At 50.6% G+C, this 53,573-nt stretch carries 47 protein-coding genes (1 of these 47 cut by a window edge); 21 read left to right on the top strand and 26 right to left on the bottom strand.

From position 1 onward, the window contains the following. Window positions 1-322: 322 nt before the first annotated feature. Complete coding sequence (locus ABEB26_RS17425) at window positions 323-787, bottom strand: low molecular weight protein-tyrosine-phosphatase (RefSeq protein ID WP_345723312.1); 465 nt, start codon at window positions 785-787, stop codon at window positions 323-325. A gap of 160 nt (window positions 788-947) precedes the next feature. Here ABEB26_RS17425 and ABEB26_RS17420 point away from each other — a divergent pair, with 160 nt between their 5' ends. The 6 genes from ABEB26_RS17420 to ABEB26_RS17395 all read left to right on the top strand — a co-directional run bounded on the left by ABEB26_RS17420 (window position 948) and on the right by ABEB26_RS17395 (window position 6,835). Then, a complete protein-coding gene (locus tag ABEB26_RS17420; RefSeq protein ID WP_345723311.1) occupies window positions 948-1,355 on the top strand; it encodes a hypothetical protein in 408 nt (135 codons plus the stop codon). A gap of 159 nt (window positions 1,356-1,514) precedes the next feature. Continuing rightward, entirely contained in the window at window positions 1,515-2,135 is a 621-nt protein-coding gene (locus ABEB26_RS17415; RefSeq protein WP_345723310.1) for an NYN domain-containing protein, read from the top strand. A gap of 72 nt (window positions 2,136-2,207) precedes the next feature. Continuing rightward, window positions 2,208-2,393 carry a hypothetical protein gene (locus tag ABEB26_RS17410; RefSeq protein ID WP_345723309.1) on the top strand — a complete coding sequence of 62 codons (186 nt, stop codon included), beginning with the start codon at window positions 2,208-2,210 and terminating at the stop codon, window positions 2,391-2,393. A 146-nt stretch (window positions 2,394-2,539) separates the two neighbouring features. Further along, window positions 2,540-3,853, top strand: a complete 1,314-nt coding sequence (gene obgE, locus ABEB26_RS17405; RefSeq protein WP_345723308.1) for a GTPase ObgE — start codon at window positions 2,540-2,542, stop codon at window positions 3,851-3,853. Beyond that, window positions 3,829-5,331 carry a sugar transferase gene (locus ABEB26_RS17400; protein ID WP_345723307.1) on the top strand — a complete coding sequence of 501 codons (1,503 nt, stop codon included), beginning with the start codon at window positions 3,829-3,831 and terminating at the stop codon, window positions 5,329-5,331. Before obgE ends, ABEB26_RS17400 begins: the two co-directional genes overlap by 25 nt. A 250-nt stretch (window positions 5,332-5,581) precedes the next feature. Next, window positions 5,582-6,835, top strand: coding sequence for a phospholipase D-like domain-containing protein (locus tag ABEB26_RS17395; protein WP_345723306.1), 1,254 nt, complete (start codon window positions 5,582-5,584; stop codon window positions 6,833-6,835). Between the two features lie 261 nt (window positions 6,836-7,096). On the opposite strand, the gene ABEB26_RS17390 is transcribed toward ABEB26_RS17395, so the two are convergent. From ABEB26_RS17390 to glnA, 4 genes are all read right to left on the bottom strand, one after another. Further along, window positions 7,097-8,428, bottom strand: a complete 1,332-nt coding sequence (locus ABEB26_RS17390; RefSeq protein ID WP_345723305.1) for a dihydrolipoamide acetyltransferase family protein — start codon at window positions 8,426-8,428, stop codon at window positions 7,097-7,099. A 90-nt stretch (window positions 8,429-8,518) separates the two neighbouring features. Next, window positions 8,519-9,517 (bottom strand): alpha-ketoacid dehydrogenase subunit beta, encoded by a 999-nt coding sequence (locus ABEB26_RS17385; RefSeq protein WP_012192157.1) that lies wholly within the window; start codon window positions 9,515-9,517, stop codon window positions 8,519-8,521. A gap of 10 nt (window positions 9,518-9,527) precedes the next feature. Next, the gene (gene pdhA / locus ABEB26_RS17380) at window positions 9,528-10,505 is read right to left on the bottom strand and encodes a pyruvate dehydrogenase (acetyl-transferring) E1 component subunit alpha (protein ID WP_345723304.1); all 978 of its coding nucleotides are present in this window, start codon (window positions 10,503-10,505) and stop codon (window positions 9,528-9,530) included. Window positions 10,506-11,115: 610 nt separating this feature from the next. Continuing rightward, a complete protein-coding gene (gene glnA / locus ABEB26_RS17375) occupies window positions 11,116-12,450 on the bottom strand; it encodes a type I glutamate--ammonia ligase (protein ID WP_345723303.1) in 1,335 nt (444 codons plus the stop codon). Between the two features lie 533 nt (window positions 12,451-12,983). On the opposite strand from glnA, the gene polX reads away from it, so the two are divergent. From polX to ABEB26_RS17355, 4 genes are read left to right on the top strand one after another with little or no spacing between them, the layout of a single operon-like run. After that, window positions 12,984-14,720: a DNA polymerase/3'-5' exonuclease PolX gene (gene polX, locus ABEB26_RS17370; protein WP_345723302.1), complete on the top strand. Its 1,737-nt coding sequence runs from the start codon at window positions 12,984-12,986 to the stop codon at window positions 14,718-14,720. Between the two features lie 16 nt (window positions 14,721-14,736). Beyond that, complete coding sequence (locus ABEB26_RS17365) at window positions 14,737-15,150, top strand: HIT family protein (RefSeq protein WP_345723301.1); 414 nt, start codon at window positions 14,737-14,739, stop codon at window positions 15,148-15,150. A 10-nt stretch (window positions 15,151-15,160) separates the two neighbouring features. Continuing rightward, entirely contained in the window at window positions 15,161-16,081 is a 921-nt protein-coding gene (locus tag ABEB26_RS17360) for a hypothetical protein (RefSeq protein ID WP_345723300.1), read from the top strand. A gap of 13 nt (window positions 16,082-16,094) precedes the next feature. Then, window positions 16,095-17,213: a trans-sulfuration enzyme family protein gene (locus ABEB26_RS17355; RefSeq protein ID WP_345723299.1), complete on the top strand. Its 1,119-nt coding sequence runs from the start codon at window positions 16,095-16,097 to the stop codon at window positions 17,211-17,213. Here the strand turns inward: ABEB26_RS17355 and ABEB26_RS17350 are convergent, their stop codons facing one another. The 8 genes from ABEB26_RS17350 to ABEB26_RS17315 all read right to left on the bottom strand — a co-directional run bounded on the left by ABEB26_RS17350 (window position 17,214) and on the right by ABEB26_RS17315 (window position 27,000). After that, the gene (locus ABEB26_RS17350) at window positions 17,214-18,542 is read right to left on the bottom strand and encodes a glycerate kinase type-2 family protein (protein ID WP_345723298.1); all 1,329 of its coding nucleotides are present in this window, start codon (window positions 18,540-18,542) and stop codon (window positions 17,214-17,216) included. It abuts the gene before it with no gap. Window positions 18,543-18,544: 2 nt separating this feature from the next. Beyond that, window positions 18,545-20,206 (bottom strand): peptide ABC transporter substrate-binding protein, encoded by a 1,662-nt coding sequence (locus ABEB26_RS17345; protein WP_345723297.1) that lies wholly within the window; start codon window positions 20,204-20,206, stop codon window positions 18,545-18,547. A 43-nt stretch (window positions 20,207-20,249) separates the two neighbouring features. Beyond that, the gene (locus ABEB26_RS17340) at window positions 20,250-20,765 is read right to left on the bottom strand and encodes a DedA family protein (RefSeq protein WP_345723296.1); all 516 of its coding nucleotides are present in this window, start codon (window positions 20,763-20,765) and stop codon (window positions 20,250-20,252) included. Window positions 20,766-21,007: 242 nt separating this feature from the next. Continuing rightward, window positions 21,008-22,255 carry an MFS transporter gene (locus tag ABEB26_RS17335; RefSeq protein ID WP_345723295.1) on the bottom strand — a complete coding sequence of 416 codons (1,248 nt, stop codon included), beginning with the start codon at window positions 22,253-22,255 and terminating at the stop codon, window positions 21,008-21,010. Between the two features lie 157 nt (window positions 22,256-22,412). After that, window positions 22,413-23,900 (bottom strand): ammonium transporter, encoded by a 1,488-nt coding sequence (locus ABEB26_RS17330; RefSeq protein WP_345723294.1) that lies wholly within the window; start codon window positions 23,898-23,900, stop codon window positions 22,413-22,415. 142 nt (window positions 23,901-24,042) lie between these two features. Further along, a complete protein-coding gene (locus ABEB26_RS17325; RefSeq protein WP_345723293.1) occupies window positions 24,043-25,281 on the bottom strand; it encodes a cation:proton antiporter in 1,239 nt (412 codons plus the stop codon). A 329-nt stretch (window positions 25,282-25,610) separates the two neighbouring features. Continuing rightward, window positions 25,611-26,387 carry an anti-sigma factor gene (locus ABEB26_RS17320; RefSeq protein ID WP_345723292.1) on the bottom strand — a complete coding sequence of 259 codons (777 nt, stop codon included), beginning with the start codon at window positions 26,385-26,387 and terminating at the stop codon, window positions 25,611-25,613. Beyond that, complete coding sequence (locus ABEB26_RS17315) at window positions 26,380-27,000, bottom strand: RNA polymerase sigma factor (protein ID WP_345723291.1); 621 nt, start codon at window positions 26,998-27,000, stop codon at window positions 26,380-26,382. The genes ABEB26_RS17320 and ABEB26_RS17315 overlap by 8 nt, the downstream gene beginning before the upstream one ends. Window positions 27,001-27,647: 647 nt before the next feature. Between ABEB26_RS17315 and ABEB26_RS17310 the strand changes: the two genes are divergently transcribed. Continuing rightward, window positions 27,648-29,666: an RICIN domain-containing protein gene (locus ABEB26_RS17310; protein WP_345723290.1), complete on the top strand. Its 2,019-nt coding sequence runs from the start codon at window positions 27,648-27,650 to the stop codon at window positions 29,664-29,666. A gap of 123 nt (window positions 29,667-29,789) precedes the next feature. On the opposite strand, the gene aroF is transcribed toward ABEB26_RS17310, so the two are convergent. After that, window positions 29,790-30,815, bottom strand: a complete 1,026-nt coding sequence (gene aroF, locus ABEB26_RS17305; RefSeq protein WP_345723289.1) for a 3-deoxy-7-phosphoheptulonate synthase — start codon at window positions 30,813-30,815, stop codon at window positions 29,790-29,792. Window positions 30,816-30,889: 74 nt separating this feature from the next. Then, window positions 30,890-31,294 carry a chorismate mutase gene (gene aroH, locus ABEB26_RS17300; protein ID WP_345723288.1) on the bottom strand — a complete coding sequence of 135 codons (405 nt, stop codon included), beginning with the start codon at window positions 31,292-31,294 and terminating at the stop codon, window positions 30,890-30,892. Between the two features lie 689 nt (window positions 31,295-31,983). Here aroH and ABEB26_RS17295 point away from each other — a divergent pair. The 7 genes from ABEB26_RS17295 (at window position 31,984) to ABEB26_RS17265 (ending at window position 39,622) form a co-directional block, all read left to right on the top strand. Then, entirely contained in the window at window positions 31,984-32,946 is a 963-nt protein-coding gene (locus ABEB26_RS17295) for an ABC transporter permease subunit (RefSeq protein WP_345723287.1), read from the top strand. Next, a complete protein-coding gene (locus ABEB26_RS17290) occupies window positions 32,946-33,974 on the top strand; it encodes an ABC transporter permease (RefSeq protein WP_345723286.1) in 1,029 nt (342 codons plus the stop codon). Before ABEB26_RS17295 ends, ABEB26_RS17290 begins: the two co-directional genes overlap by 1 nt. Window positions 33,975-34,102: 128 nt before the next feature. Next, entirely contained in the window at window positions 34,103-36,379 is a 2,277-nt protein-coding gene (locus ABEB26_RS17285) for an ATP-dependent helicase (RefSeq protein ID WP_345723285.1), read from the top strand. 19 nt (window positions 36,380-36,398) lie between these two features. Then, complete coding sequence (locus ABEB26_RS17280; RefSeq protein WP_345723284.1) at window positions 36,399-37,070, top strand: O-methyltransferase; 672 nt, start codon at window positions 36,399-36,401, stop codon at window positions 37,068-37,070. A gap of 439 nt (window positions 37,071-37,509) precedes the next feature. Then, the gene (locus ABEB26_RS17275; protein WP_345723283.1) at window positions 37,510-37,902 is read left to right on the top strand and encodes a YybH family protein; all 393 of its coding nucleotides are present in this window, start codon (window positions 37,510-37,512) and stop codon (window positions 37,900-37,902) included. Between the two features lie 2 nt (window positions 37,903-37,904). Beyond that, window positions 37,905-38,543, top strand: a complete 639-nt coding sequence (locus ABEB26_RS17270; RefSeq protein ID WP_345723282.1) for an FMN-binding negative transcriptional regulator — start codon at window positions 37,905-37,907, stop codon at window positions 38,541-38,543. A 158-nt stretch (window positions 38,544-38,701) separates the two neighbouring features. Next, the gene (locus ABEB26_RS17265; protein ID WP_345723281.1) at window positions 38,702-39,622 is read left to right on the top strand and encodes a hypothetical protein; all 921 of its coding nucleotides are present in this window, start codon (window positions 38,702-38,704) and stop codon (window positions 39,620-39,622) included. A 50-nt stretch (window positions 39,623-39,672) separates the two neighbouring features. Here the strand turns inward: ABEB26_RS17265 and ABEB26_RS17260 are convergent, their stop codons facing one another. Continuing rightward, window positions 39,673-40,371 (bottom strand): response regulator transcription factor, encoded by a 699-nt coding sequence (locus tag ABEB26_RS17260; RefSeq protein WP_012191680.1) that lies wholly within the window; start codon window positions 40,369-40,371, stop codon window positions 39,673-39,675. After that, window positions 40,371-40,706, bottom strand: a complete 336-nt coding sequence (cutA, locus tag ABEB26_RS17255; protein ID WP_345723280.1) for a divalent-cation tolerance protein CutA — start codon at window positions 40,704-40,706, stop codon at window positions 40,371-40,373. Before cutA ends, ABEB26_RS17260 begins: the two co-directional genes overlap by 1 nt. Window positions 40,707-40,934: 228 nt before the next feature. Between cutA and ABEB26_RS17250 the strand changes: the two genes are divergently transcribed. Together ABEB26_RS17250 and ABEB26_RS17245 are read left to right on the top strand one after the other, a co-directional pair. Next, window positions 40,935-41,924, top strand: a complete 990-nt coding sequence (locus tag ABEB26_RS17250) for an ABC transporter substrate-binding protein (RefSeq protein ID WP_345723279.1) — start codon at window positions 40,935-40,937, stop codon at window positions 41,922-41,924. 29 nt (window positions 41,925-41,953) lie between these two features. Continuing rightward, window positions 41,954-43,231 (top strand): HAMP domain-containing protein, encoded by a 1,278-nt coding sequence (locus ABEB26_RS17245; protein ID WP_345723277.1) that lies wholly within the window; start codon window positions 41,954-41,956, stop codon window positions 43,229-43,231. 35 nt (window positions 43,232-43,266) lie between these two features. Here ABEB26_RS17245 and ABEB26_RS17240 read toward each other — a convergent pair whose 3' ends face one another. The 6 genes from ABEB26_RS17240 to ABEB26_RS17215 all read right to left on the bottom strand — a co-directional run bounded on the left by ABEB26_RS17240 (window position 43,267) and on the right by ABEB26_RS17215 (window position 49,441). Then, on the bottom strand, window positions 43,267-43,920 hold the full coding sequence (locus ABEB26_RS17240; protein WP_345723276.1) for an HAD family hydrolase: 654 nt from the start codon (window positions 43,918-43,920) through the stop codon (window positions 43,267-43,269). Further along, window positions 43,907-44,806 (bottom strand): DMT family transporter, encoded by a 900-nt coding sequence (locus tag ABEB26_RS17235; protein WP_345723275.1) that lies wholly within the window; start codon window positions 44,804-44,806, stop codon window positions 43,907-43,909. Before ABEB26_RS17235 ends, ABEB26_RS17240 begins: the two co-directional genes overlap by 14 nt. An 858-nt stretch (window positions 44,807-45,664) precedes the next feature. Next, a complete protein-coding gene (locus ABEB26_RS17230; protein ID WP_345723274.1) occupies window positions 45,665-46,117 on the bottom strand; it encodes a tetratricopeptide repeat protein in 453 nt (150 codons plus the stop codon). A 58-nt stretch (window positions 46,118-46,175) separates the two neighbouring features. Beyond that, window positions 46,176-47,120: a malate dehydrogenase gene (gene mdh, locus ABEB26_RS17225; protein ID WP_345723273.1), complete on the bottom strand. Its 945-nt coding sequence runs from the start codon at window positions 47,118-47,120 to the stop codon at window positions 46,176-46,178. 235 nt (window positions 47,121-47,355) lie between these two features. After that, window positions 47,356-49,122, bottom strand: a complete 1,767-nt coding sequence (gene accC, locus ABEB26_RS17220) for an acetyl-CoA carboxylase biotin carboxylase subunit (protein ID WP_345723272.1) — start codon at window positions 49,120-49,122, stop codon at window positions 47,356-47,358. Window positions 49,123-49,183: 61 nt separating this feature from the next. Continuing rightward, the gene (locus tag ABEB26_RS17215; protein ID WP_345723271.1) at window positions 49,184-49,441 is read right to left on the bottom strand and encodes a hypothetical protein; all 258 of its coding nucleotides are present in this window, start codon (window positions 49,439-49,441) and stop codon (window positions 49,184-49,186) included. A 111-nt stretch (window positions 49,442-49,552) separates the two neighbouring features. On the opposite strand from ABEB26_RS17215, the gene ABEB26_RS17210 reads away from it, so the two are divergent. Next, the gene (locus ABEB26_RS17210; RefSeq protein ID WP_345723270.1) at window positions 49,553-50,326 is read left to right on the top strand and encodes a tryptophan-rich sensory protein; all 774 of its coding nucleotides are present in this window, start codon (window positions 49,553-49,555) and stop codon (window positions 50,324-50,326) included. A gap of 70 nt (window positions 50,327-50,396) precedes the next feature. Here the strand turns inward: ABEB26_RS17210 and ABEB26_RS17205 are convergent, their stop codons facing one another. The 3 genes from ABEB26_RS17205 to ABEB26_RS17195 all read right to left on the bottom strand — a co-directional run. Continuing rightward, window positions 50,397-51,662 carry a vWA domain-containing protein gene (locus ABEB26_RS17205; protein WP_012191734.1) on the bottom strand — a complete coding sequence of 422 codons (1,266 nt, stop codon included), beginning with the start codon at window positions 51,660-51,662 and terminating at the stop codon, window positions 50,397-50,399. A gap of 274 nt (window positions 51,663-51,936) precedes the next feature. Further along, the gene (locus tag ABEB26_RS17200; protein WP_345723269.1) at window positions 51,937-53,184 is read right to left on the bottom strand and encodes a vWA domain-containing protein; all 1,248 of its coding nucleotides are present in this window, start codon (window positions 53,182-53,184) and stop codon (window positions 51,937-51,939) included. Between the two features lie 12 nt (window positions 53,185-53,196). Next, window positions 53,197-53,573: the 3' portion of a protein phosphatase 2C domain-containing protein gene (locus ABEB26_RS17195; protein WP_345723268.1), read on the bottom strand. 1,270 nt of this gene lie beyond the right edge of the window; 377 of the gene's 1,647 nt are visible here — the last part of the coding sequence; the start codon falls outside the window, past its right edge — the gene reads right to left on this strand; it ends in the stop codon at window positions 53,197-53,199.

The raw sequence follows: 53,573 nt of genomic DNA, 5'->3' as shown, positions 1-53,573 counted from the left end.
GGTCGCCACGCGGTTTGAGAAGCTGGCCCTGAACTATCTCGGATTCGTCCATTTGGCCATGATTCAACGCGTGGTTCGGACACTTGCACCATCAATACCGCTATCTTGAATTATCAGACAGAGCCTATTATATTATAAAGAATATAAAACTTCAATATGATGTTAGGTGATTCAAAACTCTTTTACTTAAAGACCCTTTTATTCAAAAAAAGTTAATAAAAACCAAATAATCTAAAGGAGTAAAAGGATGTATAAGATGGTATGAAAAACTTAAGAAACTCTTCTAGACTATTTGGTTTAAAGTATAAAAATTAAACTAGAATCACCTCTTGGTCGCCACAATTTCATCAAGCAAAGCGTTACAGGCAGTATGCAACATCGCATAGACTTCTTCAAAATTGCCAGTATACCAAGGGTCGGGTACGTCGCGGCCTTTGACTCCGTTGGGAATATAATCGAGAATCAAGCGCACCTCAGCCCCGTTTGCGCCTAAAACCGCCTGCATATCACGCCGATTTTGCCTATCCATGGCGATCAAATAATCGAAATTCTGTTGATCAATTTTGCCAAATTGGCGGCCTCGATGGCTCAAACTAATACCATTGTGGCGCAAAATGCGCATGGTTCCGTGGTGCGGCTCCTCGCCAATGTGATAATGGCTTGTGCCCGCCGAATCGACTTCGATCACATGACTCAGCTTTCGTTGCTCGACCAAGTGGCGCATAATCCCCTCGGCCATCGGCGAACGACAGATATTGCCTAAACAAACAAATAACACCCGAACCATGAGCACTCCTTCTAGATACCTCTAATCAAGCCAAAAACTCCGTTTAGTATACCAGTTTGACGCGAATTTGAAGATCGAGTATAGTCTCGCGATATAAAAACAATTTAGTCGGAAATAACTGTCTAAATTCATCGTAGCACACGTTCTTTGAGGGTCTGGTTTGAAATTGCGTCAATTACTTGGGTTATGCGGCTGTGGCATTGCCCTAGGATTAAGTGGCTGGACTTTTGCTGAATCCCAGCAATTCAGCGAAAGTCTTGCCGAAGCAACCATTGTGGCGTTTACGGGCGGCGCTGGCGAACACGCTGGTTATGCTGTGGCCAACGCTGGCGATATTAATAATGATGGCTTGGCCGATAGTTTAGTTGGTGATTGGGTTGCTGATCCGTTGGGTCGCAACAACGCTGGCACGAGCTATCTAATTTGGGGTCAAGCGCTCACCGCAACCTTGCAAGCCCCCGATCTGGCCGAACGGGGCGTGGCAATTTATGGGGCCAGTGAGGGTGCTTCATCTGGCTGGAGCGTCACTGGCCTTGGCGATGTCAACGACGACCAAACTTATAGTTAAGCAATGAAGATCAAAATTTAGAACGTTAAAAATAACATCTTGCTATAAATTACCCTGTATGATATATTCAAATTGAATATCACCCTTATCTCCTCGGAGATAAGGCGCGAGGCCGTATTTGTTAATTCAGATACGGCCTCTGCTAATTTAGGAGTTTTTTTGAGAACCAGTATTTATGTAGATGGATTTAATTTTTATTATGGCGCATTAAAACGTACCGCATATAAATGGCTTAATTTACAACAATTGGCTCAAAAGATGTTACCTAATAATACTATTACTGAGATTAAGTATTTTACTGCACATGTATCAAGTAGATCTCATGATCCAGATCAGGGAACTCGTCAACAAGCATATATTAGAGCATTGAAGACTATACCAAACCTTTCAGTGATTCTTGGACGTTTTCTGACGAACGAATGCATGATGCCTTTGGCACAGGTACAAGGTAAACAACAGTTTGTAAAAGTTATAAAAACTGAAGAAAAAGGTTCCGATGTAAATATCGCAGTTCATTTAATTAATGATGCATATCAAGGAAGGTTTGATGTAGCAGTCTTAATTACAAATGATTCAGACCTCTGTGAAGCTATTAAAATCGTTCGTTCTCAATTAGCATTAACTGTTGGCTTACTTAACCCACATGCAAAACCTAGCCATGCCCTTCAAAAAGAAGCTAGTTTTGTAAAATCTATTCGCAAAGGTGTACTAGCTACTAGTCAATTTCCTGATGTTATGTTGGATAGTGTCGGAACATTTACAAAACCAAAAGATTGGTAGTTCAGTTCCTGGCATAGGGCTTGCATAGAGCTTGGGCAGCAATTCTTTTAATTAATTGATGGAGTTAATGTGATGACCGATCCACAAGCCCAAACCACCGCTGAAGATAAAACGATTCGGCCTGATGAGGTCGATGGCAGCCATGGTGCAACCGAAGATCAAGTTGTGCCAGTCGGTGGCCCACAGTCAGATTCTGATGCTCGTGATGGGGCTGATGAGTTGGGGATCGAACCAGCTGAAGAAATCACCCCAGGCTAGGCCAAATTATGGTATAGTTATAGCTATTCGGCGCTCGCGAGAGCGTCGTTTTTGTGTCTAAACGCATTGGACAGCATGCGATTCTTCATGTATCCTGCGTTACAATCACAATTGAATAATTAACCACACGAAGCGGGTGACTTTTTATGTCTGATTTTATAGATCGTGCGCTGATTACAGTCAAAGCTGGTGATGGTGGCGATGGTATGGCCACCTTCCGCCGAGAAAAATATGTTCCGCGTGGCGGCCCCGATGGTGGCGATGGTGGCCGTGGCGGGAGTGTCTATCTTGAGGTAAGCCCCCATTTAAATACGCTATTGCCTTTTCGTTTTGAAACCCATTTTGAAGCCGATAAGGGCTTGAACGCTGGTCGTCAGCGCAAACGTGGCCGTACTGGCGAAGATACGTTTATTCGTGTGCCACCTGGCACAATTGTTAGCGCCGAAATTGAAGGCGAAATTCAAACTGTCGATTTGTTGTTTCCAGGCCAAAAATTGTTGGTAGCGCGTGGCGGTAAGGGCGGTTTGGGCAATACCCACTTTGCCACTGCCTCGAATCAAGTGCCACGGATTGCCGAGCTTGGCCAGCCTGGCGAAGAGCGCGAATTACAACTTGAATTAAAAGTCATTGCTGATGTTGGTTTGGTCGGCTTCCCTAACGCGGGCAAATCGACCTTGCTCTCAATGGTCAGCGCTGCGCGTCCGAAAATTGCTAATTATCCGTTTACCACGCTTTCGCCCAATTTAGGCGTAGCCGAACTTAACGATTTTACCTTTGTGGTGGCCGATATCCCAGGTTTGATCGAAGGAGCTAGCCGTGGGGTTGGGCTAGGCCACGATTTCTTGCGCCATATCGAGCGCACGCGGATTTTGGTGCATGTGCTCGATGCTGCTGGCACTGAAGGCCGCGATCCCTTTGAAGATTTCTTGACAATCAACGCTGAACTCAAGGCCTACTCCAGCGAATTGGCTCAACGCCCGCAACTGGTCGCCTTGAACAAAACCGATATTCCCGATGCCGAGGCTTTTGACGAATTGATGCGTCCGCAAATTATCGCTTGGGGCATTGATCCAGAAAATATCTTTCCAATTTCGGCAGCAACCAACCAAGGCCTGCAACCGTTGCAACGCCGGATTGTTGATATTCTGCGTGAAATGCCCGAACGGATTACCCGCCTGCCGTACAGTGAGGAAATTCTGACCTTCCGCTTCAGCAATATCGACCCGAATGATTTCTGGCTCGAAACTGAGGAAGATGGTGTGTTACGTGTCCATGGCGAGAAAATTGAACGGCTTGTTTCAATGACGAACTTTGCCCAAAGCGAATCGCTCGATCGGCTCCAACGGGTGTTGGAAGCGATGGGCGTTTCAGCAGCGTTGTTTGCTGCTGGTGTGCGCCATGGCGATCCTGTGCGGATTGAAAAAGCTGAGTTGTTATGGCAAGACGAGTCGATTGGATGATGAGCGATTGGTCTACCAGCCAACCGATTTTTTCGCAGCGCGATGTGCGTCAAACCACATCGCGGCTGGCTCTGACCTTGCTCGATGGATGTTTGATTTTGGTAGCCTTTGCCGTAGCGCACTGGCTACGCTATGATGTCCGCTTAGGCCGCGATATTTACGACCCAGCTTCATATCGCCAACTCTCGGCCTTCTACCCGATGATGTTGGTGTTTATGCTGACGCTGATTAGCACGTTGCATTGGCGCGGGTTTTATCGCCTGCCACGTTCAGCCTCAGCCTTCGATTCATTCAGTATTATTGTTACTAGCACCACAATTGCCCTCGCTCTTACGGTTATGTGGCTGTTTATCAATCGCGCCGATTTATGGTCGCGCTTGATTATGGTGTTTGTTTGGTTCTGCGTAATTGTGGCGCTGACAATTGGCCGGATTAGTTTGCGGATGTTGCGGCGTTGGGCTTGGCGACGTGGCGTTGGTTTAGAACAAGTCGTGGTGGTTGGCAATCGTGGCCTTGCCAAACAGGTGATGGAAGAGTTGCAGTATACGCTCGATCATGGCCATCATTTGTTGGGCTATGTTGAAGGTCCGCCCGATGATCGCGATGATGTGGCCGCACCTGGCGAGCAATTTCGCTGGCTTGGCACGCTCAGCCAATTTGAGCAGATTATGCGTCAGCGCCATGTCGATCAGGTGATTATTGCCCTACCATTTTGGGCGCATACCAGCTTACCCGAAGTCGTGGCAATTTGCCGTAAGTTCAACATTGAATTTCGGGTCGCCCCCGATTTATATGAACTCAGCTTCGATCGGGTCAGCATTCAGCGCTTGAGCACGATTCCGCTGTTGCGCTTGAAAAAGAATGTGATTCGCGGCTGGAACTATGTGTTCAAACGCAGCACCGATTTGCTGATGATTGGTCTGACTGCGCCAATTTGGGCCACAATTTGGGGCTTGGCCGCCTTGATGATTAAACTTTCTGATCCGCAAGCTCCAGTAGTGTTTCGCCAACCACGCATCGGCAAGCATGGCCAAACCTTTATGGTCTACAAATTGCGCACGATGGTGCCCAATGCCGAGGCGCTCAAAAAGAGTCTGATGGATCAAAATGAGGCCGAGGGGGCACTCTTCAAAATCAAAGACGACCCACGGGTTACTCGCTTGGGCCGGATTTTGCGCAAACTCAGCATCGACGAACTACCCCAACTCTACAATGTGCTGCGCGGCGAGATGAGCTTGGTTGGCCCACGTCCGCAAGTGCCCGACGAAGTGGCCCAATATCAAGAATGGCATTATCGGCGCTTGGAAGTAACCCCAGGTTTGACTGGTTTATGGCAAGCTTCAGGCCGCTCCAACACGACTTTTGATGATATGGTGCGCTTGGATATTTATTACACCGAGCACTGGTCGCTCTGGCTTGATCTGCGAATTATGATTCTGACCATTCCGGCGGTACTATTCGGTCGCGGCGCATACTAAATGTTCCCTCACCCCAACCCCTCTCCCATAGCGCGGGCGAGGGGCTTTTGATTTGGTGGTTTTGACATGGATCGCCGTGGAAACATTTGGTGGCTCCCCTCGCCCGCATTTAGTGGGCGAGGGGGCTGGGGGTGAGGGAACTTAATCGCCTGTTTTGTTTAAGCGTGGCCGTGCTATAGTGGTGGCATTGGAATTGCGACAAGCGGGCTTGGCCTCGTCGATTTGAGGCCGAAGCTGCGAAAGGATCGCTATGCGTTGGCTCAAAACGGGGTTATGGTTTCTGACTGAGTGGGTGCTTTCACTGCCACGTTTGGTGCTGGCCAGCATTCTGACTCAATTGGGCTTGATGGGTGCGCTGATGGCTTACGCCAAGTTGCGCAATCGTAGCGTTGAAAATAGCTTTCCCCAGCTTGATTTGCCGCCAATCGATTTGGGCGAGCATAGTGTGCAATTATTTGATGACGGTGGCTCAGTCTTTCGCCAAATGCTGTTTGATATTTCCCTGGCCAAAGAATCAATTTTGCTTGAAAGCTATATTTTCGAGCGCGATGAGGTTGGGCTTGCCTTCAAACGAGCGTTAATTCGCAAAGCCCGCGAAGGCGTGAAAATTTATGTAACCTTCGATGGCATTGGCACGTTGCATGTTCCAGAACGCTTTAAGTTATTTGGCAAACGCCGCAATATTCGGGTATTTGAGTTTGGCCGTTTAAAATCGATTAAATCGTTCTTCGATAACAATATGTGGATTCGCACCCACCGCAAAATTTTGGTGATCGATGGCAAAATTGGCTATTTAGGTGGCATGAATATTGGCCGCAACTATGCCCGAACTTGGCGTGATACCCATTTGAAAATCGAAGGCCCAATCGCGGCCAACATCGCTGAAGAATTTATCGCCCTGTGGAATAAATACAATAAAAAACATAAAATTAATTTAAGTTATGCCACCACCAACGATCAACAAGTGGGAATTTGCGCTAACGACCCGATTGAATATCAACTGCCGATTCGCCAAACCTATCTCGATGCAATTAATGATGCCAAGCACTCCATTTACATTTCGAACGCTTACTTCTTGCCCGACCCACTGATTCGGGCAACGCTGATCGATGCAGCCAAACGTGGGGTCGATATTCAGATTATGGTGCCCGAAATCTCTGATAATATCGTGGTCGATTGGATTTGTCGCGGCTTGTTGGGGGAATTGATGCAGCATGGGGCACGAGTGTTGCTCTATCGCGGCACAATGATTCATGCCAAAACCATGACTGTTGATGGTATCTGGTCAACCGTGGGTAGCGCTAATTTAGATACCCGCAGCCTGGCCGCCAACTACGAAATCAATGCCACAATCAAGCATCCCGCCTTTGCCCGCCAAATGGAAGCCATGTTTTTGAACGATCGAGCGCAATCGCGTGAAATTAATTATCAAACTTGGAGCAGTCGTTCGATCTTTATTCAGCTTGGCGAACAAGTGCTGCAACCAGCCCGTGGCCTGTTTTAAAAGGATGAAGGATAAATTATGAGGGATGAAGCTTTTAATCCGAGGCGCAAAGATAAGGATGATGGGTCAGGGTTCAGGGGTCGGGGTTCAGTATTTTGACCATTGCCAACAGTCTATTCCAAACCCCTTATTCCAATAGCCAATAGCCTAAGAATCTCTGCATTAACATAGATTTCATCCTTCATCCCTCATAATTCATCCTTTAAAAAGCCCCTCGCCCGCCGAAGCAAGCAAGGGGCTGAGGATGGCTATGCTCAAACTTTAGAGTAAGAGCTTGAATGGGTTTTGTAGCAAGTTCTTGAGTTCAACCAAGAACTGGGCGACGCTTGCTCCATCAGTGGCGCGGTGGTCGGCTGAAACTGTGACATTCATCAATTGGCGAATCACAATTTCACCATCGCGCACAACCGGAGTGGCAATCGTGCTACCGACTGCCAAAATTGCGCTTTGGGGTGGCGTGATAATCGCGATAAAGTTGGTGACATCGAACATCCCCAAGTTGCTGACGGTGAACGTACCACCTTGGAGATCATCGAGGCCAGCTTTGCCATCACGGGTACGGCCAATCACATCGCGCATTTGGTTGGAGATTGCGCCGAGGCTCAAGCTATCGCAGTTGCGCACGACCGGAGCCAACAAGCCAGCATCGGTTGCTACGGCCACGCTGATGTGAACATCTTTGTGAACCAGCAACTTATCGCCAGCGAAGGTTGAATTGAGTGCCGGGAACTTCTTCAAGGCGATGGCACAAGCCTTGAGCAACAATTCAGTCACTGAAAGCTTGCCACCATGAGCTTCACGTAACTTGGGCAACAAGGCTTGAATCGCATCCATTTCAATCGTTGAAGTAACGAAGAATGGTGGCACTTGTTGTTGGCTTTCGACCATGCGCTTGGCAGCGGTTTGGCGCAAGCGTGAGAGTGGCTCCTCGGTGTAGACCGAGTTTGGTGCTGGTGGTGCGAAAATCAAGCCAACTGGTGCTGGCACTGGCGATGCCACTTGAGCAGCAGGGGCAGCAGCTGGCGCAGCGGCTGCGGCAGCAGCTGAAGGAGCAGCTTTTGGTACGGCTGCGGCAGCCAACACGTCGGCCTTGACAATCCGGCCATCAGGGCCAGAACCCTTGAGACCTACCAAATTCACGCCACGTTGTTCGGCCAAACCGCGAGCGGCTGGGGTTGCAAACAAGCGACCTGTCGATTCAGCAGGGGCGCTAGTGGCTGGCGTAGCCTCAACTTTTTCGGGCTGAGCGGCCACGGCAGGAGCACTTGGAGCGGCCTCGCCACCTTCGCCCACGGCTGGTGCATCGCTAGCGGGAGTAACGCTGGCATTGGCGGCTTCGGCTTCGTCATCGCCTGAGCCATCGTCAATTTCAGCGATTGGCGCACCAACTGGCACGGTATCGCCTTCGTTGACCAAGAACTTTAAGATTGTACCAGCCTCAAAAGCCTCGATTTCAATCGTGACCTTATCGGTTTCGACTTCAGCAATTGGTTCACCACGCGAAACCTCATCGCCTGGCTTTTTCAACCATTTGGCCAAAGTACCTTCGACCATATCGTAGCCCATTTTGGGCATTTCTAGTTTCTTCGCCATCGTGACCTCGTGTGTTGGTGGCTTGGCAACAGGTTTAGCATTCACGAAACCGTTTTCTTTAGCCTGCGACCAAGCCACCCAACCTCAACACTACTGTTGCCGAATCTTTTGGGTCTTGCCTGCCAATACATTCTTGACTGCTTGAATGACTGAATCGGCATTGGGAACCACATGGGCTTCCAAGTTTTTGGCATAGGGCATTGGCACTTCGTCAAAGCCTACGCGCCAAATTGGAGCATCCAAGTGATCAAAGCCTTCGGTATACAAGCGAGCGGCAATTTCCGAGCCAACGCCAACTGAAGTCCACTCTTCGGTGGCGATTACAGCACGATTGGTTTTGCGGAAGCTTTCCAAGACTGGCTCCATGTCGAGCGGACGAATGGTGCGCAAGTCAACCAAGGCTGCATCGATGCCTTCGCTAGCCAAGGTTTCAACGGCTTGTTGGCAGTAAGGAATCATGCGGCCATAGCCCACGATCGTCACATCTTTGCCATCGCGCAACAAGTTCGATTTGCCAATCGGTACAGTGTAGCTTTCTTCTGGCACTTCGCCCTTGATGTTATAGATCCCAGTGTGTTCGATGAAAATTACTGGATCGGGATCTTCAATCGCAGCCTTCATCAAGCCCTTGGCATCGTATGGTGTGCCGGGCACAACCACTTTCAAGCCAGGCATGTAGGCATAGTAGTTATCGAAGGCTTGTGAGTGGGTGGCACTCAATTGACCATAGCCATTGGGCATACGGAACACAATCGGGCAGGTAAATTGGCCACCGAACATATAGTGCAATTTAGCAGCGTGGTTGATAATCATATCCAGCGCCAAAATTGCAAAGTTGGTAGTCATCATTTCCACGATCGGGCGCAAGCCGTTCATCGCAGCGCCGATGCCTAAGCCAGCATAACCAGCTTCAGCAATTGGCATATCTTTGATGCGTTCGGGGCCGAACTCTTTTTCAAACCCTTTGGTGACACCGTAAGCGCTATCGTAGTGAACAACATCTTCACCAATGATAAACACCCGTGGATCGTTGGTCATTGCTTCGCGCAATGCTTGGCGCAAGGCTTCCGAGTAGGTTATAACGGGCATTGATATCTCCTTAGAGCGGCTTCGAATAGATTTCGGTCCATGCTTCGCTCAGGTCTGGGGCAGGGCTTTCTTCGGCAAATTGCACCACTGCATCCATTTCCTTTTCAACGTCTTTCTCGATTTGTTTGGCTTGTTTTTCAGTCAACAAGTTTTGATCGATCAGTTTTTGCTTGAGCAAAGCAATTGGGTCGCCGGAACGCCGAGCATTAATATCGTCGCGAGTTCGATACATTTGGGGGTCGGCAGCCGAGTGACCACGTAGACGGTAGGTCATCGCTTCTAAGAAATATGGGCCTTCGGTGCGGGCATGGTTGACGGCGTAAAGGGCGCGAGCACGCATTTCTTCAACGTCGTTGCCATTCACCCGTTCGCCTGGCATAAATGGCGAAGCTTTTTTGTGAATTTCGGTAACCGAGGTATGCACGCTGAGCGGCGTACCCATGGCAAATTCGTTGTTTTCGCACAAGAAAACGATTGGCAATTTATATAATGCAGCCATGCTGACAGCTTCGTAGAATTCGCCGCCATTGGTTGCGCCATCGCCAAAGAAACACATCACAACGCCATCTTGATCAGCTTGGCCAAGCACTTCGCGCTTGTATTTGATCGAGTAGGCAATCCCCATGGCCAACAGCAAGTGCGCACCAACGATGGCGTAACCGCCCCAGAAATTTTTATTTTTATCAGCAAAGTGCATTGAGCCGCCTTTGCCTTTACCGGTGCCAGTACTGCGGCCAAACAATTCAGCCATCAGAGGTTTGGGTTCCAAGCCACGAGCAAGGGCGTGGCCATGGTCGCGATAGTGGGTGACTAAATGATCTTGTGCTTTCAAGGCACCAATCGCACCAACCGCGACTGCTTCTTGCCCAACATATAAGTGCAAGAAGCCGCCGATCCGAGCACGGGTGTACTGTTGCTGGCAATGTTCTTCAAATGAGCGAATCAGCACCATCGTGCGGTAATCGGCAAGTAAATCTTGCTTTTCCATCAAGGCTCCTTTATCGAGGGTTGCAGAAGAAGAAAAGCCATACCTGGCCGTCCTATCAACGGGGATAGAACGCCTCTATACATTAAGTAGTTTAAGGTGATTTATGTCGTCGTTGACAGGCCTTTTGTACCATTGGCTATTATAGCATATCGCATTGCATGCCGTCAGAGAGCTTTATTTTCGACACACTGCGTCATGAGAAATTATGAGGGATGAATTATGAAGGATGAAGTTTAGGTGTTGCGAATTAAGCAAAGATCAATGCTTGAAGGGCAGAATTTAATGTAGAGGCGCAGAGGGATGAGAGGCTATCGGCTGAAGGCTATGGAAACTCCACCATATGTTGCGATAGCCCATAGTTGTAATGGGTCATTGGGTTAACAACCATTTCTCTCATTCCCTCACCCCCAACCCCTCTCCCATTGCGGCGGGCGAGGGGAGTCCCTGAGCGATTCCCCCTCGCCTCGCGGGCGGGAGAGGGGGTGAGGGGGTGAGGGGATACTGGTGGTTGCCAACCTCATAAACCATTACACATAGCCTATAACCAATCGTCCTCTGCGCCTCTGCGTTAAAGTTCGATCCCCGATCCCCAATAACCAATCCCCAATTGCTAATAAATTGGTAGATAGCGGTCAAGTTCCCATTGTGAGACGTGGCGGCGGTAGGCATCCCATTCTTGGGTTTTGGCCTCGATATAGCGCTCGTAAATGTGTTCGCCCAAGGCTTCTTGAATCACACTATCACGCTTTAATTCTTCTAAAGCCTCGCCCAATGAAACCGGCAAGGTTTTTAGACCGCGGGCAATCGGGTCAACATGGTACAAATCTTCTTCGGCTGAGGGTGGTGGCATAAGTTTGCGCTTAATTCCATCAAGGCCAGCAGCCAACATCACCGAAAAAGCCAAATAGGGGTTGGCTGATGGGTCAGGGCAGCGTAGCTCGATGCGGGTGGCTTGGTTCGAGCGGCCAGCGCTGATCCGTGGAATACGCACTAAAGCTGAGCGGTTGGTCCGCCCCCAACTAACATAAATTGGCGCTTCGTAGCCAGGCACGAGCCGTTTATAGGAGTTGACCAATGGAGCCAGTACGGCGGTCATGCCCAAGGCATGGTCGAGCAAGCCTGCGGTAAAATGCTGCGCCAACAACGATAAATTATTAGTTTCGTGATCATGAAACTCGTTGCGGCCCGTTACGATCGATGACAAACTTTGATGCACGTGCATGCCCGACCCGTTGATGCCTGCGATTGGCTTGGGCATAAAGGTGGCATGCAAGCCATTCAATTGGGCAATTGCCTTCAACACCGTGCGAAAAGTAACGGTATGATCAGCCGTGGTCAGCGCATCGCCATATTCAAAATCAATTTCATGCTGGCCAATCGCCACTTCGTGATGGCTGGCTTCAACTTTGATTCCAAAGGTTTGTAATGAAGCCACCATCTGGCGACGAATGTGGGTGGCATAATCAGTTGAAACATCAAAATAACCCGCCGCATCGTGGGGAATGGGGATTAACTCGCCGTTCGGGCCTGGCTTAAACAAGAAAAACTCCAACTCCGGCCCAGTATTGTAGATAAAGCCCAATTCGGCGGCTTGGGCCAACGTGCGTTTGAGCACATGGCGTGGGTCGCCAGCAAATGGTTGATCATCAGGCGTGTAGACATCGCAGATAAAACGAGCAGTAATATAATCGCCAGTGCTCTCCCATGGAATCACTGCATAGGTGTTGAGGTCGGGCACCAAATACATATCGCTTTCGGCGATGCGGGCAAAACCTTCAATTGAAGAGCCATCGAACCAAACGCCATGGTCGAGTGCTTCGTGAATTTGCGAAACAGGAATCGTCACATTTTTAATAATCCCAACAATATCGGTAAATTGGAGATTAATAAACTGGACTTTTTGTTCGACAATTTTTGCTAAAATTTCTTCTTTTGTGACTGGCATAACCTGAATGCTCCTTCGCTGACACCTAGCCACTGTGCATGATAGCCCAGCTGAGTTTGCTCATTATAGGGCAAAATAGCCAAAAATAATCATTATTGCTTTGGGCAACTTGTCTGAATGAGCCATGCTCGGCCATTTTTCACCACCCCTCCGCCCTTCAAGGGTCGGTTGTTCAGAATCATGCGTGATCACCACCCTTCCGTCCCGCCTCAAGGCGGGAGACGCAGGGGGCTTTAATCCCCCTGCACCCCCTCAATCACAATCAGGGCAGTCATGCATCCATTGATGAACCACCAGATCCGTGGCTCGCAGCGAAAACTTACCCTTGAAAGCACCCCTCCGCCCCGTCACTAAAAGGCAATTTGTGACAGCTCACAGGATTATGTTGAACTTGAAGCCTTTGTTCTAGCGAGAACGGATAAGCTAGATTGCTGCATGATCCCAAGCCTCAGGCCAAGGCGAGCATGCTATAATCAGACCACAATCTACTTTACTACTCCTGCTCTTTTTTTCAGCGTGAGCACAGCCAAATTATGCTTAGCAACCAAGCAATTGCCCAAGTTTTTGCCGATATTGCCGATGCGTTGGAAGTGATCGGCGAAAATCGTTTTCGATTGGCGGCCTATCGCCGTGCTAGCGATACCCTCGCCGCTCAAACCACCAGCCTTGCCAGCCTGCGCGAACAAGGATTATTAACCAGTTTGCCCAATATTGGCGAGGCCAGCGCGGCAATTATTGGCGAATTGCTCGACCATGGTCATTCGGCTTTGGCCGATCAGCTTTTGGAAAAAGTCCCACCTGGCTTGTTACAAATTTTGCGTGTGCCCGAAATTGGCCCCAAAACCGCCGCCCGCCTTTTTCGCGATGAGGGTATTCAAGATCTTGAGGCCTTGTTTGCAGCGGCTCAGGATGGACGTTTGGCCAAAATCAAGGGCTTTGGGGCTAAAAGTGCTGCCAAAGTGTTGAGCGCTCTCGAAGCTATGCAAAATCAGGTGCTGCGGCTGCGCTTGGTCGATGCCTTGCCCGTGGCTCGAGCATTAAGCACCACATTAGCCGAACTTACCAGCATTAGCGCGGTGCAAGTGGTCGGCTCAACCCGCCGTTATCAATCAAGTGTTGGCGATTTAAATTTTGTGGTAGCCACCTTAGATCAAGCTGCTGCCTATGCTGCGATCGCAGAATTGCCCCAAGTTGCCCAAGCCACCCCCAGCGACAACGGCTTGCGTTTGTTGTTGCATAATGGCATGAATGCTTGGATTGTGGCGGTTGCGCCTGAACATTGGGGCAGCGCTTTGGTCTATTGGACCGGCTCGACTAGCCATGTAGCAGGCTTAAATCAATTAGCTCAGACCCAGAATTGGCAGCTTGAGCCGCTTAATTTTCCTGATTTTGCCGATGAAGCAGCGGTGTATGCAGCCTTAGGCTTGGAATGGATCGCGCCTGAATTACGCGAAGGTTGGGGCGAAATTGAGCTAGCCCAAGCTCAGCAATTGCCCAAATTACTTGAACAATCGGCGATTATCAGCGATTTACATTGGCACACGACTTGGAGTGATGGCAGTGCCAGCCTGCGTGAGATGGCGCTCGCCGGCATTGCCAAGGGCTATCGCTATATGGCGGTGGCTGATCACAGCGCCTATTTGGGCGTAACTGGTGGACTCGATGGCGAACGCTTGCTGGCTCAACGCGCCGAAATCGATGCGCTCAATCTGCAATTAGCCGCCGAAGGCCATGCATTGCGCTTATTGCAAAGCTGCGAAGTCGATATTTTGCCTGATGGCAGTTTGGCCTTGCCCGATGAGGTGTTAGCCACATTAGATTTAGTGGTGGCTTCGCCGCATGTGGCCTTACGCCAGCCCCGTGACGAATCGACCGCCCGCATGCTGCGAGCGATCAAGCATCCCTTGGTGACGATCATTGGGCATCCAACTGGGAGGATTCTGAATGGTCGTGCTGGAGCCGATTATGATATGGATCAGATTATCGCGGCAGCAGCGGCAACGGGCACAGTCTTGGAAGTTAATGCTGGGCCGGAACGGCTTGATTTAGATGCGCCAAATGTACGGGCAGCGCTGGCGGCTGGTTGTAACATCAGCATCAACACCGATGCCCATGCCACTGCTGGGTTCAATAATTTATTTTATGGGGTTGTCACGGCTCGTCGTGGCGGGGCTGGTGACCAGCAGGTCATCAACACATGGGAAATTGAGGCAGTCCTGGCGCTGCGTCAACAAAAATTACAAAAACTTGGGCTTAGTAGCGAATCGTAGTCTGGAGGCTGATCGAATGAATGATATATTCAGCAAGATTGTGCGCGGCGAATTGCCTTGCCATAAAGTGGCCGAAAATGATCAAACCCTGGCCTTTTTAGATATTAATCCGGCAGCGCAAGGCCATACGTTGGTCATTCCCAAACGCTTTGGCACCGATATTTTCGATACCAACCCTGAGGATCTGGCAGCGGTGGCGCGGATGGTGCAAACGGTAGCGCAATTATTGTTGCAAACGCTCAAGCCAGATGGGATTAATGTGTTGCAAAACTCGCGCCCAGCTTCTGGCCAAGTCGTGTTTTACTACCATGTACACGTCATTCCACGCTGGGAAGGCGATGGAGTGTTCTCATTTTGGCGACCAAACCCAACCGATCACGCAGCATTTGCCGCTTTAGCCGAGCGTTTGCGGGCTAACAATCAAGCATGAGGAACTGCCCATGAGCGACCGTACTCCCCCAACCGAAGTTCTTGAATTTGAGAACGATCTTGAGCCAGATGAAGAACCGGAAGAGGTGCCCTCAGCAATTATTCAAGAAGATGAAGCGATTGCTCCCCAAGGTATGACGATGCAGGCCTTGGTGTTTGGTGTGGCGATTATTCTGATCATCTTTTTGGTGCTGTTGTTGGCCAGCGGCAATAATATCAATCTATTTAATCTTTTTGGTAGCGATAGCAATGCCCAGCCAACGTTGCAACCTTTACTCAATAGCGTTCAAACTCAATCCAATCGCTCGCTCGATGTTGAGGCGGCGGCGCTCGAAGGTCAACGCTTTTATGGTGTTGATGGATTGAACGCCCTGCCAAGCTATGCTGCTGAGATCGACCCGCTGTTTTTGCCATATTGGGTCAAGAATGGTGGCGAACGGATCTTCGGGCGACCAATCAGTGGCTTGCTCGAAGAAAATGGTCGCCAATTTCAATGGTTCGAGCGGACGCGGCTAGAATGGTGGCCCGAGCATCAAGCGACGAAATACGAAGTGCAGCCAGGCCGGGTTGGGGTTGAATTCACCCAAAACCGCGATTTTCCGAATCAGCAATTTTTTGCCAATCGCCCAGGCCTGCGTTATAGCGAAGCGACCCAACAAGGCTTGCGGGGGGCATTCCTCGAATTTTGGGAAGCCAACGGCGGCATCGATCTCCTGGGCTGGCCAATTAGCGAGGAGCTGCAAGAGGTGTTGCCTGAAGATCGCACAGTGCATACAGTACAATATTTCGAGCGTGGTCGGCTTGAATTACACCCCAACGATCCCAATCAGATGGTCAAAATTGGCTTATTAGGCCGTGCACTCTACTTCCAAGATAGTCAGCCAAACTACATTGAGCCAGTTGCTCCCACCGCAGTTCCGGTCATTCCTTAGCCCTGAGAACCTTATGAAACCTGAAACTCTGTTGATTCATGCTGGTCGTAGCGTCGATGCTGCGACCAGTGCTGTTACGCCGCCGATTCATCTTGCTAGCACATTTGAACGAGCGCCCGATGGTAGTTTGCCGCATGGGTTTGTTTATACGCGCTTTGGCAACCCCACCCGCCAAGCCTTGGAGCAGGCCTTGGCAGCGCTCGAAGGTGGAGTTGAAGCGGCGGCGTTTGCTTCTGGTTCGGCGGCTACAGCGGCGGTGCTGCAAAGTTTAGCTCCAGGCCAACGTTTATTGCTACCCCGCGATTGCTACAATGGCACGGCCAATTCGGTGCGCCAAGTGTTTGCCCATCTCGATGCTCAGTTTGTCGATATGACCGACTTGGCGGCGGTGCAAGCAGCTTTGGAGCCAGCCCCTGCCTTGGTTTGGCTCGAAACGCCATCCAACCCAACCTTACGTTTAACTGATCTGGCGGCAGTCAGTAGTTTGGCCCATGCGGCTGGAGCATTGGTGGTTTGCGATAATACTTGGGCCACCCCGCTTGGTCAGCGCCCATTCGATTTGGGCGTGGATTTGGTGATGCATTCGACCACCAAATATCTTGGCGGCCATAGCGATGTGCTGGGTGGTGCATTAATTACCAAAACTGCAACCCCATGGTGGCAACGATTGAAGCAAATTCATGTGCTGGCCGGAGCTGTGCCATCGCCCTTCGAGTGCTGGTTGATTTTGCGCGGTATGCAAAGTTTGGCCTATCGACTGCGCGGCCATTGTGCCAATGCCTTGGCGGTGGCTGAGTGGTTGGCTCAGCATCCCAAGGTAGAAGCAGTGCATTATCCTGGCTTAGCTAGCCATCCTCAATTTGAATTAGCGCAGCGCCAAATGCTGCTCATGGGCGGCATGGTTTCGTTCGAGGTAGTTGGTGGGGCGGCTGAGGCGATTGCGGTGGCAGCTCAAGTTAAATTATGGACACGGGCAACCAGCCTTGGTGGCCCTGAAAGTTTGATTGAACATCGGGCCACCCTTGAAGGCCCAGATTCGCCAACCCCACCAGCCTTGTTGCGGCTTTCGGTCGGCTTAGAACACTCCGATGATTTGATTGCTGATTTGGCCCAGGCCTTGGCAGTATTGTAGCTACCAAACCATCCCAATCACCAGATCGTTGACGTTAGTGAGGGTTGGGCCAATCTCGATTGGGCTGCCGAGTGCTTGCCAGAAGCCATAGCTATCGTGGATAGCCAAGGCTTGTTGAGGCTCAAGCCCGAGCTTGCGAGCTTGGGCGATGCTTTGACCGTTGGCAATCGCACCAGCAGCAGGGCTTGAGCCGTCGCCGCCATCAGTCGCCAAGGCAATTATTTGGCAGTTGGGGCAACCATCAAGCGCCAAAGCCGCTGCTAGTGCTAACTCAGCGTTACGACCGCCCTGTGAATGCGGCAGAATTCCAGTTAAATTAACCGTGGTTTCGCCGCCAGCAAGGTAGAGCGTTGGGGTTTGGCTTGATTGAGCGAGTTGGCGCAAGCGTTGCCCAAGCAGCTGCCCAACCACTTGCGCTTCACCCGTGATTGGTTGCTGATCCTGAATGACCTGCCAGCCTTGAGCCTCGGCCAAGTGCTTGATTGCGGTTTGGGCCATTTCGTTACGGGCAATAATTGATGTATGTACATTGCCCCACCATGGCTCGCTGCCATCGGGATGCGATGGCACTATCCGGCGAATTCCATGTTGCAAATAGTCGTGAATGCTCACAGGCAGCTGATCGATCAACCCATACTGTTCGAGAATGGCCCAAGCCTCGGCAAAACTCGCCGTATCGGGCACACTCAGGCCTGAGGCAATAATGCTCAACGGCGAGCCAACCACATCGGAAATCACCAAACTTAACAGGCTAGCTGGCTGAGCCAAGGCCGCAAATTGCCCGCCCTTCAAGCGATCACAATGCTTACGAATCGTGTTGATCTGCTCGATCGGTGCGCCGCACGCCAGCAACAACTGGGTTAACGTTTGTAAATCGGCTAGGCTAATTGCTCCGGCTGGCGCTGGCAATAAAGCCGAAGCTCCGCCAGAGATTAGCGCAATTACCAAATCATCGGCTTGGGTTTGCTGAAGCCATGTTTCGCATTGCTGCGCCGCCTTCAACCCCCGTTGATCAGGGCTTGGGTGGCTGGCTTCAAGCAATTGGATGCGCTTGAGGGCAAAATCGCCACGATGCGCATCTTTGACCACCACCAAACCCGCATCAATTCGCGCACCTAAAATGCTTTCCACGGCGGCGGCCATTGGTGCACCAGCTTTGCCCGCGCCAAGCACAATGATCCGGCCTGTTCCAGCCCACTGCCACGCACCGCACGTTAAGCGAGTGCCATCCCATTTCAATGCCTGCAAAACTGCCCGCTGGGGATCAACACTGGCAATCGCGGTGGCGATCAGTTGTTGGCTGAATTTGGCAATCGCAACCGTATCCATCGTTATGGCTCAAGATACCAATGTTGAACATCATACAGCCAATTAGCGGTGTCAAGCCGAATTTCACCTTGGGTTGAACGTACCTGTTTGGCCAAGGCGACCGGAATCCGATCGGCCCACAGAAACACATACGGATATTCGGTTTGAATGATTGTGTTGGTTTGTTGATAGAGTTCGCGGCGGCGTTCGGTAGCGTAAAGTGCCCGCGCTGCTGTCGATAAATTATCAAAACTGGTGTTTTGGAACGCGCCATAATTGCGCAAGCCTGGCCGCCCATCGGCAACCCCTTGATAAATTTGGCTCGAATGAAACAGCGAAAAATTATCAGGATCGTAGGCAGTGTACGAGGGCGAACCGCCAACTCGACTATTGCCCCAACTCATCAAGGCCAAATCAAAATCAAAGGGTGTCACCAACTTAGAGCGAATCACGCTCTCAAAATCAGCTGGCGTAACCACAATATTAAAGCCAACTGGGCTGGCAGCGGCAGCGATCCGTTCAGCAACCTCGATTCGGCGTTGATCATCGCCACGCACAAATAGCGCCATCGATAATGTAATTCCATTTGAGGCGCGAATCGTCGCACCTTCGGGCAAGACCCAGCCTGCTTGATCCAGTAATTCGCGGGCTTGATCTAAGTTGCGTTTGGGCAACTCGCCAGTTGGCGCTACCCATGTGCCTGGCAAATGATCGCTCAAAATTGCTTGAGCCGAGGGGCCAGCCGTTTCGACGATTGTATTGAGATCGAGGCTTAATGCCAAGGCTTGGCGCACCCGTAGATCGCTGAAGATGCGACCATCACGCATATTGAAGGCCAGATAATAAAAGCCGTTTTCAGGATAGCTACCCGTGCCAATGGACGACCCTAAGCCTTGGCTTTGTTCCCAAGGTAATTCTGCCGCCAACAGATCGCCATCGCGCACTGCTTGGCGGGCCACTTGCGGATCGGGGGCAACTACAAATGCGACACGATCAAGATAAGGCACGCCATCAATATAGTTGCTATTGCGAATTAAGCTAAGTGCTGAGCCAGCAGTGCGTTCTTCGAACATAAACGGCCCGCTACCAATCGGCTGGGTCAAAAGATTAAGCTGATCAAGCTCAACTGGGCTAAGTTGCTCAAACAGATGCTTGGGCAAAATTGGCATGCTCAAGGCCGAGAGCAATGGTGCATAGGGTTCGCGCAACGAAATCACCAAGGTTGTGTCGTCGGGTGCGCTCACGTTGCGCACCAAACCCTGAAGATCAGTCAATAATGGAGTGGTTGGGCTGATGCTTTGCATGGCGCTGATCGTCCAAGCCGCATCAGCAGCAGTCAAGGCGGTATCATCGTGCCAGCGAATATCGCTGCGCAAGGTCATGGTTAACGTTTGGCCGACGCTATCGCTTTGCCAGCTTGTGGCAACGTCGGGTTGCGGCGCGAGGCTTTGATCAAGTTTGGTTAACCCCCGATAGAGCAAGCCTAAAAGTTGAGCTTCTTCGTGGCTGGTTGGCTTCCATGGGTGCAAGCTTGGAATATCTTGGGCGGTGCGAATGGTTAGCGTGCCACCTTGCGGAATTTGAATTGGCGGGGTGGTTGGCTCGTTGGTGGGTGCTGGTGTGGAGCCGAGGCTACATGCTGTGAGCAAAACAGCCAATAATCCTAGGGTCAATATTCGCATCATAGAAACTTATTACTCCACAAGAGCGCTGGAACGCCCACTCGAATCAACTAAACAAGCCCATTGCATAGCCCAAACCCATATAGGTGATGACCCATGCAACTAAGCCGCAACCCATACCAAGCGCAAAACGTGGCCATGGCATTCCCAAGGCACCAGGAATCAAGGTTGTGCCTAAGCGAAACGTTGGCAGCACCCGAATCACAATCAGCCCAAGCACTGCCCGCCGTTCAAGCCAACCGACGATTCGGTCGCGCCGCCGTTGCGATAGACCAATTTTTGGACCAATCCGATTAAGCAGGGGCAAGCCACCGCGCCGCCCAATCCAAAACATGGTGACAGCGCCTGGTACTAAAGCCAAGATTGCCAAGCCCATCAACCAGATTGGCAGATCGCCTTGACGGCCAAGTAAAAAGCCGCCAGCAACCAACACAAAATTGCCGGGGATTGGCAGTGGTGCGCCAAATTCGCTGAACAACAAATAACTCAGGGTTAGCCAATAAACATTGGCCTCAAGCTGGATAACCGCACTATTGAAGGCCTGAACGATTGAATCCCACATACGTTGCTTCCACCTAGATAACCGCGCATCTATCATACACTGATTTGAATGGAATAGAACATAGAGCAAAGAGCAGAGAACATAAATATATCAATCGGGGACATGGGCTAGGGATTGGAATTAGGAATGGATGAAGTGTATGGCCAATAACCAAATCCCCCTTCGTGCTCTTCGTGTCCTTCGTGGTTACAAATTAAACACCTGATCCCTAGCCCCTGACCTCTGCTCTCTGCTCTCTGTTCTCAACGATCATACAAGCGCAAACTGGGTATCCGCAAAGCGATGATGATTGCGGCGGTAACACAAATTGCTCCACCAAAAGCAATCGCGATCGGCGCACCAACCAATGATGCGGCGAAGCCTGCCTCAACTTCGCCCAATAATGGCCCGCCTTGAAAAAACAGCATATTGGCTGAGGTTGCCCGCCCACGCAGTTCGTCGGGAGTATTTAATTGGCGAATTGTGCCGCGCAATACAGCACTGACCGTATCGGCAGCACCTGTGCCCGCCAAGCCCAGCAAGGCAATCGGCAAGCTTGGGGCAAGCCCAAATACCATGGTTGCCAAACCATATAACACCACCGAAACCACCACTACCATGCCTTGGCGACGCGGATTACCAAACCAGGACATGGCCAGTGCTGCGACTAACGCCCCAATCGCTGGTGCAGCATACATCAAACCCAAGGCTTTTTCATCGACACCTAAGACTTGATCTGCAAATAATGGCAAGAGTGTCGTGGCCGCGCCACAGAAGGTTGCAATAAAATCGAGCACCATGGTTGACCAGATAATCGGTGTGCGGCGCACAAAGTGCAAACCTTCCCACATGGAGCCTTTGATCATAGGTTTAACCTCGGTTGGGGCATAATTGCCGCGCATTTGCCACAAACTCAAGACCACCACCCCATAACTGATCGCATCGATCAAATAGACCAAGGCGATCGAATAGCTAACAAACCAACCACCCAAGGCCGGCCCAGCAATATTGCCAATTTGCCAAGCAATCATATTTAAACTTAATGCTGTTGGCAGCACTTCACGCGGCACTAAACGCGGAATTAACGCTTGGCGAGCAGGCAGATCAAAGGTTTTGGTGCTAAAAAAGATCACCATAATTCCATACAGCAACCACAGATTGATTAAGCCAAACCACGATAAAACCGCCAATACCAACGATAACCCCATCAAGATACTTTGAGTTACCAGCATTAAGCGTCGTCGATCAACTCGATCGGCCAATAAACCTGCTCGTAACGCCAACAGCAACAAGGGAATAAATTGAAACAAGCCAATCAAACCCAGAAAAATCGCTGGATTAGCCCCAGGAATCGCACTGGCTAAACGATAGACTTGGACATGCAAGGCCACAGTGTGCATCTGCGAGCCAGCAATTGAAATCAGTTGGCCGCTCCAGAGCAGCCGATAATCGCGATGGCGTAAAGCGACCAACGGCGAGGGTTGGCGCGGGGTGGTTGAAGCTGAAGCCATGAGCAATTCCTCTAATTTGATGATTAAATCTAGATATGATTATAAGCTAGCTTGTTGCTCATAGCTTTCAATTGGCCCGATAGCCCCCATCTATGTTGACGGCTAAAATAAAAAACGCCGTAGGCCCGAACCTACGGCGTTTGAAGTTTGAATTGAGTTAAGCAGCAGCGCCAGCGGGCAAACCAGTCGCAGCAGGTTCTGCGCTAGGAGCAGGGGCTGCCCCAGTTTCGGGCATATAAGCGCCATCGGAAACATAGCCAGGCATGCCCATTTCTGGTAAATCCAAGCCCGCTACTTCGTCTTCAGCCCGTGAACGCATCAAGCCAAGTTTAGCCAAGGCTTTGAAAGCGACGAATGATAAGGCAAATGCGCTGATCCCAATGCCTAAGCCTTCGATCAATTGAGCAAAGAGTTGGCTGAACCCACCGCCATAGAACAAGCCAGTTACAGCTTGACCATCGATGCCGTTCCAGCTCGCGGTGTCGGGGTTGCCGTTGGCAAACAGACCAACCGCAATCACACCCCAAAAGCCATTGAACAAGTGCACAGGCACTGCCCCAACCGGATCATCGATTTTGAGTTTTTCCAACAGAATGCTGGCGAAAATCACCAAAACCCCGCCAACTGCCCCAATAATTGCTGCGGCAACAGGCGTGATAAAGGCACAAGGCGCAGTTACAGCCACCAATCCTGCCAACAAACCATTGACACTCATGCCTGGATCTGGTTTTTTATTCTTCAGCCATGTGTAGGTCATGGCACTAATGCCACCAGCAGCGCCTGCAATTAAGGTATTCAAGGCAGCTAAGGCAGTTAAGTTCATAAACGAACCTTGGATACCCAATGAGCTACCTGGATTGAAGCCGAACCAACCAAAAAAGAGGATGATTGCGCCCAAAACACCCATTGGCAAGTTGTGTCCGAGAATGGTGTTGGCGCTACCATCTTTATTGAATTTGCCGATCCGCGGCCCAAGCACCAGCGCAACGGCCAAACCAACAGCGCCACCAGTCATGTGCACAACCCCTGAGCCAGCAAAATCGACTGCGCCGTTGCCAAGCCCAAGTGTGCGGCCCATGTTGGCCATCCAGCCACCACCCCAAACCCAGTTGGCCGAAAGTGGATAAACGAACATACTGACCAAAAAGCCCATGATTACAAAACCAATGAACTTGATTCGTTCGGCTCCGCTGCCAGTTGGAATTGTAGCGGCGGTATCCATAAAGACCATTTGGAACATAAAGAAGGCAAAAATCCCTGCAGCGCTCAGCCCAATCCCATTCAGGAAGAAGCCGTTGGTTCCGAGCACGCCCCATTGATCGCCGAAGGAGAGATTTGAGGAGAGTGCATCGCCCCAAGCTCCCAAAGTAACTGGGCCGAAGTTCCATTCAGCGTTTGCGCCAGTTGCTGGGTAGGTATGGTTGACCCCACCGAAGGCAAAGGCAAAGCCACAAATCCAGAAGCCAATCGCCCCAATACAAAACACCATCAAGTTCATGAGCATGGTGTGCGCGACATTTTTTGCCCGAGTGAAGCCTGCTTCAACCAAAGCAAACCCAGCTTGCATAAAGAAGACCAGAAAAGCAGCGAGCAAGACCCACAAGATGTTTGCGTTGACCGTCAATGAGTTGAGTTGCTCTTCCACAGGCGTTTCCTTTCTGTAGCCCGTATCGGAATAGGGTCAAATGCATGTCGCTGCAACGCGGCTCACGTCAACATTGACGGCTGGAATGCAAGAGGGGATTCCAACGCTTCTTCAATAGTTCAATCCTCAAGAATATAGTGCCTTAGCCAATTGCCAACACTTCATCTTCAGGCTCAAGCGCCAGGTGCAGGCTTGGCAATGGCTCGGTTTTGAATGACCATTTCAGTAGGATTGGGGTGACGAGGGTGGTTACCAAGACTACTGCTACGGTCAAAGAAAATACATTGGTATCGACAATTTGATTTTGGACACCCAGCGAGGCCACGATCAAGCCCACCTCGCCGCGCGAGATCATGCCACAGCCAACTTGAATTGCCTCGCGTTGGTTGAGGCCAGCAATTTTGGCTCCTAGGCCACAGCCCACAATTTTGGTGCCAATTGCCACGATGCACAAAATAATTGCCATTGGGATGGCCGCACCGCTGAGGCTGCTCAAATCGGTGTTCAGGCCAATCCCAATAAAGAAAATTGGCACAAGCACGGCGTAGGTAAAGCTAGAAATTGAACGATCAATTTCATCACGCACATCGGTATGGCTCAGGAGAATACCAGCCATAAACGCCCCGGTAATTGCCGCCAAATGCCCCACCGTTTCAGCCGTGAAGGCCAAACCAAGCACCACCAACACTGCAAATGTCAGCACAGGCTCGTTGGTGCGCATTTTTTTGACCCGCTCAAGCATGCGTGGCAAATAGCGCTGGCCCAAGAACCAAGCCACCGCCAAAAAGCCCACCAAGCGTACAATCGTCCAAACAATGGTCATGAAGTTGCCATCGCTGGTTTGGGTTGCCATAAAAATCGAGAGCAATAACAACCCAATAATGTCGTCGAGCACCGCCGCGCCTAGCAAGGTTGTGCCAACTCGACTTTTGAGCCGCCCAAGCTCAAGCAAGGTTTGGGCCGAAATGCTGACGCTGGTTGCGGTCAACAACAAGCCCACAAAAATTGCCGGAATAAGGCCATAGCCAAAGGCCAAAGCGCTGAGTAGACCACCAAGGAATGGAATAACCACGCCCAAAATTGCTGTCCATGTAGCAGCCTTGCCAGCTTCGCGCAACTCATGAGCTTCGATCCGCAGGCCGGCGATAAACATTAGGAAAATGACCCCAAGCTCCGAGAGATAGTGGATGGTCGATTTCAAATCGCTGCTTTGGAAGATTTCCCAGTGCATCACATTAATTAAACTTGGGCCAAGTAACACACCCGCCAGCAGCTTGCCTAATACGGTTGGTTGACCAAGTGCGGCACTGAGTGCGCCGCCAATTTTGGCGACACCGATTAACACCAACAGCAATAAGATCAGTTGCACAGTTGAACTCATCGTCGGATACCTCACAGCTTGGGTTTGATGAAGGTTGAGAGGTCGTTTATTTGTGGATTTTGCCTAAGTTGGGCGATTGAATCTATAGTAGTCGATCGCTTGCAAGCAGCTATCGAACAAACTAACCAAAGCTATAGCTAGCTAGCTTGTATAAACTGCACAAAAATAGACCCTCTTTGTGCATAAAGTGCCCAAACATTTCGCCATGAATTTTGGAAATTTGCTTAAATTGCCTAGAAGCGGAAGTGCTGCTGGAATTTGTGGGGTAGCCAGTGGTTTGGGCAAAAATAACCGCCAGTCAATCTCCCATGACTGGCGGTTGGGTTGGTTTAGGCATCGATTGTGCCAACTGCGAGTGGATTTGAGGTTGGTTGTTGGCTGCCGCCTGCTGGCTCGACCGTAATTCCGAGCAAGTTTTCGGCTCCAGTCGAGGGCAGTCGATCGATCCAAATCAAGGCATCGCCACTGGTATCGACCCCAAACACTTCCATGCTTTGGGGCGTGCCATCGGCAATCAGCCAAAGTTGGTAGCTTTGGTTAGCGGCCAAAGGTGGTAGATGGCTAGCTCGTAAATAACTATGGCCAGTTTGCGGATTAACGATGATGTTGATTGTGCCGCCAGCCATGCCGCTGCCAGTATCGGCCAATGGCACAAGCTGCGTGCCCGATTCGCCGAGCAACGCGGTTAATTGCTTATTTTGCTCAACCAAGGGTTGTAACCCCCCAACCTCGTTTTGCAATTGCCAAATTCGGCCACCAGCGCCGCCCAGTAGCACCAAGAAGATGGTGAGCGCGGTTGCAATTAAACGGTAGCGGCGGCCAAACAGGCTTGCCAGCCACGATTGGCGTTGGGTTGGTTGGTTTAGCGGTTTGGTTGGCACATTTGAGGGCGTAGCCAAGCGCTCGCGAAAACGCTCGTAAGCTCCGGCGGGCGGATCACGCTGCTCAACGCTCCATAACAATGCTTGGGAAATACGCCGATATTGAGAATAGCGTTCTTGCGCTTGGCTATTTGAGGCCAAATAATCCTCAACCTCGGCTGCTTCATCAGCAGGCAGAGCACCAAGTGCATAGAGTTCGATAAGTTCATCACGTTGGTCAGTCATTGAATACCCCTGTTTTGGAGAGAACGGTGCGGAGCCGTTCCATGCCCCGACGAATGCGGGTTTTGACCGTCCCTAAAGGTTCACCTGTTGTTGCGGCAATCTCCAGATGGCTCAGGCCACGAAAAAATGCCAATTCGATCGCTTGTTGTTGGGCTTCGGGCAAACTGCGCAAAGCGTCACGAACCTGCCCAGCTTGCTCATGCTGGATGGCTTGGTCGGTCATATCAGGTTGGTTTGGGTCGGAAATGAGGCCAAGCATGAGTTCGCTGGCTTCAGCATCGACCGCTTGCGGGCGGCGGCTGCGCTTGCGAACTGCATCGATTGCGACATGATGGGTCATACCTAAGACCCACGAGCCAAAGCGGCCACGTTGTGCGTCGAAACTCCCTGAATAACGCCAAACCCGCTCTAAAACATCTTGCATCACTTCTTCAGCATCGGCCTCATTGCCCAAAATCCGCAGTGCCAACGAGAAAATTGGCCGGGCATAGCGCTCGTACAATGTTTCTAAGGCCTGTATGTTGCCTGCGGCTAGCTGAGCTGCCAACGCTAAATCTGCCTGATCACCCGAAGCTGCGGCCCGCGCCACATTCGAAGCTGGTTGATTTGCCACTGAAATCCTTTCTGATCTTATGTTCGTCATCCAACGAAAAATGGATGCGATGGGCCATAAGATAATCAGTATGCATCCAGACTAATTGATTCTAACGTATAGCGTGCATCCATCCTAAATCTGCGTCTCTAACCTATTTTTCTGCCTCAATCAGTGCCTAATTGGTAATTTTTGTATGTTCACCGCAATTAAGTGCTTTAATGTAATTTAATGCAATTAATTATGGTTGTAATTAATTACAAGCGATAATGCTGCTTGATTACTCAATTGATGTTTGTTTGATTCGCTTGTTGGCTGCTTGAGCAAAAGCTACGCCACCAAACATCAAGGTGTAAGCATATACGTGCATTTGGCTAAAATAGGATGTCGCTGCTGGAAGGATGCATATGGTGGGCGGGTACTGGAGTGATCAGGCGCGTTTGCCCACTAAGGCTGATTGAACCTACAATCTATCTTCCCCAAGTTTAGCCATTCCTCGCAAAATCTGCAAGTGGCGATTTACGGATTTAGCCCATCCAACAGCCTCAATTTTGCCATTTTTATACTTCTCTCGTCCTCACAGCTAAATCTAGCTTCTTTTGGTCATTGAAATAAGTTACAGCCTCAGTCTATGATTAATTAAATAATTTTAATAAAAAGGAGTTGTGATGATGAACCTAAATCATCGTCATTGGCGTTGGGGGCTAGTGCTGACTTGCCTTAGCAGCGTGCTGTTTGGGGCGCTACTGACCCAGCCAACCCGCGCTGCCGAGCCAATTGTGGTCAATGCCGAGGGCTACACCACCCGCAACTATGGCAGCGTGAGCTTTGAAGGCATTAACTATGCGGTGCAAAGTAATGTTGCCAACGAATATGTACCTAGTATGACCCATTCGTACAGCGATATGGGCAGCTATTATTTGGTTAATAGTGATCATAGTTTGCCGAATGTGCCCAATATTACTACCGGTGTGTTGTGGTCAACTGGCAACAAAAATCGCGGTTGGGCGATCAACAGCGAGTACGATATTCGGGCGTTGGTCCAGGCCAATGGTGGTTTGTACGCGCCTTATCAGACCATGCCTGGCTACCAATTGGGGCCATGGAATGCTAGCACGCCCTGTTGCGGTTGGACGTTGCAGCGCAATACTACTGGTTTTTATATTCAGGCCGATGGCAAGGTGCGCGTGCCCAAAACGCCTGCTGCCGCCCAACAAACCTGGGATGCCAACCAAAGCCTGACCGCCATCAATACCACCAACGATATTGTGGCCGTTACTGATGTGATGTTTCCTGGCGACGAGGATTATTACGCTGGTAACACCTATTTGCCTCGTTCAGCAGGCGTGCTCACCGCCAAATATAAACATTACGACAATCGCAATACTCATATTTATTGGGGCTTGAAGGGCCAGCATGTGCGCGAGGTTGAAGATTGGGAAGCCGATGCACCGGGCGGTAGCAAACGCAAAATCTATACTGGCGGTTTCAAAATCGACGAAAGTGATAATGGTCAAGTGTGGGCTGGCATTTCGCATGGCAACGAATTTGTTGATCTTAATTTGCAGCCGAGCGTAACTGCCCAACAACTTTACAAAGTTGAGTTGTGGATTCAACGGCCAACAGGCATGGAATATTGGGGCGGTTTGAGCTATCAGCAAGGCGCTGATGGCAAATGGCGAGCCTTTGGCGATGGTAGCCATGTGACCAATTGGGGCAATGGCACGTTTGGCTTGGTAGCAACCGCCTATCGCAATCGCAACGAACGCTTGTTGTTGGTTTATCGCGCTTTGCCTGGTGGCGATAATCCGCCAACGCCCACCCCGCCACCACCGCCACCAAGCAATGCTGCATCCTTTAATCTGATCAATCGCAGTAGTGGGCTATGTTTGGATGTTGCTGGGGCGAATGCCGCTGATGGCAGCAAAGTTCAGCAATGGACCTGTAATAATACTCCCGCACAACAGTGGGAATTACGCTTGGCCGAAAGTGGCTATTATCAATTAGTTTCAAAAGCAACTGGCAAATGTTTAGATCTGGCTGCTTGGAGCACTGCCGATGGTGGAATCGCCCATCAGTGGTCGTGCGGCAATAATCAAGCGAATCAGCAGTGGAATTTTCAAACCGTCAGCGATGGTTGGCTGCGGATTGCCAACCGCAACAGTAGCAAATTTCTCTCGATCGTCTATGGTTCGCTAGAAACTGGGGCGGCGACCCACCAATGGCCTTGGCAGGGCAATCCCGACCAACAATGGCGGATTCAGCCTGTGGGCACACTGCGAATTGCCAACAAAAATAGCAATAAATGTATTGATGTTGCCAATAATAACAGCGCCGATGGCACGAATATTTTGCAATGGCCTTGCTATGATGGCCTCGCCCAGCAATGGCAATTTCAACATAGCGATAATGGCTATTACAAACTGCGTCACCCCAGCAGCGGCAAAATGCTCTCAGTTTCGGGCGATTCAAGCGCCGATGGGGCCAATATTCACATCTGGACAGCGGTGAGCAATTCGAGCCAACAATGGCGGCTTGAACTACTGGAAGATGGTTTTATGCGCTTTATCAATCGGGCAACCGGCAAAGTGGTTGATGTGGCTGGTGGCAGCAACGCCGACAACGCCAACATTCAGCAATGGACTTGGAATAGTAGTAATGCCCAACGCTTTAAACTGACGAATTAGTTTTTTAACCACAAAGGACACGAAGAGCACGAAGATTAATTACTTGGGTTATTGTGTTTTTACAAAACCCAAGTGTTCAACTAACCTAACATTCGTGCTCTTCGTGGTTAAATTTCCCCTGCGTTATGCGACTGCTAATTCTGGTTCTAGGGCAGCGATCAGGCGGCGAACTTGTTGCATCAATTGGGCAAAGTTGAGGTGGTTGAGTGATTGAGGGCCATCTGAGGAAGCGCGGTCGGGGTCGTGGTGAACTTCGATCATCAGACCATCTGCGCCAGCGGCCAAGCCTGCCAAAGCCATTGGCTGCACCAAGTACCATTTGCCAGTGCCATGACTGGGGTCGGCAATAACGGGCAAGTGGGTGCGCCGCTTGGCAACTGCCACGGCATTTAAATCGAGGGTGTTACGGGTGGCTGTTTCGTAGGTGCGAATGCCGCGTTCGCAGAGAATAACATTACGATTGCCAGTGGCGAGGATATACTCAGCCGCTAACAACCATTCTTCGACTGTAGCCGAAGGGCCACGCTTGACCATGATCGGCTTGCCAGTTTGGCCTGCTTCTTCCAAGAGCGCGAAATTTTGCATATTACGAGCACCAAGTTGGATGATGTCGGTGTAACGGGCAACTAATTCAACATCACGGGTATTCAGGGCTTCGGTGATGATTGGCAAGCCAGTTTCTTCTCGTGCTTGAGCCAAAATCTTCAAGCCTTCTTCGCCCAATCCACGGAAAGCATAAGGTGATGTGCGGGGTTTGAATGCGCCGCCACGCAGAATGTTGGCACCAGCTTCCTTGACCGCATGAGCCGTGCGTAACAATTGATCGGCACTTTCGACTGAACATGGTCCAGCCATGATCACTGGTGTCCCGCCGCCAATTTCCAAATCGCCAACTCGAATGACCGTATTGTGTTGTTGGAACTCACGGCCAGCCAATTTGTAGGGGCGGGTGATGCGCAGCGTGGTTTGAACACCGCTCATTGATTGCAACTGTTCTTCTAAGCCAGCCGGAATTTTTGCGCCTACAACACCAATCACAATCCGTTCCTCACCTTCAGATAAATGGCCTTTGAGATTATTTTCGGCTAAGCGAGCCAAAACAGCGTCACGGTCGGTCAGATCAGCGTGGGACTTCATTACAACGATCATGGTCAAATGCCTCCAAAATTAACAAACCCTAAGTACCAATACCAAATACCGTCGCGAACGAATGGCAGCCAGGTTTAGGCAGGTTGCCAGGTGGGCAGGTTCAACAACGCTGTTGATTGAGCGCGCTCAGGGCGCAATTTGGCGGCATCGCCAAGATAGCAATGTATGATCTCGCTGGGTTTGCGGCTGGTGTTCCACAAAATCAGCACCCGAATACAGAGAGATAAACTACCAGGAACATCCATTTCGTGTGCACACAGCATGGCCAAGTCGTTCCAGCCAAGCTGACGGGCAGCCAAAGCTGGGAATTGCGCGTTGAGGTTGGATGACGTGGTAAAAAAGACACAAGCAATATCATCAAGATCAATCTCGTTGGCTTGAACCATGGCCAACAACAACTCGCTAGTTGCTGCCAATACAGCCTCTGAACTATTTTCCAGCGCCACCGTTGCACCGCGAACTCCACGACAAACGAGCATAGCATCCTCCAGTGAAGCACAACAAAAAGCGCGGAGCTTGTCGCTCCGCGCCGAAGGGTATTTCCAAAATCAGTAAGGTGTGTCTAATCCTTCGTAGGCAGCGACAACTCAATATGGCAGCTAAAGTAATAAAAATAGCTGCTAAAGAATGCATATGAGTTAAAGCTGTTGAAAGATTGCATGGTTGACAGAACCTTGTATCAATTACGATTGGCCGGAGCATACCACATGGCTTGCTATTTCGTCAAGTACTAATTTAAGCAACAAACTTAACAATCTTTCGAGGGGTCAGTTGTCAGGGTTCAGTTTTGATCCACGAAGCACACGAAGTTACACGAAGGCTGAAATCGCGAAGCTCGCGAAGGTTCAGTTTTTAGCCACGAATTCCACGAACCCTAGTCTATTCATCCAACAGCGAGAACCTGATCCCTGACCCCTAGCCCCTAACCTCTTAACTTCACCCCTTATCCTTCATCCTTATATAATCCTCTGCGCCTCTGTGTTAAATCCTCGTGCCTGACCCCTGGCCCCTGATCTCTGACCCTATGTTCTATGTTCTTTGCTACATATATAGGCTGCTAGCCAATTGTGCCAAGCTCGGTCGTAAGGCTGAACCTTTTGTTAAACGAATGAGTAATATACATAACACCTCAACGCTCATTCCTCAGGGCCAATTGGAGATTAGAATTATGAGCCGACTCTTGCTTCGCAAACTTGCGTTGTTGATCGTGTTAGTGCCGACATTACACTTTTTAGGGGCGTGGTATGCCTATCGTCAACAGGGCTTTTTTTATCCACCCAAAGAAGTGTCAACGCAAACAGGCAATGGATTTAATGTATCGTATGAGTTCGATGATCGTCCGTTTATGACCCACTATCGTGGTGTGCTTGCCGCCATGGTCGATGGTGATTTGGGGCGGATTGAACGGACGAAAGTCGCTGAATATATCGATGATTTTATTCTCCGTTCGGCGCAATTGTTGGGCGTGGCATTTCTCGCGACGATCGTTCTTGGCTTGGGGATGTGCTTATTGGCAATTTCGCCGCGCACTGGGCGGGTCTCGCCAACAATGGTCACAATCTTTACCTTGGGCAATGCGATTCCTGGCTTTTTCTTGGGTACATTGTTAGTTTTGGGTTTGCTCTATGCCAAACGATCTGGCTGGACGAACCAATTGCTCTTGCCAGTGCAAGGCTATAGCACCTCCAAACATCTAATTTTGCCAGCATTAACCTTGACTTTGCGTCCAGCGTTTTATATTGCCTCGATTGGTGCAAGCTTGCTCGAACATGAATTTCAGCAAGATTATGTGCGGGTTGCCAAAAGCAAAGGCTTGCGTTGGCGAACGATTGTGCGTCGCCATGCCATTCCTAATGTTGCGCCGGCGGTGTTTGCTAGCTTAGGCCGTGGCTTACAGATGGTGGTTGGTAGCTTAATTTTGGTCGAAGCCTTGTTCGATTGGCGCGGTACAGGTTGGATGCTATTCAATACACTGACTAATTCGCGCTCAATTACTTTTTTCAACCCATTGATTTTGGCTTTGCTGCTGGCTATGACTGGCGCAATTTTGATTTTGGTGGATTTGTTAGCCTCAATGCTGAGCTTATGGATCAACCCACTTGGGCGGCAAGCTAGCGCAGGGAGAGGCTAATGGTTAAAAATCTACCACTGACCTTTGGTTTAAGCATTGTTGGCTTGATGCTGCTGATTGCGATCTTCGGCCCTAGCCTTGCCCCGCATGCTCCAGCCGAGGAACATCGCGCCTTTCGCTATGAGGGCCAACTCTACGGCGGCCCGCCGATGCAAGCCTTGCCCCCCTTCAGCCATCCCGAATATCCCTTGGGCTTCGATGATATTAGCCGCGATTTATTGAGTCGGCTGTTATGGGCGGTTCGACCAACTTTAGTGCTCTGTGTAATTATCGCGGCGGTGCGCTTGCTACTTGGTTTGGTGGTTGGCGGAGTGGTTGGCTTTTTGGGGCCACACGTGGCAAGTTGGTTGGATACGATTACTACCATCACCAGCGCCTTGCCAATTTTGATTGTAGCCTTAGGGTATTTGATTTGGACTGGCGGCAGTGCCGTAATTGTCTATCAAGGGGTTACGCCGATCACTGCCAATAATGCAGGTTTGGCGGCGTTTATTGTTGCCTTATGTATGACTGGTTGGGTTAATAGTGCCAGCGTGGTGCAAGGCTATGTGCAAAAGATTTTGCATGCGCCCTACTTGGAAAGCGCTCAGGCAATTGGCCTGAATCGCTGGCAAATTACGCGGCGCTATATTTTGCCCCAAGTTTGGCCGTTGCTGCCAATGTTGCTTGCTAGCGAATTAACCGCCGTCACCTTGATTGTGGCTGAACTTGGCTATTTGGGCTATTACATCGGCGGTAGTTATATTTACACTGATAAAACCACCGATAGCCCCTTACCCGATATTGTCAAGCAAAAAGCTGGTCAGCCTGAACTTGGTCAGATGCTTTCCGACTTTTTTGGCCAATATAGCCGTGCACCGTGGGTTTCAATTTTTGCTGGGCTGTTGATGGTATTACTATTGGTTGGTTTTACGCTCACCAGTGAAGGCTTGCGCCGCTCGTTGGATATTACACGGCCTCGCCGTTGGTATTGGCGCAACCTGTTGCAACGCAAAACTAGCAAATCTAAGCTAAATCAGGCTACCTAGGGCTTTGCTATCGCCAATCATTTTTTGCTGTCGCTCACCTGTTCCACCTCAGCGCCGGAACGGGTACAATAGAGAGAGCAACATACTAAACATCACGGTTATCGACCGTCACAATAAGGACTAGATCAATGACTCACCCGCTGCTGATTGGGTTGAACGCCCAACAACAACGCGCAGTCCAAGCGATTCATGGGCCAGTGTTGGTGCTGGCTGGCCCAGGCTCGGGCAAGACCCGCGTGCTGACTCATCGGATTGCCTATTTAATTAATGAAGTTGGGGTGCGCCCCTATAACATTTTAGCCGTCACCTTTACCAACAAGGCTGCCCGCGAAATGCGCGAACGGCTTGGAAATTTGATTGGCGAAAGTCGGGCGCACGATGTAATGATGGGCACATTCCACTCAATTTGCGCTCGTTGGTTGCGCCGCGATATTCAGCATCTGCAACGCGCCAACGATTTTGTGGTCTATGATGCCGATGATCAGCAACGGGTAATGAAGCAGATTTTGCGCGAATTGGATTTAAGCGAGAAGCAATATAATCCGCGTTCAATTCATGCCCGCATCTCCGCTGCCAAAAACGAGATGATTGGGGTAGCTGAGTTTGCCCGCAGCGTTAGCAGCTATTTTGATGAAATTGTCTTGCGCTGTTATGAGCGCTACGAAAAACAATTGCTAGCCAATAATGCTCTCGATTTTGACGACCTGCTGCTCAAAACCGTGAATTTATTTGAATATCATCTCGATGTGCTGGCGCGGTATGCCGAACGCTATGTGCATGTGATGGTTGATGAGGTTCAAGATACCAATCGGGTGCAATTTTCGCTGATCAATCAGGTTGGCGCTGGCCATAACAACTACTTTTTGATCGGCGATATTCAGCAATCAATTTATGCTTGGCGTGGGGCGCGGTTGGCGAATGTGCGCGAATTTGAAGAGGCGCACCCCGATGTCCAAATTATTCCACTAGAGCAAAATTACCGTTCCACCCAACCAATTCTTGATGTCGCCCAATCGATCATCGATGCAGCTTATGATCGTCGCCATACCACCAAAATCTGGACTGATCAGCAGGATGGCGAGTTGGTTTCGTTGGTCGAGGCCTATGATCACAATGAAGAAGCGCGGTGGGTGGCCGATGAAATTATGCGCATTCGGGGCCGCGAAGGCCGCTCACTCGATGATTTTGCTGTGATGTATCGCACCAACGCCCAATCCCGCGCCTTTGAAGAAGCCATGATCAGCCGCAACCTGCGCTATCGATTGGTCGGCGGCACGCGCTTCTACGAACGCAAAGAAATCAAAGATATTGTGGCATATCTGCGAATTATCCATAATCCCCACGATGAAGTTAGTTTGCTACGGGTGATCAACGTGCCAGGCCGCAGCATCGGCGATCGCACCCAGCAAGAGCTATTGCAATGGGCACGCAATCTTGATGTCTCAATTTGGGATGCCCTCGAACTGCTAGCTACCAATGAAGCCCAAAGCCCGCCGATCAGCGGGCGAGCACGCAACGCCGTTGAGCAGTTTCAAAAATTGGTCGCTGGCCTACGCGATTTGCGCCACGATTTGATGCTCGGCGAGTTGATTCAGCGCTTGCTTGAGCGTGTGCCCTTGCAAGAGTTGCTGGTAGCCGAATATGGCGAAGAAGAAGGCGCAGAGCGTTGGGAAAATATTCTCGAATTGCAAAACGTTAGTATGGAATATCTGGCCCTGCCTACCGAAGATCAATTGCCGCGCTTTTTAGAAGAAGTCGCCTTGGTTAGCGATGTAGATAGCCTTGATTCCAACAAAGAGCGCGAGCCTGGTGTGACCCTGATTACGCTGCACCAAGCCAAGGGTTTAGAGTACCCGGTGGTATTTTTAGCAGGCTTAGAAGAAGGCTTGTTGCCGCACGGACGCTCAGTCGATGATCCTGAAAGCATCGAGGAAGAACGGCGCTTGCTGTATGTTGGGACAACTCGCGCCAAACAACGGCTGTACATGCTCTATGCTTTCAAACGGGCAACTTGGGGTCGCACCGATATCACGATTCCTTCGCGCTTTTTGGGCGATATTCCCAAAGATTTGCTGCAGCGCACGCCCACCCGTGAAGTCAAACAGATGCCAGTTCATGCGGCGACCCAATGGCAAAGCAATCCGCCGCAACGCACGCGGGGCACGCAACCAAGCACCAGCAGCATGTGGAGCGGCGCGAGTGGCCCAGTGCGGCCAAAACGCCCCGAACGTGAGCCAAGCGCCGCCAGTTATAGCGCTGGCGATAAAGTGCGCCACGCCAACTTCGGCGAGGGTGTGGTGGTCAGCAGCAAAATGGTCGGCGACGACGAAGAAGTCACGGTGGCGTTTCCAGGCAAAGGTGTGAAAAAGCTCTTAGCCGCCTTCGCCAAACTCGAACGGGTCTAGCACGGTTTAGGAGGAATCGATGAATCAAACAATGTGGGATGCGGTTGATCAGTATATTTCCGATCGATTAGTCCAAGCTGACCCAGCCTTGGATGCAGCCTTGCAGGCTAGTGCCGACGCTGGCTTACCACCAATCAATGTTGCACCCAATCAAGGCAAATTGCTGCATCTGTTTGCGCTGATGTGTGGGGCTAAACGCATTTTAGAGATTGGCACGCTGGGTGGTTATAGCTCAATTTGGTTGGCTCGCGCTTTGCCAGCCAATGGCAAATTGATTACCTTGGAATATGAGCCGCATCACGCTGAGGTTGCCAAAGCCAATATCGTTAAGGCAGGCCTGAGCCAAAAGGTTGAAGTTCGGGTTGGCGCAGCGCTCGATAGTTTAGCTCAGTTGGCCGAAGAAAAGATTGAGCCATTCGATCTGATTTTTATTGATGCTGACAAGCCCAATAACCCGCACTATTTGGCTTGGGCACTCAAATTTGCCCATGTTGGCACGGTGATTATTGGCGATAATGTGGTGCGCAACGGTGCAGTCATCGATCCCAGCAATCCAGACCCAGCGATTCAAGGAACCCGCCAGTTGTTTGATGATTTAGCTTCGAACTCCAAGCTGACGGCGACAGCCCTGCAAACTGTGGGCAGCAAAGGCTACGATGGCTTTGCAATTGCGATTGTCCAGCAACTCTAAAATTAATTGATCGGCCATGGTTCAAGCCAGTTGAGACTAATCAACTGGCTTACTTGTTTAAGCATAATTCGATGACATAATCAATCTCGATCACATGGTTGCTGGCTAGAAATAATTAATTTCTGCTTGATTATGATTCTATACCTCTCCATTTATTGTCATTTAGGGGGTGCAGGGGGATGAAAACACCCTTCGGTCCCCGCCTTGAGGCGGGCTTACAGAATAGGTTTGGTCAGCCCTCACCCAACCCCTCTCCCACGGCGGCGGGAGAGGGGGCTAGGGGGTGAGGGCTGACCAATCAACGGCAAATTCTACCCAATCATTATTAAAAACCTACCCTTGCAAGAATGCAAATTGTTTAACACTGCAATGTTCAGTCGTTGGGCGGTACAATCAGCTGAGTTTCATTGGCATAATTGGCGTAATCAAGGAGGAAGCGATGCTCGACGATCAGATGATCCTGCGCGAATTGGTCACAACCTGGATTCAGGCGACCGAAGCTGGCGAGGTAAGCAAGATTTTGCCCTTGTTGGATGATGATGTAATTTTTTTGGTAGCTGGTCAAGCGCCGATGCGCGGCAAGCCAGCCTTTATAGCTGCTTCTGCTGGCTTGAGTCAATTCAAACTCAAAATCGATTTTGAAATTCAAGAAATTAAACTTAATGGCAAATGGGCAACCTGCTGGAATCAGTTGCGGGTGCAGATTCAGCCGCAGCATGGCAAACCGCCGCTTGTACGAACTGGTGATAGCTTTTCGTTATGGCAAAAACATGCCCATGGCTGGCTTTTGCTGCGCGATGCCAATATGCTCCAAACATTGAAAGAGGCATAATCATGTATATTCCCAAACATTTTGCCGAGCCAAATCCCGATGTATTGCATGAATTAATCCAACGCCAACCTTTGGCGACGATTATTACGATTGGCGCTGAAGGCATCAATGCTAACCATATTCCGTTGTACCTCGATCCTCAAGCGGGTGAATTTGGCACACTCTATGGCCATGTGGCGCGGGCTAACCGCATGTGGCAGGAGCAGCATTCGCAACAGGAAGTTTTGGCGATTTTTCATGGAACTGATAGCTATATCACGCCAAGTTGGTATGCCAGCAAAGCTCAAACTGGTAAGGTTGTGCCAACTTGGAATTATGCTGTGGCCCACGCCTATGGCCCTTTGCAGGTGATCGACGACCCACAATGGTTGCGCCAACAGCTTGAGCGGCTGACCAACCACAACGAAGCCAGTTTTGAGCATCAGTGGCAGGTTGCTGATGCACCACACGACTATACCGAAGCCCTGCTCAAAGCGATTGTTGGTATTGCGATTCCAATTACCCGCTTGCTCGGCAAATGGAAAGTTAGCCAAAATCAGCCGCAAGCCAACCAACAAGGCGTAATCGCAGGTTTAGCGGCAAGCTCAGAACCAAGCGCCGCCGCCATGATTGAGCTAATCAAACAACGCCAATCGTCTTGACAGATCTGTATACTAGCCAATGTAAGATGCTGTGGATTGTTAGACCCTTCCTTGCAGCTACCCAGCAGCTCGCTATGCTCTTGTTTGATTGACCCACTATGTTTTTTTGCACTTGGGTCAATTGATTTGGGATTCTTGTTTTAGGAAGGAGTATGCACATGGCTCAAGGTTTATGGGCACGCCGCTGGGCGAAATTTCAAGCAGTTGGCTTGATCTTGCCAATCTTGGCAGCCTGTGGGGCAAGCACAACCGAGGATCGGACAATTGCCTTAGCAACTGTGCCACCGCCAACCGCCACCGCCACAACCGCACCAACCGAGGTTCCAGTTGCTACAAGTGAGCCAACCGTTGCCGCGACCAATCCGCCTGCTACGACTGCAACCACTGAGGCCTCCCCAACTGCCACCTTTACGCCAGAGCAAGCCGAACTTGAACGGCGCTTTCGGGCAGCAGTCAGCGATGCCGAAATTGCCGAACCCAGCGAAATCTCAGATAAGCTGACGATCGTCGATCCCAGCAATAGCAACCTCGTGTGGGATGAAGCAACAGGCCGAGTGTTGGTGGCAACTTGGACATCGTGGAATGGTTACGATAGTTTGGTAGGCCAAGAAACCACGACCACCCGCGAAACTTGGGTGACCGCCGTGCCCGAAATGCAAAACTTCTGCAAAGCCTACGTCCCAACTAGCGATGTACCATTGACGTTACGTTTGGAGCAATTGCTGGGCTTGCCTGCCAACAACGGCAAAAATCGGATTGTGCATTTGTGGGTTCCAGCCGAAGATCTGTTTCGGCCCAGCCCCGACCCTGAAATTAGCGATAGCATTGCCCAACTCGAAATGCCTGAGCCAAGCGCCTTCTCTTCGCAACAAGATTATGAATTTAGCCGCGATTGGTTCAATCTCCAACGCAGCCTCTCGTATGATCCCAAGAATGGCTACCCTTGGACACGCCTAGGCTACACCTACGATTGGGGCAATCAGGCTAGCGAAGTTGGTTTAAGCGAATTTGTGGTGTGGGCTAAAACCACGGTTAAAGTTGAGAGCGTCACCCAAAATGCTGAATATTGCCAGCCCTAATTGAATCGAAATACCCCTCTCCTACTTGTTGTGGGAGAGGGGCAAGAATTTTAGCCTTCGATAAAGCGATAACCAATACCCCATTCAGTCTGAATCAAATTCGATTCAGCATCGATCTCGCTTAATTTCGAGCGTAAGCGCCGAATATGCACATCGACGGTGCGGGCATCAACATATTCATCGTAGCCCCAAACTTGTCCTAGCAACACTTCACGGGTAAATACTTGGCCTGGGTGCGAAGCCAAATAGGCCAATAAATCGAATTCTTTGGGACGCAAGGTTAATTGCACATCGCGGAAGGTAGCGCGGCGACGAGCATTATCAAGCTGCAAGCCACTTGAAGTTGGCGCGGCATCACCAATCTGTTGGCGCAAACGGCTAGCCTCGGCAGTACGCCGCAACAATGCCCGTACTCGGGCTACTAGTTCGCGAGGGGAGAATGGTTTCACCACATAATCGTCAGCGCCCAACTCCAAACCGACGACCCGATCAACCTCATCGGCACGGGCAGTTAGCATAATGACTGGTTGCTCAAAGCCTTCGGCTCGCATTTGGCGTAACACCCCAAAGCCATCGATTCCAGGCAAGCCAATATCCAAAATCAATAGATCATAGGTTTCGTTGCGCAAGCGTACCAAGGCATCTTCGCCTGAGCCAGTTTCGCCCACTGCAAAGCCTTCGCGCTCAAAGCGCGAACGTACTACATCGACCACACTTGGTTCATCATCAACAATTAAAATACGTTGCATTAGGCATCCTCATTGGTCATGACTTCGCTCAAAATCCAGTTTAGAAAGCGTTGCGAGCCATCAACAATTGGCAAGGCAATAATTTCGGGCAGCGAATAGGAGTGCAATTGTTCGACGCGCTCGATCAAACTGCCCAAGGCATCGGCCCTAGTTCGCACAATCAACAAGATTTCCGACTCTTCCTTGAGCACTCCATCCCAATGATAAATCGAGCTTATTTGGGGCAAAATATTGACACTGGCGGCCAGCCGTTCAGTAACCAAGGCGCGGGCCAACGTGCGGGCCTCATCAGCATTACTGGTGCTGATCAAAACAACATGGGCTGTATCCGACATAGCTCCTCCAGATCGATCTAAGCCATTGCTGTGTCTACTCTACCTTAAAGCCATCGATCTGCAAGAGGGTTAAGCTGTTACCACTTGTTAATCCCCCATTGCATCGAAGGCTATACCTAGCGAGTTTAGCGATTTGGCCTATTGAGTCGGGCGAATTGGCTGTGCTAGGATAGCCAACGCAGCATCACATGAGAGTGAGTGTACATAGTGTCCATCGGAGCGTACCCTATGTCACAGCATGCATTGATCAAACGTTTATTAATTTTGGTAACACTGTTAAGCTTGGTGGCTTGTGGCTCAAGCGAAGCTAGCCAACCGGTAACTGCTAACAAAACTCCTAAAACCTATGCCGATTTGGTGATTGGCTATTCGCAGATCGGTGCTGAAAGCCGCTGGCGCACCGCCAATACCCTCTCGATCCAAGAAAGTGCTCAAGATTTAGGCGTTGACTTACGCTTTGCCGATGCCCAACAGGAACAAATCAACCAAATTAATGCAATTCGTTCATTCATCACCCAAAAAGTTGATCTGATTGGGGTTTCGCCAATTGTTGCTGATGGCTGGGATGCGGTTTTTGCTGAAGCCAAGGCCGCTGGCATCCCAATCATTGTGGTCGATCGCACGGCCAATGTGCCCGACGAATTAATTACTGCCTTTATTGGCTCGGATTTTGTGCTAGAAGGCGAACGCGCTTGCGAAGAAATGGCCCAATTGCTCGATCAAAAAGGCACAATTATTGAGCTAGAAGGCACGGTTGGCTCGGCTCCCGCCCGTGATCGCAAAACTGGCTTTCATAATTGCTTGAAAAAATATCCCGAAATGCAGGTTTTGGTCTCAAAAAGTGGCGATTTTACCCGTGCTCAAGGCAAAACCGTCTTACAAGGCCTGATTAAGCAATATGGCACTGATTTTGATGCGATTTATGCCCATAACGATGATATGGCCTTGGGGGCGATTGAATTGCTCAAAGAATTAGGCATCAAGCCTGGAGTTGAGGTCAAAATTGTCTCGATTGATGCAGTTGAAGATGCCTTCAAGGCTATGATTGCTGGCGATTTGAATGTCACGGTTGAGTGTAACCCGCTGCTTGGGCCACAATTTTTTGAAACTGCCCTAAAAATTGTCAACGGCGAGCCATTTGAACGCTGGGTTAAATCGAACGAAGGAATTTTTCGCCAAGCAACTGCCGACCAAGATCTGCCTAAACGGCGCTATTAGTCGGTTGAGAATTGGCTGAGGTATGGTTCATGCAAGCTTTTGGTTTGTTCAAAACAATGGGTTTTCGGCAGCGTTTATTTTTGGCGCTTGGCAGCCTGAGCGTGTTGGTGCTAGCGGTTGCGCTTTTGGCCTTCTTTACTCTGCAATCGATTCGTCGTACCTCACGGGCTGCGGCCAACGACCGCGCCATGAGCATTTTAGCCAGCGAAATTTCAATCCATGCCTTGCAATGTCGGCGCTATGAAAAAGATTTTTTGCTTAATGCTGGCAATATTATCGCTCAAGATGCTCCATTGCAGCAGTGGCATGCAGCCAGTTTCGAGCTAGGCAAGGCGATCAAAGAATTTGAAGATGCAGCTAGCAGTGAACTTGATCAAACTCAAGCACAGGTTTGGCGCGAAGCTTGGCGCGATTATGTGCGTGGCTTCAGCAGCGTAGAAATTGCGGTCAACGAAGGCTCGATCAACGATACCCAAGCAGCAGTCAAAACCTTTGAGGCCGCCCAAAACAATATTCAACTATTGACTGATCAGTCCTATGATCTGGCCGAAGTTAAAAACCATGCTTCGCAGGCGAGCAGCGCCGAGCTAGATTTGGCAGGTCAGCAAGCAATTATGCGCCTAACAGTTATTTCGAGCGTGATTGTGTTGCTGGCCTTGTTGACCTCATGGCGCTTCCCACGTTGGCTGATCAAGCCGATTCAGAAATTACAAACCAGTGCTGAACGCCTATCCAGTGGCGATCTTTCGGCGCGAGCAGGGCTGCGGCTGAATGATGAAATTGGCATGCTTGGGCGCAGTTTCGATCAAATGGCCCAAACCCTTGAGCAAAATACTAACGATTTGGCCAATGAATATGTTGTTGCTCAAACTGCCCGTGAAGAAGCCGAAGCCGCCCGTAGCCAAATCGAACACCAATTGTTCATGATTCAGCAGCAAGCTCAAGTGATTGCTGAAATGAGCACGCCAATTTTGCCATTAACTAGCCACGCTTTGGTCATGCCCTTGGTTGGGGCATTGGATCAACAACGGATTCAACAGGCTCAAGCCCGTGCCTTGGAAGCAATTCAAGAGCGACGGGCAAAATATTTATTGCTCGATATTACCGCTGTACCAGTGATCGATACTCAAGTTGGCCAAAGCTTGCTGCACCTACTGCGTGCAGCACATTTGCTTGGTTGTCGTTTGATGTTGGTTGGCGTGCGCCCCGATGTTGCCCAAACCATCGTTGGGCTGGGGATTGATCTTGGCGATATTGCCACATGTAGCAGTTTGCAAAGTGGCATTGATCGAGTGCTTAATCACTAGGCTAAGCCAGAACAACGGCGTTCTGGCTTGGCCGATTAGGCATTAGCTTGCAGTTCAGTCAAAACCTCGGCTAAACTGGCATATTGCCAGACTGCTGCCGGAAATTCTAAATATTTGGTGACACTATTGGGCACGGCATACACGGTTGCTCCCGCTGCCAAGCCGGCTTGCACTCCTTGGGGCGCATCTTCCAGCACAAGGCTGGCCTGAGCGCTGGCTCCCAACAATTCGGCAGCCCGCAGAAAAATATCGGGCGCTGGTTTGCCATTGGCAACTTCCTCACCCGTTACCGTCGCCCCAAAACAATCGCTCCAGCCAAATTTGCGCAACACCATGCTCAAATATGGGCGCGGCGACGAGGTTGCAACCGCAATCGGGAATTGCTGTTGATTAAGCCAACGAATAATTTGATCAGCATAGGGCATGGCTTCGGCTTCGTGCTCAACCAGTTCGAAAATCAATTGGCGATGCTCAGTAATCGTTTGCTCGATGCTTAACGGCAAATCGAAGCTCTCGACCAACATTTTGGCATTATCGAAAGCGCGACGACCAACCATGCGATGGCCCCAATCGGCTGCACAGGTTTTGTTATAGCGAGCCAGAAAAACATCCAATGCTCGCATACTGACAGGCTCGCTATCGACCAATACCCCATCACAATCGAATAAAATCGCCTCAAACTGTTTCATTAGGCTCCTGCTTTTTAAATAGTGCTAGTGGTGGTAATTCGGCAATTACAATCCCGATCATCATTAATAAACCGCCCCAAACAAAGGTTGATGAAATAGTTTCGTTGCCGAAGGTCGAGGCAAACAGCGCCGCAAAGACTGGCTCTAGCACGAAAATCAGGGCGGTGCGGGTTGGCGAGGCATAGCGCTGTACGATAATCTGAATCGCCAGCAACACCGCCGTACAAATGATGCCCAAATAGGCTCCAGCCCAAAAAACGTCGGCGGGCAAGGCGGGTACAGTTTCAAACAACAAGCTGCCAATTCCAGCGACGACAGCGACCACAGCCACTTGAATCAAGTTCATGGCAATCGGCGAGGCCTGTTTGGTCCAGTGGCCAATCGCCAGAATGTGGCCAGCAAAGGTCACAGCACAAATAAACACCAAGAAATCGCCCCACAACGAAACTGGTTGCGAGCCAGCTTGGGCCGCAGGGTCAATCGAAAGTACATATAAACCAGCGACCGCCAGCACAACTCCAGCCCAAACTTTGGCGCTGACTTTGGTGCGCCACAGCACTGCACCCATCAAGGGCACAAAAATCACGTTCAAACCGGTAACGAAGCCAGCGCGTGAGGCGGTGGTCATGCTAATGCCAATGGTTTGGGTGATGTACCCAACACACAGCAAACCACCAGTAATCAAACCTGCTTGCCAGTCGGTGCGCGTCCATTGACTGAACGATTTAATCGCCCATGGCAGCAGAACTAAGGTTGCTAAGCCAAAGCGCAGTGCCACAAAGGCCAACGGCGGCCAATGATCAGTGGCATCGCGAACCACAAAAAATGTGCTGCCCCAAAGCATCACAATCAACAAAAGAATCCCATCGCTTTGCCAGCGCTTCATTGCAGCACCCTTTCAGGCTAGAATCAGATCGTGCTCATAGTATACGGAGATTTTGCTGCTGCCCAGTGTCTGCAACAGGTTGTTTCCGCAGCGCTCCAACGGGTTGTTCCCACTGACCCGGGAGCCGCACCGTGCGATGGCGGGTAATGCGCATCAACAGATGCCAGTCGTAGGACTGAATCGCGTGATAGGTGGTCGATGACCACAGGCCGCGATCAGTCAGCACCAGCACCGTTCAGCCAGCAAGGATGGCGGGCTGGATCAGGGCCAGCAGCTGCACCCATAGCGGATTCCAGGCCTGTTTTTGGCTGGCGGACAGGATTGTCCATGATGGTCAAACCGGTGAAGCGATCGCGTAGTGGGGTCGCATCGAGGGTCAGGGCGAGCTAGATTTCGGTCTACAAGCGGAATACCCACGCAGGAGCATGGCAAAGCAGGTGGTCACATCGAGCATTTGACGCTAGTCGTCGGCTTTGTGCGAAGCATCGAAACACCATTCATACAGGCGCTGTTCGACGTATTAACCAGCAGAGTCAACTATGTCGCAATCGTGCGTTGTCCACCGCCGCAGGTGTGGACAATCCCCAAACTCCACCACGCAAGGCCACGGGCAAACGCGCGACTTCAGTGGGGAAAAGCGCTTGACACGGCGGCTTCCCATGGCGATAATCCGCAATGACCCGCCATAGACCCTCCTGTGATCCTGAATTCGACACTCGTATCATACCCGATAGATCGTGGCGGATCTCGCTATGCTTAAAAACCTACCCCGTAAGCCCATGCTCCTCTCCCACTGCGGCGGGCGAGGGGAACCACACCACCAATGCGCCCTTTCGACTTTTGCCTTTTGACGCTCTTTCATGTCTGATACTTCATACTTTTGCCAACCGTCGGTGTCACTTGAATAAAGCGTTGCTGCACGTTCTTGCGGGTCAGGCCGATGCCAGCGATTGAGCAAATCAGGCTGATTAACACTAAAACTAATACTAAGCGCAAAGCCCATGGGTTGGGCGGGGTTTTAGGTTCGGAAGGTTGGGTGCGGCGTGGGGCAAACAGGATTTTTGGGGGAGCCAGCAAACGCAATAATTCAGTTCGCGCTGCATCACCTAGCTCACCCTCGGGGTCGGCAAACGAAACGTGGTCAAAATGGGCTTGAGCTTGTTCACGGTCATTCAATTCGGCATACACGCGCCCACGCTCAACCAGCGCCGCCAGATTGGCTTGGTCAGCGGCAAGTAGTTGGTTCAGAATTTGCATAGCGCTAGCATAATCGCCACGCAAACGGGCATTTTGGGCAGTTTCAAGTGTCATCGTTTAAAAAAGGGCGCTGTGGCCAAAACCACAGCGCTGCTTGCAACCAAACGATCAATTAGAAATCGATCAAGGTGCGTAAGGTATCGACTGAGCTGCGAACCAACTCGGCTGATTTGGCCATCAAAGCCTTTTCGTCATCGCTCAATGGCAATTCGAGAATCTTTTCAACGCCACCAGCACCCAAGACAACTGGTACGCCGAAGTAGAGATCGTTAATGCCATATTCGCCTTCGAGGTAAGCGGCAGCTGGCAGAACGCGCTTCTTATCCTTCAAAATCGCTTCGACCATTTGGATGGTAGCAGCGGCTGGAGCATAATAAGCTGAGCCAGTTTTGAGCAATGAAACGATTTCGCCGCCGCCCTTTTTGGTGCGTTCGACAATTTGGTTCAAGCGTTCAGCGCTGATAAATTCGGTTACAGGAATCCCTGAAACCGTGGTGTAGCGTGGCAATGGAACCATTTCATCGCCGTGACCGCCCATCAACATGGCTTGAATATCTTCAACTGAGACATTCAGTTCTTGGGCCAAGAAGGTGCGATAGCGAGCAGCATCCAATACGCCGCCTTGACCCATCACGCGTTCTTTGGGGAAGCCTGAAGCCACACGGGCGAGGTAGGTCATTGTATCCATTGGGTTGTTAACCACGATAATACAAGCGTTGGGCGAGGTTTTGGCAACTTTTTCAATGTTTGATTTGGTAATTTCAGCGTTGATTTTGAGCAAATCTTCGCGGGTCATGCCTGGTTTGCGAGGAGCACCTGAGGTCAAAATCACCACATCTGAATCGGTGGTTTCTTCATAGCTGTTGGTGCCGATCACGCTGACATCAAAGCCTTCAACTGGCCCTGATTGGAGTAAATCCAAGCCTTTGCCTTGAGGAATGCCCTCAACAATATCGACTAAAACAACATCGGCGAGTTCTTTGCTTGCCAACCAGTGTGCACAGGTTGAGCCAACAAATCCAGCCCCGATGATGGTTACTTTCTTACGATTAGCCACACATGCCTCCAAAATATCAAGCTGTGGTTACGATTCAAGTGTCGGAGATGCGTCTATGACCCATCTCTCACGCTTGCTCCTTAACGTTTTTGTTTAACCACGAAGGACACGAAGAGCGCGAATGCTTTTTAGAACCAGATGATCGATATTGATGATTCGGATTCAATCTCCCGATCCCTAACCCCCGACCCCTGATCCCTATTCGTGTGCTTCGCGCTCTTCGCGGTTATAGTTACTATGCTTCGAGTGTTGCTAGCACGCTGCCAGCCTCAATGCTTTTACCAATCTCGGCATTGATTGTAGCAATTGTACCAGCCCGTGGGGTTGCGATTTCGTTCTCCATCTTCATTGCTTCGACGACAAACACCACTTGGCCAGCCTCAACCGCCGCGCCAACGCTGGTTTTAATCGCCACAATTGTACCTTGAATTGGGCAAATCACTGCATTGGGATCTGTCGCAACTTCGCGCTTTTTGTTGGCAGCGCGATGGCGAGTTGGAGCAGCGGTTTTGTTGCTAGCAATTGGATCATTCAAGCCTTCGCCAGTAACGCGCACGGCAAAGCGTCGCCCATTGACCTCAACCATTAATTCGCGGCTGGGTTGCTCGGCGGCTGGCTCGGCAGTGCTCGGCGTAGCGCTTGGCAATTGCTTGAGTTTTTCTTCCAAATAGCGTGGAATAAAGCTCACCGTGACATCGCCATGCTCAAAAGCTGGCTCGGCCAAAGCCAATTTATGAAAAGGAATTACCGTGGTAATGCCTTCGATCGTGTAATCGTTGAGGGCGCGACGCATGCGTTGCAAAGCTTCGCCGCGAGTTGCCCCCCATGTCACCAATTTGGCTAGCATCGAATCGTAATATGGTGGGATGGTTGTGCCTTGCTCAACCCCAGCATCGACCCGCACACCATAGCCTTTGGGTTCGTTGTAGGCGCTGATCGTGCCAAGTGCTGGGCGAAAACCCGCCGCTGCATCCTCAGCATTGATCCGACATTGAATTGCATGACCACGGAACTGAATTTCCTCTTGGGTAAACCAAAGCTTTTCGCCTTGAGCGATGCGTAGTTGGGCTTGTACCAAATCGATGCCAGTAACCATTTCGGTCACAGTATGCTCAACTTGAATCCGCGTGTTCATTTCGAGGAAATAGAATTGACCATCGGGAGCTAGCAAAAACTCCAAGGTGCCAGCGCCAACATAGCCCGTTTCGTGGCATAAACGCAGGGCACATTCGCCCATGGTGCGCCGCAATTCGGGCGAGACTGCTGGCGATGGGGTTTCTTCAATCAATTTTTGGTGGCGGCGCTGCACCGAACAATCGCGCTCACCCAAATAAACCACATTGCCATATTGATCAGCCAGAATCTGAATTTCAATGTGGCGTGGATCGAGCACATATTTTTCAACAAACAATTCGCCGTTTTTGAAAGCGGCTTCGGCCTCGCGACGAGCGCTTTCGAAGGCAAATTCAACTTCTTCAGGCTGGTAGGCGACCTTCAAACCACGGCCACCGCCGCCTGCGCTAGCTTTGATGGCAATTGGGTAGCCATATTGTTCGCCAAGTTCGAGAGCTTCGGCAACACTTTCAACCGCCTCGGTTGTGCCTGGCACCAGCGGGACATGGGCGCGTAAAGCCACTTGACGAGCGTGAATTTTACCGCCCATCAAATCCATGGCATCAGCGGTTGGACCAATAAAGGCAATGCCAGCCGCATCGCAAGTGCGCACAAAATCGGTATTTTCTGAGAGAAAGCCGTAGCCAGGGTGAATCGCACCAGCGCCACTGCGCCGAGCGACATCGAGGATTGTTTCAGTTTGCAAATAACTTTGGACTGCTGGAGGGGGACCGATCAAAAAGGCATCGTCGGCATAACGGACGTGGAGCGAATCGCGATCCGCTTCTGAGTAGACGGCGACGGTGCGTAAACCTAATTCCTTGCATGCCCGCATCACGCGCAGGGCAATCTCGCCGCGATTGGCGATCAGCACTGTATCGAAACTCATATGCCGTTGCAACTCCGTTGTGCTATGGCAAGTCTTACGTTAATCATTGCCGTATGCGAAATTAGAGTCCCGTAATGCCGTAAAAGCCGCCAGCTGCTCGTCGGCGTAAACGTTCGATGGTGGCCCAGCGTGGCCGAACACCAGTGCGGGCTGGCCGCAGCCCTTGGCGTGAAAGCTTGGCTGAGGCTTGCCAGGTATTGGGCGCTAGAGTGATCGCTGGCTCGGCTACAACTTCGGCCAACACACTGACAACTGCCGCACTGAGTGCCGCTAGTTCTACATCGCTAGGCATTGTTGCACTTGTCACAATCATATTCATAGCGCTATTATACTCCACTCAGCGGGGGATGCCAATATCCATCCATTGGCCCGATCTTTGCGTTAAAGCGATCAGAGCAAGCAGAATTTCAGTCAAAATAAGGAGTCTCTGATGAACAGCAAGGTTTTGCGCTTTGCCAATGTGGCAGCGATTATCGCAACAATTGTGGTCAATGCCTTAGCCAATATTTTGCCGATCAACGGGCTTGATACTGGCACGATCTCCGATTCGTTTCCGGTGCGTTTCGTGCCAGCGGGCTATGTTTTCAGCATTTGGGGCTTGATTTATTTGGGCCTCAGCGCCTTCGCAATTTATCAAGCATTGCCCAAGCAGGCCAATAATCCAGCCGTTGCCAAAATTGGCTGGTGGTTTGTGGCCTCATGTGGCTTCAATAGCGCTTGGATTTTCGCTTGGCACTATTTACAATTCCCGCTCACAATCGTGTTAATTGTTGGTTTGTTGGTTTCACTGATTATGATTTATCGCCAGTTGAGCAGCATTCGCGCCGAAGCTAGCAGCGCTGATCGTTGGCTGATTCATACGCCATTTTCGATTTACTTGGGTTGGGCCACGGTGGCAACCATCGCCAATGCCACAATTGCGCTCTACGATGCTGGCTGGCGCGGCGGCCCGCTCAGCGATTCAGTTTGGACGGTGATTTTGCTGGCGATTGGGGTTTGTTTGGCGGCCTTCATTACCTTGCGCCAACGCGATATTGCCTATAATGGCGTGCTGTTGTGGGCCTTCATCGGAATTGCAGTTAAACAAGCGGCTTTTCCATTAGTGATGAATGCAGCAATTGTTGCGGCAGTTGCGATTGCCTTGTTGATTGGACTGGCGCTCATTCGCAGTTTACCAACTCAACGCCGCAAAGCTATGGCGTAGCTAAAACCACGAAGAGCACGAAGAATCAATGTCAGAGATTTCTTCGTGCTCTTGGCGTTCTTAGCGGTTACTAACTTTTTGGTAAATCCAAGTCGCTGAGCCGCACGGTTTTGCGCGTACCAAATTTGATCGTTTTTTGGCCCGCTGAGGTCATCTGCCCATTGGTTTGCAGATTTTCGATCTCTTGTTGCATCGTTTGGGCTAGCTCAGTTTCGCCTTGGTTGAGCAAGCGGGTCACTGCACCCTGAAGCTTTTGGGTGGCTGCGCCAATATTGCCCTCGGCCAAATCTTCTAAGGCGCGAGTTTGCAGCTTGTGGGCACTAACTTTTTCGACGATATTCATCACTTGCGGCACAACTCCAGTTGCCTGCGCCGGATCAGCCACAAAATTCAACATCACATCGTAGCGAGCTTTTTCGCCAACCACCTGCATTTGAGGAATATCGTAGTTGACTTCGATTTGACCCAGCCGATATTGACCCGCCTGTTTGGGATCAACCAGCATTTCGATTAGTACCATACGATGTTCGTCTTTGGAAATATCGCCAAGACTCACGCCAACCGCCCGATCGCTAATTGGGCGATAGGGCAATTGCTGAATTAATGGGGTTACTTGCCAAAGTGCGCGTGGCTCAACTCCCTGCACAAAGCGCAAGGTCAAGGCTGAATTTTGCACCACTGCCGATTGCGCTTGCTGAACTGCACCTTGGAAGAACGAGGCGATATCATTGGGATTGCTGAAATATTCGGCAACGCCACCTGAACGATTAGCCATTTCAATCAACAGATCTTCGTTCCAATCATCGCCAACCCCCAGCGCAGTCAATGGCACGCTGGCTTTGCCAATTTCCTCGGCCAAGCGCAAACAATCACGTTCACCCTCGGTTTGGCCGTCGGTCAGCAAAATAATCCGGCTGATCGTATTGGCATTTTGGCTGCGACGAATTTCATTCAAGGCTGCTTCCAGCGCAGGGGCGATTTTTGTACCGCCTGCATCCTTAATTTTGCCAACTTCGGCTTGCAGGGCAGCGACGTTGCGCACAGGTTGAGCACTGATGATCGTTTCGCGGCGATGGTCGAAAATGACCACCGAAACAATATCTTGTGGCCCCATCAAGCCCAAGGCGCGTTGCGTTGCTTCGCGCACACAGCGCATTTTGTCGCCCTTCATCGAGCCACTATGATCGAGCACGAAGCTCACATTAACTGGCATTTGAACATGCGCAACCGCTGGTGTTGCCGTAATATCCAGCAGCAAATAAACGACCTGCTGGGTTTGCAAGGCTGGCAACGCCGGACGAGCCAACGTACCAGTTAATTGAACTTCACCTGCCATTGGTGATCTCCTTTATAGGAACATAGAGCATAGAGCATAGAACATAGATTAACAAGCATTATGTTCTATGTGTAATGATTCATTGGGTTGGTAATGAACTCCATGCCCTCACCCCCTAACCCCTTCTCCCGCACGCGCGGCGAGGGGGGAACCGCGAGCCGAGTGCTCCCCTCGCCCGCCGCAGTGGGAGAGGGGTTGGGGGTGAGGGCGCAGGAGAACCGGTTGTTAAGCTCATAAACCATTACATCTATGTTCTATGTTCTATGCTCTGTAATTACTCTTCAAGTTTTTGGGTTAGTTTGCGGGTGGCATAACGCAGGGCTTTTTGATCAGCGGCTGCGATTTGACCACCAGCCTCAAGTTGTTGAGCGCTTTGTTCCATTGTTTGCGCTAGTTCAGTTTCGCCCAAATCGAGTAAGCGGGTAGCGGCGGCGCGTAATTTTTGGGTCGCACTGCCAATATTGCCCGCCTCGGCCTCGGAAAGTGCCCGCGTTTGCAATTTGAAGGCGGTCACTTTTTCGACCGTGTTCATAATTGGCGGATTAACCACACTGGCCTTGGGATCAAGATTAAAGCTCAAGGGAATATCGATTTTAATTTTGCCTTCTTTGATGCCAAGCACTGGCGCATCGTATTGCAATTCGGCTTGGGCGATGCGGAATGTGCCTGCTTCACGCTCTGGCAGCATTACATCAACCAAAACACTGGCTCCATCGCCAGCAATTTCGCCAATGCTAACCGTGACTTCGCGCTCACCAATCGGCTTGTAGCCAAGGTTGGCGATGCTTGGTTGGACACGATAAACCGCTCGTGGCGTAACCCCAGGCAGCAAGCGCAATAACAAACGGGCATTAACTACAGTGGTAGTTTGGGCACTTTGCAAGGTTTGTTGAAAATATTTGCTAATTTGGCTGGGGTCGGCAATATAATCCGATTCGCCGTTGGATGCGGTAGCCAAATCGTCGAGTAAGGCTTCGTTCCATTCAGTGCCTAAGCCCAGTGCCGTGATCGAAACACCTAAATCGCCAATTTGTTTGGCTAAATCGCGGCAAGTGTCTTCATCGCCCCAGGTTTGGCCGTCGGTCAAGAGCAATACGCGGCCAACCCGATCTGCGGCTTGGAATTTTTGCAACTCGGCAAGGCCTGCCTGCAAGCCCAATGACATGGCCGTGCCACCTTGCTCGTCAATTGATTCGATCGCATTTTGCAAGGCTGGCAGGTCGTCGGCCAAACGGGCTGGCACTAAAACTTCCAAGGTATCATCAAACAACACAATGCTCACTGCATCGATTGGGCGCAAGTTGGCCACAATTTCGCGCACAGCTTCGCGCAAATGTTGAATTTTATCGCCAGCCATCGAGCCAGAGCGATCAAGCACCAAACAGAAGTTGAGTGGCGGAGCCGCTTGGACAGTCGGAACATGGTTTGGTTTGGCTTGAATCAAAACATAATTAACTTGGCTTGTGCCGCTTGGCAAGGGTTCGCGGCTCCAAACTGCCGAAAGTGCTACAGGTTCAGTCATTATTCCATCCTCTTAGTGTTCAACTATTGGAAGGGCATCAAAACGCACCACCACCACGCTGATGTTATCTTCGCCGCCGCCAGCATTGCCAGCCTCAATCAAGGCATCGCAGAGATCGGCGGGGTTGGCATGTTCGGCGAAGAGCGCCGCCATTTTGGGGTCTCGCACCATCTCCCACATGCCGTCAGAGCAGAGAAATAGCGCATCGTTAGGCTGTAATTGCACCTCAAACGTGTCGGTGCCAGGGTCGCCGCTATCGCCAAGCGATTTGAGAATGGCGTTGCGTTGGGGGTGGGTATAAATATCATCAGGATCAAGTTGACCAATATCGATTAGGCGCTGAACCAACGAATGGTCTTTGCTGATCCGCTGCAATTTGCCATCGCGAT

This window comes from Herpetosiphon gulosus (assembly GCF_039545135.1).
Classification (GTDB): domain Bacteria; phylum Chloroflexota; class Chloroflexia; order Chloroflexales; family Herpetosiphonaceae; genus Herpetosiphon; species Herpetosiphon gulosus.
The sequence above is the reverse complement of the archived record's forward strand: the minus strand, read 5'-3'. Positions and strand labels throughout refer to the sequence as shown.

Bases quoted from the DNA above. Each gene is read 5' to 3' on its own strand.
- ABEB26_RS17425 (WP_345723312.1), bottom strand. From the start codon at position 787: ATGGTTCGGGTGTTATTTGTTTGTTTAGGCAATATCTGTCGTTCGCCG.
- ABEB26_RS17410 (WP_345723309.1), top strand. From the start codon at position 2,208: ATGACCGATCCACAAGCCCAAACCACCGCTGAAGATAAAACGATTCGG.
- obgE (WP_345723308.1), top strand. From the start codon at position 2,540: ATGTCTGATTTTATAGATCGTGCGCTGATTACAGTCAAAGCTGGTGAT.
- ABEB26_RS17400 (WP_345723307.1), top strand. From the start codon at position 3,829: ATGGCAAGACGAGTCGATTGGATGATGAGCGATTGGTCTACCAGCCAA.
- ABEB26_RS17395 (WP_345723306.1), top strand. From the start codon at position 5,582: ATGCGTTGGCTCAAAACGGGGTTATGGTTTCTGACTGAGTGGGTGCTT.
- ABEB26_RS17390 (WP_345723305.1), bottom strand. From the start codon at position 8,428: ATGGCGAAGAAACTAGAAATGCCCAAAATGGGCTACGATATGGTCGAA.
- ABEB26_RS17385 (WP_012192157.1), bottom strand. From the start codon at position 9,517: ATGCCCGTTATAACCTACTCGGAAGCCTTGCGCCAAGCATTGCGCGAA.
- pdhA (WP_345723304.1), bottom strand. From the start codon at position 10,505: ATGGAAAAGCAAGATTTACTTGCCGATTACCGCACGATGGTGCTGATT.
- glnA (WP_345723303.1), bottom strand. From the start codon at position 12,450: ATGCCAGTCACAAAAGAAGAAATTTTAGCAAAAATTGTCGAACAAAAA.
- polX (WP_345723302.1), top strand. From the start codon at position 12,984: ATGCTTAGCAACCAAGCAATTGCCCAAGTTTTTGCCGATATTGCCGAT.
- ABEB26_RS17365 (WP_345723301.1), top strand. From the start codon at position 14,737: ATGAATGATATATTCAGCAAGATTGTGCGCGGCGAATTGCCTTGCCAT.
- ABEB26_RS17360 (WP_345723300.1), top strand. From the start codon at position 15,161: ATGAGCGACCGTACTCCCCCAACCGAAGTTCTTGAATTTGAGAACGAT.
- ABEB26_RS17355 (WP_345723299.1), top strand. From the start codon at position 16,095: ATGAAACCTGAAACTCTGTTGATTCATGCTGGTCGTAGCGTCGATGCT.
- ABEB26_RS17350 (WP_345723298.1), bottom strand. From the start codon at position 18,542: ATGGATACGGTTGCGATTGCCAAATTCAGCCAACAACTGATCGCCACC.
- ABEB26_RS17345 (WP_345723297.1), bottom strand. From the start codon at position 20,206: ATGATGCGAATATTGACCCTAGGATTATTGGCTGTTTTGCTCACAGCA.
- ABEB26_RS17340 (WP_345723296.1), bottom strand. From the start codon at position 20,765: ATGTGGGATTCAATCGTTCAGGCCTTCAATAGTGCGGTTATCCAGCTT.
- ABEB26_RS17335 (WP_345723295.1), bottom strand. From the start codon at position 22,255: ATGGCTTCAGCTTCAACCACCCCGCGCCAACCCTCGCCGTTGGTCGCT.
- ABEB26_RS17325 (WP_345723293.1), bottom strand. From the start codon at position 25,281: ATGAGTTCAACTGTGCAACTGATCTTATTGCTGTTGGTGTTAATCGGT.
- ABEB26_RS17320 (WP_345723292.1), bottom strand. From the start codon at position 26,387: ATGACTGACCAACGTGATGAACTTATCGAACTCTATGCACTTGGTGCT.
- ABEB26_RS17310 (WP_345723290.1), top strand. From the start codon at position 27,648: ATGATGAACCTAAATCATCGTCATTGGCGTTGGGGGCTAGTGCTGACT.
- aroF (WP_345723289.1), bottom strand. From the start codon at position 30,815: ATGATCGTTGTAATGAAGTCCCACGCTGATCTGACCGACCGTGACGCT.
- aroH (WP_345723288.1), bottom strand. From the start codon at position 31,294: ATGCTCGTTTGTCGTGGAGTTCGCGGTGCAACGGTGGCGCTGGAAAAT.
- ABEB26_RS17295 (WP_345723287.1), top strand. From the start codon at position 31,984: ATGAGCCGACTCTTGCTTCGCAAACTTGCGTTGTTGATCGTGTTAGTG.
- ABEB26_RS17290 (WP_345723286.1), top strand. From the start codon at position 32,946: ATGGTTAAAAATCTACCACTGACCTTTGGTTTAAGCATTGTTGGCTTG.
- ABEB26_RS17285 (WP_345723285.1), top strand. From the start codon at position 34,103: ATGACTCACCCGCTGCTGATTGGGTTGAACGCCCAACAACAACGCGCA.
- ABEB26_RS17280 (WP_345723284.1), top strand. From the start codon at position 36,399: ATGAATCAAACAATGTGGGATGCGGTTGATCAGTATATTTCCGATCGA.
- ABEB26_RS17275 (WP_345723283.1), top strand. From the start codon at position 37,510: ATGCTCGACGATCAGATGATCCTGCGCGAATTGGTCACAACCTGGATT.
- ABEB26_RS17270 (WP_345723282.1), top strand. From the start codon at position 37,905: ATGTATATTCCCAAACATTTTGCCGAGCCAAATCCCGATGTATTGCAT.
- ABEB26_RS17265 (WP_345723281.1), top strand. From the start codon at position 38,702: ATGGCTCAAGGTTTATGGGCACGCCGCTGGGCGAAATTTCAAGCAGTT.
- ABEB26_RS17260 (WP_012191680.1), bottom strand. From the start codon at position 40,371: ATGCAACGTATTTTAATTGTTGATGATGAACCAAGTGTGGTCGATGTA.
- cutA (WP_345723280.1), bottom strand. From the start codon at position 40,706: ATGTCGGATACAGCCCATGTTGTTTTGATCAGCACCAGTAATGCTGAT.
- ABEB26_RS17250 (WP_345723279.1), top strand. From the start codon at position 40,935: ATGTCACAGCATGCATTGATCAAACGTTTATTAATTTTGGTAACACTG.
- ABEB26_RS17245 (WP_345723277.1), top strand. From the start codon at position 41,954: ATGCAAGCTTTTGGTTTGTTCAAAACAATGGGTTTTCGGCAGCGTTTA.
- ABEB26_RS17240 (WP_345723276.1), bottom strand. From the start codon at position 43,920: ATGAAACAGTTTGAGGCGATTTTATTCGATTGTGATGGGGTATTGGTC.
- ABEB26_RS17235 (WP_345723275.1), bottom strand. From the start codon at position 44,806: ATGAAGCGCTGGCAAAGCGATGGGATTCTTTTGTTGATTGTGATGCTT.
- ABEB26_RS17230 (WP_345723274.1), bottom strand. From the start codon at position 46,117: ATGACACTTGAAACTGCCCAAAATGCCCGTTTGCGTGGCGATTATGCT.
- accC (WP_345723272.1), bottom strand. From the start codon at position 49,122: ATGAGTTTCGATACAGTGCTGATCGCCAATCGCGGCGAGATTGCCCTG.
- ABEB26_RS17215 (WP_345723271.1), bottom strand. From the start codon at position 49,441: ATGAATATGATTGTGACAAGTGCAACAATGCCTAGCGATGTAGAACTA.
- ABEB26_RS17210 (WP_345723270.1), top strand. From the start codon at position 49,553: ATGAACAGCAAGGTTTTGCGCTTTGCCAATGTGGCAGCGATTATCGCA.
- ABEB26_RS17205 (WP_012191734.1), bottom strand. From the start codon at position 51,662: ATGGCAGGTGAAGTTCAATTAACTGGTACGTTGGCTCGTCCGGCGTTG.
- ABEB26_RS17200 (WP_345723269.1), bottom strand. From the start codon at position 53,184: ATGACTGAACCTGTAGCACTTTCGGCAGTTTGGAGCCGCGAACCCTTG.